Here is a 57671-nt window from a genome sequence, read left to right on the forward strand (position 1 = left end):
TCACCGCCTGCAGCCCGGACCCGCAGCGCCGGTCGATCTGCATGCCCGGCACGGTGACCGGCAGGCCGGCGTCGAGCGCGATCACGCGACCGATCGCGGGCGCCTCCATGCTCGGGTAGCAGTGCCCGACGACCACATCCTCGACCGCGTCGGGGGCTACGCCGGTGCGCGCGAGCAGCCCCTGCAGGGCGACGACGCCGAGTTCGACAGCGGTCAGGGACGTGAACATGCCGTTGTAGCGGCCGATCGGTGTCCGGACCGGCTCGCAGATGACGGCCTCCCGCGTCACAGGTGCCGACCTCCGGTGACCTCGAGGACCGTCCCGGTCATGTACGACGACAGATCCGAGGCCAGAAACAGCGCCACATTGGCGACCTCTTCGGGCTCACCGGCGCGCCCCAGCGGGACCTCGGCGACCTTGGAATCCCAGATGCGTTGCGGCATCGCCTCGGTCATCGCCGAGCGGATGAGGCCGGGCTGGATCGCGTTGACCCGCACGCCGAGGTAGGCCAGTTCCTTCGATGCCGCCTTGGTCATGCCGACGATGCCCGCTTTGGCCGCCGAGTAGTTGGTCTGCCCGACCATGCCGACCTTGCCCGAGATCGAGGACATGTTCACGATCGCGCCGTGCTTCTGCTCACGCATCACCGCCGCGGCGGCGCGCAGACCGTTCCAGGTGCCCTTCAGGTGTACGGAGATGACCTGGTCGAAATCGTCCTCGGTCATCTTGCGCATCGTCGCGTCCCGGGTGATACCCGCGTTGTTGACCATGATGTCCAGCCCGCCGAAGACATCGGTGGCCGCGGCGACGAGCGCGTCGACCTCACCGGAGTCCGTGACATTGCAGCGCACCGCGTGGGCGACGTCCGGACCGCCGAGCGTCTCGACGGCCGCCTGAGTCGCCTCGAGGTTCAAGTCGCCGAGTACCACCCGCGCGCCCTCGGCGATGAAGCGCTCCGCGATCGCGAAACCCAGACCCTGGGCTCCACCAGTGATTACCGCGGTCCGACCAGTCAGCAATGACACCTGATTCACCAATCCTCACGTCGACGGGAACTCTCGGCACGCTATCGTATTTCATATACGATATTGGCTCGCGGCCAGTCCGTCATAATTCCCGACCATCCCCGCCGATGTCCTTCCCGAGGAGCACCACCCGATGGCACCAGCCGAAGCCAGCGCCACCGAAGCCAGCGCCACAGAAGTCAGCGCCGAGGATTTCCAGGCGATCCTGGCCGCGACGCGCCAGTTCGTCCGTACCGCGGTCGTCCCCCGCGAACAGGAGATCCTGGCCACCGATCAGGTTCCCGACGACCTGCGTGAACAGGTCAAATCCATGGGTCTGTTCGGCTACGCGATCCCGCAGGAATGGGGCGGCCTGGGCCTGAACCTGGCGCAGGACGTCGAGCTTGCGATGGAACTCGGTTACACCTCGCTGGCCCTGCGTTCGATGTTCGGCACCAACAACGGCATCGCCGGTCAGGTCCTGGTCGGCTACGGCACCGACGAGCAGAAGAAGACGTGGCTGGAGGGAATCGCGTCCGGTGACGTGGTCGCATCGTTCGCGCTGACCGAACCCGGCGCCGGATCGAACCCATCGGGCCTGCGCAGCAAGGCCGTCCGCGACGGCGAGGGGCCTGATCCCGACTGGATCATCAACGGCCAGAAGCGATTCATCACCAACGCACCGAACGCCGATCTGTTCGTGACCTTCGCGCGCACCCGCCCGGCCGACGCCTCGGGTGCCGGGATCGCAGTGTTCCTGGTGCCCGCAGACACCGCCGGTGTCGAGGTCGGCGCCAAGGACAAGAAAATGGGTCAGGAGGGCGCCTGGACGGCCGATGTCAGCTTCACCGACGTCCGGGTACCGAACAGCGCGCTGGTCGGCGGGTCCGAGGACATCGGCTACCGGGCGGCGATGACCTCGCTGGCCCGCGGTCGGGTGCACATCGCCGCGCTCGCCGTCGGCGCCGCGCAACGCGCGCTCGACGAGTCGGTGGCCTATGCCGCGACCGCGACCCAGGGCGGCACGCCGATCGGCGAGTTCCAGCTCGTGCAGGCGATGCTCGCCGATCAGCAGACCGGTGTGATGGCGGGCCGGGCACTGGTCCGTGACACCGCGCAGCAGTGGATCACCGGGCAGGACCGCCGCCTGGCACCGTCGGCGGCCAAGCTGTTCTGCACCGAGATGGCAGGCAAGGTGGCCGATCTCGCGGTGCAGATCCACGGCGGTAGCGGCTACATGCGCGAAGTACCGGTGGAGCGGATCTACCGCGATGTCAGACTGTTACGACTCTACGAGGGCACCAGCGAGATCCAGCGGCTGATCATCGGCGGCGGCCTGGTCAAGGCGGCCCAGAAAGCGCAGAAATGAGCAACAGACTGCAGGGACGCGTCGCGTTCATCACCGGGGCCGCCCGCGGGCAGGGCCGGGCGCACGCGGTGCGGCTGGCCAATGAGGGCGCCGACATCATCGCCGTCGATATCGCCGGGCCGTTACCGCCCTGCGTCCCTTACGATCACGCCACCCCGGACGACCTCGCCGAGACCGTGAAACTCGTCGAGCAGACGGGGCGGCGCATCGTCGCCGCCGAAGCCGACACCCGTGACGGCGAGAAGCTCAAGGAGGTCGTCGCGGCCGGCGTCGCCGAGTTCGGCAGGTTGGACGTGATCGTCGCGAACGCGGGCGTCACCGCCCCGCAGGCGTGGGATGACATCAGCGCCGACGATTTCCGTGACGTGATGGACATCAATGTCACCGGAACCTGGAACACCGTGATGGCGGGCGCGCAGAAGATCATCGACGGCGGCCGCGGCGGATCGATCATCCTGATCAGCTCGGCGGCAGGAATCAAGTTGCAGCCGTTCATGGTTCACTACACCGCGAGCAAGCACGCGGTGACCGGTATGGCGCGCGCGTTCGCCGCGGAGCTGGGCAAGCACTCGATCAGGGTCAACAGCGTGCACCCGGGTCCGGTCCTGACCGACATGGGCACCGGCGACATGGTCGCCGCGCTGGGCAAGGCGATGGAGACCAACCCGCAGCTGCAGAACATGATGACGCCGTTCCTGCCGACCTGGGCTGTCGAACCCGAGGACATCGCCGACGCGGTGTGCTGGCTGGCCGGCGACGAATCGAAATTCGTCACCGCGAGCGCGATATCGATCGACCAGGGCTCGACGCACTACTGATCGGCCAGCGTCTGGCGCAGGAATGCGACCTGGTCGGTCAGCGTCTTGTCGAACCAGTCGTTGCCCGGCCACACGTCGAAGTGGTCGCACGGGTAGTGATGCACCTGGGCCCTGCCGTGGGCCGCGGTCCTGGCGACCGCGTCGGCGGGCACGTACCGGTCGAAATCGGCGATCTGCACCAGCAGCGGACAGCGCAGCTTCTTGGCGGCCGCGGTGGTCCGCACACCGAGGACCTCCAGGCCGATCGAGCTGTCGATCTCGTTGCGCCAGGTCGGCCCCGCCAGCGCGGTGTAGCTCTCGTAGGCGCCCTCCAGCGCGAGCGCACCGCCCCCGCCGACCGCCGACACCAGCGGCATCAGGGTCGGAGATGCGTTGCGCGCCGCCGAGACCCGGCTCTTGAGCCCGGTCAGCGTCCAACGCAGTGACGACACCGGATCGCGCGAGGCCATCGCGGCACGGCTGACCGCCAGCCCGCTGGTCAGCGGTGTCAACGCGATCACCGCCGAGATGTCAGGACGGTCGGCGGCCACCCGGAGCACGTGCCCACCCGAGAACGAGGCTCCCCACAGCGCGATCCGGTCCGCATCGACCCCGTCGAGTTGTTTGGCCGCGTGGACGGCGGCATGGTAGTCGTCGATCTGCCGGCGCACCGACAGCGACTGCCGGGGCGCTCCGCCCGAGGCGCCGAACCCGCGGTAGTCGAACGCGAACACGTCGAAACCCTCCGCGGCGAACCGTTGCGCGAACGGTTCCAGACCGGAGTCCTTGGTGCCGCCGAACCCGTGCGCCATCACCACGACCGGCCGCCGGGACCCCTCGGCAGCGAAATGCCATGCGCTGCAGGTGTCTTCACCACTGACGAACCCGACCTCGGTCCGCGTCATCGTGCCACCACCGCCGCCCGCTGCGCCCGCGCCATGCCTGCGGGGATCTCCTTCTTACGGATGTCGTGTTCGTAGACGAAGTAGTCCACCTGCTGGGTGTGGCGTGGACGGTCGGTGCAGTGCCCGGCGTGCAGCTGCTGGTCGGCGTCGATGACGCGTTCCATCTCGTCGACCGGGGGAAGCGCGTAGCGCCCGATCGCGTAGGCGGCCAGCAGCCGGGCCTGGCATTCCACGAACGGGAACAGCGTCGGCACGGCCTGGGCGAACCCCATGAAGACCAGGTTCTCGATGCCCGGCAGGAACATCCGCTTGTATAGCCGGATCGCGTTGTCCGGGGCGCTGATGAACTCTGGATCGAAGAACGGGAAGGTGATGTTGTATCCGGTGGCGTAGACGATCACGTCGAACTCGTCGTGGGTCCCGTCGACGAAATGCACCGTATGACCGTCCAGCCGAGCGACATTCGGCTTGGGGGCCACGTCCCCGGATCCCAGCCGCAGGGGCAGTTCCACCGACTGCGTGGGATGGGCCTCGAACAGTTTGTGGTCAGCAGGCGGGAGCCCGTACATCGTCGGGTCGGTGCCGAGCATCGGGGCGATCAGCTGCACCGCTTTACGCTGCCACTTCAGCGGCAGGTACGGCGAGGTCTGCCAGAACGTGTCCCCCGGCCGGCCCGCGATGTACTTCGGCACGATCCACGCCGACGACCGGGTCGACAGCGTGACCTGGTTGTCCAGCGCCTTCGACGACAGCTCGACCGTGATGTCGGCGGCGCTGTTACCGATGCCGACCACCAGGATGCGCTTGCCGGTCAGGTTCAGCGGCGTGCTCGGATCGATGTAGGCATGCGAGTGGATGGATTCGCCGTCGAAGGACCCTGGGAAGTCAGGCAGGCGGGGATCCCAGTGATGCCCGTTGGCGACGACCAGCATGTCGAAATGCCGGTCTGCGCCCGACTGGTCCCGAATGATCCAGCGGCCGTCGCCGTTCCGCTCGGCGCGCACCACCCCGTTCTCGAACTCGATGTGGTCGAGCAGCCCGAACGTGCTGGCGTAGTCGTCCAGGTAGGCCTTGACCTGTGAGTGGTGCGGGAACGACGGATAGTGCTCCGGCATCGGGAAGTCCTTGAAGGACAACCGGTCCTTGGACGTGTCGATGTGCAGTGACCGGTAGGCGCTGCTGTGCCCGTTGGGATTGCCGAACGCCCAGTTCCCGCCGATCCGGTCCGAGGTCTCGAACGTGGTGTAGTCGACCCCGTAGTCCTTGAGCATCTTGCCCGCCGTAAGCCCGCTGATACCGGCGCCGATCACCGCCACATACGGCTGCGCATGCCTCACCGTCACTCCTCACGCCGTGGGACGTTCACGCTTTTGACGTATGTCAGAAATCGCTGACGCCTGTTCTACCACGGCACGCCCGTGCGCCGCGGCGACTCAGCCGATGAAACGGACGATCGACTCGGCGACGGCCGCGGGCTTCTCGGAGCCCTCGACCTCGACGGTGGTGGTCACCGTCGCCTGGACCGCGTTGTCGAGCTCCTTGACCTCGGAGATCTCGGCGCGCGCCCGCAGCTTGGCCCCGACACGCACCGGGGTGATGAACCGAACCTTGTTGTAGCCGTAGTTGATCGCCATGGCGATGTTGCCGACCGTGTACAGCTGATGGGTGAAGTGCGGCAGCAGCGATAGGGTCAGCAGGCCGTGGGCGATGGTCCCGCCGAACGGTCCGTCGGCGGCCCGGGCCGGATCCACGTGGATCCACTGGTGATCGTCGGTCGCGTCGGCGAACAGGTTGACCCGGTCCTGGGTGATCTCCATCCACTCCGTGGGGCCCAGCTGGGTGCCCTGAGCCGCAACGAGTTCAGCCAGATTTTCGAACTTCTTCACGCCAGAATCCTCCTCGGGTGATCACTGCTTGGCGCCGGACGGCCCTGCGGGATCGACACCGTCGTCACCGACACTGCAGTCGACGAGAGTCCGGCGCCACCACACTGTGCCATACCGCGATCGCCGCCATACCACCATCGCTGCGCCGGCGCGAACCTCGGGGCAGCCCCGGCCCGAATCACGGGACCCCGGCGGCGGCGTGCCGCAGCAGCAATTGCATGTGCAATTCACCGAGCCAATTCGAATCAGGCGATAGGGCCGACGGGGGTGCCGCCCGGATGAATAGCGACGCGTATCCGGCGCCGACGCACCGCGCCGCGCGCCGCTCAGTGGGCGCGCCGTCCCCGCGCCAGGCCCCCCGAACTCATCACGACACTGCGATTTCAGCAAATTCGGAACCCGATTTCCGGGATACGCCCGCCCGCCCCCACGGGGGCCGCGAACGGTGCGGCAATTTGGGGTTACCAGCCGGTAACCGCCTCCAAAGCTTCGTTTGTGGTCCTTTCCCGCCGTAGTCATTGCCGAAAGTCGGTTCGCGTCCGGCAAATACGCTGACGGGCCTAGCGATCTCCGATGTTCGCTGATGATCCAGCAAAAGTAATTTGACCTGCAAAAACATCTCAGCGGCTGATAGCCCGTTATTGTCCTCATTCGCCAGCCGTTCTCGCGAATGGATTGTTGTTCTCGAGTTAACGATCGCGAGTTCAAAATCGCCGATCCCGATCTCAACGCGGCGAGATACTCATTCTGCGTGCAGATAACGAACACGCATCCCCCAACGAAGTACAGCTAAATACCCACGCTGTCACCTGATGAATGGATGAAATATGACCACGCCTGAGTTCCGCCCCTCCGCACTCGAGTACGCCCCGCTGACCGCGAGCCCGAGCTACTGGGACCCGGCAACGGAGTGCACGGTCGTCTATGCGACACCGTCCGGCGAGCGCGAACTGTGGCGCGACTACGTGCGCGGCGCGATCAAGAACTACGAGAAGCACGGTGTCGCCGCCGCCCTGGATTTCGACGCCCTGCGCACGGGCGAGGACACGGTGCTGTTCGCCGCGTGTGTCAACGATGCCGGGGATGTCGTCGGTGGGCTGCGTGCGCGCGGACCGTACCTGTCCGCCGACGACTGCCACGCAGTCCGGGAGTGGGACGGTCAGCCGGGCCAGGCCGCGGTGCACAAGATGGTCGCCGACCGCATACCCTTCGGTGTGGCCGAAATGAAGACGGCGTGGGTGACCGACGATCCCGACGAGAGCCGACGTCTGACGACGGCGATCGCGCGTACCCCGTTGCACGCGATGACGCTCCTCGACATCCAGTTCATCGTCGCGACCGCGGCGTCGTATGTGCTCAAGCGCTGGCTGTCGTCGGGCGGCGTGCTGGCCACGAAGATCCCGGCCACGCCCTACCCCGACGAGCGTTACGACACCCGGCTCGCGTGGTGGGATCGTCTCACCTTCGCCAACCACGCTGATCCCAGCCAGGTTTCGTCGTACTTCGCCGAGCAGCGCCAGATCGCCGAGATGCTCCCCGAGCTGACCGCTCCCGTCGCAGGAGACGCACCCGCTCGATGACCGACAGCGACGACCGGCCCGCCGACCATCGGGCCGAGGTCTTGGACCCTGCCGTCCCCGCCCACCAGCACAGGCTGGCGCAGCTTCGGGAAGACCCCTCGATCGAGTGCGCGCCGGAACCGCCCGACGGGGCCGGCGCGCACCGGTGGGTGCACTATCCGTGGCGGCGCGCCGTGGTCGATGTGCCTGCGCCGGAGGAGTTCCGGCGGGTCAGGTTGGACCGCAACAGGAATCTGATGACCGGGGACGAACTTCGCCGGCTCGCCGGTCTACGGGTCGGTGTCGTCGGGTTGAGCGTCGGTCACGCCATCGCCCACACGCTCGCGGCCGAAGGAGTCTGCGGTGTGCTGCGATTGGCCGACTACGACGTCCTGGAGTTGTCCAATCTCAACCGCGTGCCGGCCTCGGTACTCGACCTCGGGCTGAACAAAGCGGTGGCATGTGCGCGGCGGATCGCCGAACTGGATCCGTATCTTCCGGTCGAGGTCGTCACCGCCGGTGTCACCGCCGACAACGTGGAGGCGTTCCTCGACGGGCTCGACGTCGTCGTCGAAGAATGCGACTCGCTGGACGTCAAGATGTTGGTACGCCAGGCGGCGCGCGCGCGTGGGCTTCCGGTACTGATGGCCACCAGCAGTGGCGGACTGCTCGACGTCGAACGGTTCGACCAGCAGCCGGACCGTCCGGTGTTCCACGGCCTGCTCGGCGATGTCGATGCCGACGAACTCGGCAGGCTCAGCTCCAAAGAAAAAGTGCCGCACGTCATGCGCATCATCGACGCCGCGCTGCTGCGGCCCCGGATGCAGGCATCGCTGATCGAGGTCGGCGCAACGCTGACGACGTGGCCTCAGTTGTCCTCCGAGGTCGCCATCGGTGCCGCGACCGTCGCCGAGGCCGTGCGCCGGATCGGCCTCGGTGAGGAGCTCGGATCCGGCCGGGTGCGGGTCGACGTTCCGGCGCTGCTCGACGACGTCGACGATCCGTGGGAAGCGCGCCGCCGACACCCGGATGACGAACGGTCCGCGCCGGCCGCCGCCGACGCCGTCACCGTCGATTCCGGGCGCGGTGACCTCGCCACCATCGCCGCGGCTGCGGCGCGGGCACCGTCGGGCGGCAACACCCAACCGTGGAGCATCGACGTCGGCGACTCCGCGCTGACGATCCGGGTCGATCCGAGCCTGTCCTCCGCGATGGACGTCGGGTACCGCGGCAGCGCGGTCGCCGTCGGTGCGGCCACGTTCAACGCCAGGGTCGCCGCCGCGGCCCGCGGTCTGAGCGCGCAGGTCGAGTTCAGCGAGGCGCCCCCGTCATCGTCACCGTCGTCGTCACTGTCATCGTCGCCACTGACTGCCGTCGTGACCACCGCCCCCGGTGGCGACCCGAACCTCGCCGCCCGGTACGAGGCCATGCTGGCCCGCGAGACCAACCGGCACCGGGGCACCGCGGAGCAGATTCCCACCGAGGCCGTCGCCGAGTGGGAGCGCATCGCCGCCGCCGAGGGCGCCCGGCTGCGGCTGGTGACCGACGCTGGCCGCCTCGACAAGGCCGCGGCGCTGTTCGCCGAGGCCGACCGCATCCGCTACCTGACCCCGATGCTGCACTCGCAGATGATGGGCGAGTTGCGCCGGCCCGGCGACCCCGATCCGGACACCGGGATCGATGTGCGCAGCCTCGAACTCGACGCGGCCGATCTCGCGTCGCTCGATCTGCTCCGCAGTGGCGCGGTGATGGCCCACCTCGCGGAGTGGGATGCCGGATCAGCGCTCGGCGAACCCACCCGCGCCGCGGTCAGCGAGTCCTCCGCGCTGGCCGTGGTGTCGGTGCGCGGGGACACGCTCGTCGACTACGCCCGCGGCGGCGCCGCGGTCGAGGCGATCTGGATCAGTGCGCAAGAACACGGTCAGGCCGTCCAACCCATCTCACCTGCGTTCCTGTACGCGCGGACCGCCGGTGAACTGCACGCCCTGTCCGCGGCGTTCTCGAAGCGGCTCGCCGACCTGCAATACTCTTTCCACACGTTGATCGACCTCGAGTCGGACGAGTCGCTGATCCTGATCCTCAGGATCTGTCGCGCGCCCCGGCCCTCGGTGTCGAGCCGACGACGGCAGATACCCGGTCGTTCGACACCGACCTAGGTTGGATCGGAGGTCAGTGTCCGAGAGTCTGGACATGCTCGTCACGTCAGTGGCGGCACAACTCATGGGCGCCGGTGCCGCTTCCTGGGTGGAGGCCAGCCGAGGTGTCCTCGCCGAATTGGTGGCCCACTTCGACGTCGATGTCAGCTTCCTGCGGCGTAACGATCATTCGATCCGGGCATCGATCCTGGTCGCCGAATGGCCGGTTCGGCCCGAGACCCCCGATCCAGACCCGCTCGCGGTGGTCTACTTCGCCGACGCCGATCCGGTGTTCGCCCTGGCCGAACACCAGAAGGAACCGCTGGTGTTCCGGCCGGAACCGGCCACCGACGAGTATCAGAAGACCATCGAGGAGAGCCGCCAGGTTCCCCAGGTCTCGATGGCATGCGTTCCGCTGTTGTCCGAGGACGACACCACCGGGGTGCTCGGCTTCATCAAGTTCGGCGACCGCGACTGGACCGAAGAGGAACTCAACGCGCTCCAGGCGATCGCCTCGCTGTTCGCCCAGGTGCAGGCGCGGGTGCAGGCCGAGGAGCAACTCCGGTACCTCGCCGAGCACGACGACCTGACCGGCCTGTGCAACCGGCGTGCGCTGCTCGCCCACCTCGACGAGCGTCTCGCCGAGGACCAGCCCGGTCCGGTGGCCGCGCTGTTCTTCGACCTGGACCGCCTCAAGGCCATCAACGACTATCTCGGGCACACCGCGGGCGACCGGTTCATCCGGGTGCTGGCCGAGCGGCTCCGCGAGAGCACCGAGACCCCGAACATGATCGCCCGCCTCGGCGGCGACGAGTTCGTCGTCGTGCCCAGCCAACCGATGGACGTGGCCGCCGCCGAAGCGCTCGCCCACCAGCTGCAGTCGAAGTTGCGCGAACGCGTGTCGATCGATGGCGAGACCCTGTCCAGAACCGTCAGCATCGGTGTGGCACAAGGCATTCCGGGGCGAGACACCACGTCGGATCTACTCCGGCGCGCCGACCAGGCCGTGCTGGCCGCGAAGGGTTCCGGCGGAAACCAGATCACCGTGTTCACCGAGGACATGTCTCTGCAGAACGAGTTCGACAACGACATCGAACTGCACCTGCAGGGCGTGATCGAGAACGGTGCGCTGCTTCTTCACTACCTGCCCGAGATCGACATGCGCACCGGCGACATCCTCGCCGCCGAGGCACTCGTGCGCTGGCAGCACCCGACCCGCGGTCTGCTGTCCCCCGATGCGTTCATCGGGGTGGCCGAGTCGATCAACTTCGCCGGCGAGCTGGGCCGCTGGGTGATGCGGACGGCGTGCGCGGAGTTCGCCGCATGGCGGGCCCGTGGCATCGGCAGGGACGCCATCATGCGGATCAACGTCTCCCCGGTGCAACTGGTCACCGACGGCTTCGTCGAGACGGTGGCCGGCATCATCGACGAGTTCGGTCTCGACCACGGTTCGGTCTGTCTTGAGATCACCGAGAGCATGGTGGTGCAGGACATCGAGACGACCCGGGTGACCCTGGACGGGCTGAAGAAGACCGGTGTGCTGGTTGCCATCGACGATTTCGGAACCGGTTACAGCGCGTTGTCGCACCTGAAGTCGCTACCGGTGGACACGCTGAAGATCGACAAGAGTTTCGTGCGTGAACTCGGTTCGGACCCCGGGGATCTCGCGATCGTGCGGGCGATCATCGCCCTCGCCGAGGCGTTCGGCCTCGAGCTGGTCGCCGAGGGTGTCGAGACCGACGCCGCGGCGCTGACCCTGCTTCGGCACGGCTGCCATCGGGCACAGGGCTTCCTGCTCTCCCGCCCGATCCCCGGCGAGGCGATGGAAACCCTGTTCTCTCAAGGGCGCATCCCCGTCAGCTTCTCGAAGTCCTGACGGCTAGCCGGTCAGCAGCTCGACGCGACCGAACCTGCTGGCCTCTTTGCCGACCAGCGCGACCCGAAGCGGATCCTGTCCGGTCAGCCCGTCGCCGGCCGGTCCGCGGGCGACGTCCTCGTGGCGGCAGATCAGCACTCCGTGCCGCGCACGGATCGACAGAGGGCCGTCCGCGGTGGCGAAGACCGCGCCGGTGACCACATGGTCCTCGAAGACCAACCGCTCGAACCGCGTCACCGGCTGCGGCCACAGGTCCCGGTCCTCGGCCTGCGCGGTGAGCCATCGCCGGACCGAACCGATCGGGTCGGCGACGTCGGGGATCATCTCCCCGATCTCGGTCACCTTGACCAGTTCACCGTCGCCGCGGTCCATGGTCGCCGACGTCCAGTCGGTGACCTGCGTGTAGAGGTAGCCCGTGGGTGACGGGATGCAGCGCGCCGCCCAGTCACGCAGTCGCGCACCGTCGAATGTCGGAATCGGCCTGCGGCGCACCGGAACAGGTTCGCCGGCGGCGCGCACCGGCAGGTCGGCGTCGTGCTGACCGAGCGCCGAGAGATCGATGTCGGAGGTCAACGAACGGAGGTAGTCACCGGTCGCCTCGTCACCGGTCGCCTCGTCGCCGTCGGACATGACGTCGATCGTGAACCAGCCGTGCCGCGCCGGCGTCGGGGCACTGGCGAGGAAGACCTCGCCGTCCTGGTCGGCCGCCGAGATCGCCGTCGCCAGCCCCGCCAGCCCGGTGTCGGTGCACACGACGTCGACCTCGTCGTCCCATTCGGGATCGTTCACGCTCTATTGCCTCGCTGTAGATGCCGCAAAGAGGAGCCCGACCTGGACTTTCCCGGCCGGTCAAGGCTATGGCATCGCCGATACCTGGCCAAAATCGCCGGCGGTAGTTCACAGGTGCGACCGTTTCCGGCAGGAACGTGCGGTAGCTTCCACTTAACTAACTAGGTTTACTGTGTCTGTAACGCGGGCGGAAAGGAGAGATCGATGGATTTGGGCTGGTCTGCGACCGACCTCGCGTTCCGCGACGAAGTGCGGGGATTCCTCGACGAGAAACTGACCCCGGAACTCCGGCAGGCCGGGCGGTTGATGACGAGCGTCTACGCCGACCACGACGCCAGCATGGAGTGGCAGCGCATCCTCCACGAGCGCGGCTGGGCGGCTCCCGCGTGGCCGGTGGCCTACGGTGGCTGCGATTGGGGCCTGACCCAGCACTACATCTTCAGCCGGGAATCGACGTTGGCCGGAGCGCCGTCGCTGTCGCCGATGGGGATCAGAATGGTCGCCCACGCGATCATCAAGTTCGGCACCGACGAGCAGAAGGACTTCTTCCTGCCCCGGATCCTGACCGGCGAGGTGTTCTTCTGCCAGGGTTACTCGGAGCCGGAAGCGGGCTCGGATCTGGCGGCGCTGTCGATGGCCGCCCGGGACGACGGCGATCACCTGGTCTGCACCGGCAGCAAGATCTGGACCACCCATGCGCGGGAGGCCAACTGGATGTTCGCGCTGGTGCGCACCACCCGTGACGAGAAGAAGCAGCGGGGCATCACGTTCCTCCTCATCGACATGTCCACCCCGGGCATCGAGATCCGCCCGCTGGTCATGACGTCCGGCGAAGAGGTGCAGAACCAGGTCTTCTTCGACGAGGTGCGGGTGCCCAAGAAGAACGTCATCGGTCGGATCGACGACGGCTGGACCGTGGCGAAGTATCTCCTCGAGTTCGAGCGCGGTGGCGGAGCCGTCGCCGCGGGCCTGCAGGTGATGGCCGAGAACATCGCCGAGGTGGCCGCCGGACAGCCGGGCCCCGACGGCGGCCGGTTGCTCGACGATCCCGCGTTCGCGCGCAAGCTGGCCGACGCCCGCATCCGCACCGAGGTGTTGGAGATCCTGGAGTACCAGGTGCTCGCCGTGGTCGCCGAGGGCGGCAACCCCGGGGCGAAATCCTCCATGCTCAAGGTGCTCGGCACCGAATTGAGCCAGACCATAACCGAACTCGCGATGGAAGCGGCGGGACCGCGTGGGCGCGTGTACCAACCCCACGCGACGTTCCCCGGCGGTCCGATCGCCGAGTTCGAGCCGCCGCACGACGGCTACGTCAGCGGTGAGCCCTGGCAGGCGGTCGCACCGCTGCGGTACTTCAACGATCGGGCCGGCTCGATCTACGCCGGCAGCAACGAAATTCAGCGCAACATCCTCGCCAAGGCAGCATTGGGGCTCTAGATGGACTTCAAACTCACCGACGAACAGGAACTGCTGCGCGGCGGCCTGACCCGGTTCCTCGCGACCCGCTACGACCTCGAGAAGAGCCGTGCCGCAGCGAAAACCGGCGCGGGCTGGCAGCCCGAGGTGTGGCGCGCGTTCGCCGAGGAACTCGGCATCCTCGGCGCCACACTCCCCGAGGACAACGGCGGGATCGGCGGCGGTCCGGTCGAGATGATGCTCATCGCCGAAGCACTGGGACACGCGCTGGTCGTCGAACCGTACGTGGACACCGCCGTCGTCGCGGCCGGGCTGCTGCTGCGCGCCGGCGGCGCGGTCGCCGACGCGCTGCTCGAGCAGATCGTGGCCGGCTCCGCGATCGTCTCGCTGGCAGCCACGGAGCAGACGTCCGGTGACTTCTGGCAGGACGTCAGCACCCGAGCCGTGCGCGACGGCGACGACTGGGTGCTCACCGGTGAGAAGATCGTGTCGTCGGCCACGCCGCTGGCCGGGCACGTCCTGGTCACCGCGCGCACCGACGGCGAACGCACCGACACCGCCGGGATCTCGCTGTTCGTGGTGGATCTCGCCGCGGCCGGGGCCGGCATCACGGCGCACCACTACCGCACCATCGATGATCGCCGGGCGTCCGACATCGTGCTCGACGGCCTGCGGCTGCCGGCGGCAGCGCTGCTGGGTCCCGAGGGCGGCGCGTGGCCGTCGCTGGCCCGCGCCCGCGACGAGGGCGCCGCGGCGGTCGCCGCCGAAGCCGTCGGATGCATGCGCAAGGTGCTCGCCGACACGGTCGAGTACTGCAAGCAGCGGCAGCAGTTCGGTCAGCCGATCGGCAGCTTCCAGGTGCTCCAGCACCGCATGGTGGACATGTACATGGAGGTCGAACAGGCCGCCGCCGCAGCACTTCTGGCGGTGCTCAAGCTCGACGAGGACGAGGCCACCCGCGCGCGGGCGGTGTCGGCGGCCAAGGCCACCATCGGTCGGGCCGCCCAGTTCGTCGGCCAGCAGGCGGTGCAGCTGCACGGCGGCATGGGGATGACCGAGGAACTCGCCATCGGCCACTACTTCAAACGGCTGACCGCGCTGCAGTTCGAGTTCGGGTCAACCGACCACCACGTCACGCGCTACGGTCGGCTGACCACCCGGTAGCCCGCTCGGCGCGCTCCCGGACACCGAGCAGCATCCGGCGCTCCATCACGAAGTGCACGATGTCGTAGAGCATGTTGCCGCCGTAACCGCCGTTGCCCCGGGCCAGCAACCGGGTGCCGGTCCCGGTCGGCTTGAGGTGGAATGACCAACTGCCCGAAGCCTTCTCGCCACGCTGGACGCGCGCGTAGTCGTCCGGTGACATCAGCACAAGGTGGGACTCCGGTTCCAGCGCCGCGACGATCTGCCTGCCGCGGTCGCCGCCGCGACGGGCCAGCCACACGGTGTCGCCGACGGTCAGGTCCTGCCATTCGGGATGGACGGACGTCGCGTTGTGGATGTCGGCGCCCACCGCCCGTTCGAGTCCGCTGTAGCTGTAGAACCCGCCGCGGTCCTCTCCGATCTGCGCCAGCCACGGCCAGACCTCCTCCGGCGCGGCGTCGATGGTGACCGCCCGGGTGGTGCGCGCTCCCCCGGCGACGAGTTCGTCGCCCGGTAGCCCGGCCACCGATTCCTCGTGGGTCGCGCCCCAGCGGTACATCCAGGGCCGCAGACGGGTCCGGTACGCGAGCGCCAGCGCCGCCGCCGCGGTTCCGGCGGCGACGGCGCGGACTCGGTTCACGACGACCTGGCCACGATCACCGGGGTCCGCGAGGACTGCACGACCTGAGAGCCCACGGACCCGAGCAGCATTCCGGCGAAACCGCCGCGGCCGTGGCTGCCGACCACGAGCAACTGCGCCTTCGCGCCCTCTTCGAGCAGCCGCCGCGCGGGTTGGTCGCGCCGGACCACCCGGTGCACGGTCACGTCGGGATAGCGTTCCTGCCACCCGGCCAGCCGTTCGGCGAGCAGCATGTCCTCTTCGGGCTGGACCTCGCTCCAGGTGGTGCCGGGCAGTTCGTATCCGGCATCGCTCCAGGTGTGCACCGCGACCAGATCGACACCTCGTCTGCAGGCTTCGTCGAACGCGATCGCGGTGGCGTGCTCGGAGGCCGGCGAGCCGTCGATCCCGACCACGACGGGAGCCTGCGCCGGGTGCGGGATCAGCGGGTCCTCGTCGTAGACGACGGCGACCGGGCAGTGTGCGTGGTGGACCAGGCCCGAGCTGACGGAGCCGAGCAACCGGCGTTCCCACTTGCCCAGACCACGGCTGCCGACGACGACCATCGCGGCGTTCTTCGACAGGTCGGCGATCGTCGGCACGGGCTGACCGGACAGGATCTTCTCGGTGATGGCCGGAACGGCTTCCGGGACGGCCGATTCGACGACGGTGCGCGCCTCGGCCAGAAGCCGTGTCGCCTCCTTGCGCTCGTCCTCGTAGAACGCGGCGGGCAACGGCACCTGGACCCACGATTGCATCGACGCGCTGGGCAGCACATGCACGAGGGTCAGGGGCACCTCCCGCATCGCGGCGTCACGGGCAGCCCAATCGATCGCCACTCGCGATGCGGCCGAGCCGTCGACGCCGACGACGATGCCGAGGGGTGCAGATGTGGTGGACATGTCGCAGCCTCCTACCGGCGGGTGGCACCGGCGCCACCCGATACCTCCACGCTAACCCGCCGGGTGCTCCGACCATCAGTGGTCGACGGTCACGCGGCCCGAGGACCAAAGTCCTTTTCGGTGGAACGCCCGTGCCCACGCGTGCGGGCCTGGATACTTGCCGTATCGATCCTTGCGCCGGAGGCGGTGACACATGGACGGCGGGGTGCTGCTCGTGCACGGCGGTATGTGCACGTCGTCGTGTTGGAGCCCGGTCGCCGAACGTCTCGCGCTGCCGGTGATCGCGGTCGACCTGCCCGGCCGCGGAAGCCGGCGTTGCGACCTTCTCGAAGTGAGCCTCGACGACTGCGTCCGCACCGTCCTCGAGTGCGCCGACGACGCCGGGTGGCGGCGCTTCGCCCTGGTCGGGCACTCGCTCGGCGGGGTGACCGTCACCGAGACCGCCCACCGCTGTCCCGACCGCATCACACACCTCGTGTATGTCGGCGCATTGATCCCGGGACCGGGCCAGGGCGGATGCGGACTCGCGTACGGGGCGGACTGGCCCGCCGGAGAGATCGCCACGATCGACGAGGGTGTTGCCAGGGCCATGTTCGGCAATGACCTCACCGACGACCAGTGGGCGACGTGGTGGCCCAGCTTCGTCCCCGAGGCGCCGCGGCTGATGAACGCTCGGCTCAGTGGTTACCCGAACGGCGTACCGACGACCTACGTCGGCCTGACCGACGATGTGGCCGTACCCCCGACGCTGTGGGATGAGATGACGAGCCACCTGCCGGGACCGGTGGACCGCAGACAGATCGACGCCGGCCACATGGTGATGTGGTCGAAGCCAACGGAATTGGCCGCGTTACTCTCGGAGCTGCTGACCGAATCGCTGCTGACACAAACTACGTCAGCTCCGTCGGCGCCTCGGTGACTTTCACCAGCGACACCTCGGGCCGGGCAGGCACCTGGTCGGCCAGGAACCAGCGGAACGCCAGGTTTCCCCGCGGGTAATCGAGCGTGGTCAGTGAATTGGGGTGCGCCGTCATACCGCGGGAGAGCACCACCGTCACGGAACCGTCGGAGTTCGGTACCGCGGTGAATCCGTTGACCGAGCTACGCGCGTCGGAGACACCGGGCACCGCCATGAACTGGTTCCACACCACCAGGTTCCAGAACCGGCACGCCGGCGGGCGGTGGGTGATCACCAGGGCTTCGTCTTCGGCAAGGTCGAAACTGCCGTACGCGTAGCACGCGTCGCGGGCAGACCACCCGAAGTTGGCGTCCGGCACCTGATACGGTTCGGCGAAATCATTGGCCGCCATCGCGGTCTCGTGGCCGAACTCGTGCGCATCGGAGTTCTTCACGCCGACCGCCAGCGGCAGGATCGCGAACATGGTCCGCAGCCACGCCGCGCCGGCCCGCAGCGCCGCGGCGGTCTCGGCCTCGCTGTGCCGGAACGGATCCGGCGGTTCCAACGCCTCGATCGTCCAGCTCACCGGCCGACCGGTCAGCGGGTCGGCCTGGTAGTCGCGCGTCATCAGCACCGCGGCATCGGGCTGCGGCCCGAACTCGAAGCTGAAGTTGCCGTCCTCGTCGATGTCGAGGTCGTCGTCGCGGACGAGCGCGACGATGCGGTCCGACCACGCCCCGGGCGACGGCTCGTTGTACGCGGTGATCGAGAAGTACACGCTGTCACCACGATTGCCGCTGATGCGGTACCGCCGGGCCGGATCGACAGGGCACATGAAGTAGAGCGCGTCGGTGTTGTCGCCACCCCAGCGCCGGTCGGGCCGGAACGGCGAGTTCACCTCGACCCAGCGCGGGCGGCTCGGATCGGCGAACAGATAGGTGTCGAACGCGACGCCGAGCGTGGTGGCGAGCATGCGGTAGCCGTCGGCGACATGCCGATCGTCGGTGACCGCCTTCGGCCCGGTCATGAAGGACGCATCGAGCTCCCGCAGCGTGTCGAGCAACTCCCGCCACGCCGCTGTCGCTTCATGGGTTTCGGTCATGCACTGATTCCTTTCGTGATGAGCCGTGCGGTCCGGTCGATCCAGTCCTCGTCTGCGGTTGCGCCGCGGGTGATCAACGCCAACAGCGTGATTCCGGCGATCACCTCGGCCAGTTCGGAGGCGAGAACCTCGCGCCGAACCTCACCGCGCCCGGCCGCCGACTCGAGGTATCCGGCCAGATCCCGCACCAGGATGTCGGAGAAGCGTTCCAGCAGAGCGGTGTGCAGGGTCGGGTCCGAGGCCATCTCCCCGACGAGGCCGGGCAGCGCCGCGCGGGCGGCGGGCGTGCCGAGGATCGCGTGTGTGCGCCGCACCATCTCTCGCACATCGCCTTCGAGAGAACCGGTTTGGGGTATTTCGGTGGTCGCGTCGATCGGGAACACGGCCTCGTGCACCAGGTGGGCCTTGCTGCGCCAACGCCGGTAGATGGCCGGCTTGCTGGTACCCGCCCGTGCGGCGACGGCATCCAGCGACAGTTCGGCGTAGGACGACTCGCCGAGCAGCTCCGTCGTCGCGCGCAGCACCGCGTCGGCGATCGCCTGATTCCGGGGCCGTCCCACCTCTGTCATCATTACGATACTCAGAGTAACATAACTCGATGTGACGGACACCACAGCCGGACTGGTTCACCTCGACGACCTCGCAGAGCCGCGGTATTCAGCTGAGGCGCAACAGCTTCGGGAGATGATGGCGGCGCTGGCCGCAGACTGCCCGCTCGATGCCGACGTGCTGCACGCGCGGGCCCGCGAGGCGACCGGGCTGGACGACTTCGGTCCCGACGACTACCGCGAGCGCCTGAACCTGTACGTTGCCGAGTTGCGCGAGATCGACATGCACGCCCCCGGGATCGTGAACTTCCACGCCCAGCTTCAACAGTGGCTGAAGAACCGGCTGCTGCTGACCGATCTGCTGACCCGCCACCCGGAGATCGAGGACATCGAGCTGGTCGCGCCGGTCGTCATCGCCGGGCTTCCGCGCTCAGGCACCACGCACCTGCACAACCTGCTCGCCGCCGCGCCCACCTTCCGCAGCCTCCCGTATTGGGAGAGCGTCGAGCCGTTCCCGCTGCCGTCGGAGGCCGGTGTCGAACCTGATCCGAGGATCGGCCGAATGGATCTCGCAGTGCAGACGATGGACCTGCTGATGCCGCATTTCGCGCTGATGCACGAGATGACCACCGACCACGCGCACGAAGAGATCCAGCTGCTCGCCAACGACTTCTCCACGATGCTGATGGAGACCCTCGCACATGTGCCGCGCTGGACCGAGTACTACTGGAACCACGACCAGACCTCGACCTACCGGTATCTGGTCACCCAGCTCAAGGCCCTGCAGTTCCTGCGCGGCGGCGGTCGCTGGGTACTGAAATCACCCCAGCACCTGGCCCAGCTGCCGGTGATCGACAATGTGTTGCCCGGGGTCAAAGTCGTCTTCACACACCGTGATCCGGTGCCGGTCGCGCTGTCGATGATCGCGATGATCACGTATTCCGAACGGATGCACCGCGACAAGGTCGACGTTGCGACCGTCTCCGCGGCGTGGGTGGACCGGCTGGAGAAGATGCTCGCCGCGTGTGTCCGCGACCGCGACGTCATCGCCGCCGACCGCTCACTCGACATCCGTTTCGACGATTTCATGTCCGACGAGATGGGTGTCGCCGAGTCCATCTACAGCCTGACCGGCGAAACCCTCGACGACGCATCACGCGCGGCGGTGTCTGACTATCTGGAAAGCCACCGGCGCGGCAGGCACGGCCGGGTACACACCTCCGCCGAGATGTTCGGCCTGGATACCGACGACCTACGGCGGCGCTTCGCGCCCTACACCACCCGATTCCTGAGCTGAATTCGTTCGCCCACAACCGATCACACTCCCCTCAGCTGAGACGCTCCAGGTGCACGGCCAGCGGCCGATGATCGGAGATCGCCAGCTCCGGGGTCTCGAAGGCCCGCACGGTGAGGGCGGGATCGTCGGTGAGCACATGGTCGAGCTGGCGGGTCGGGCGGTCGGCCGGGAACGTCGGCGCGACCGCGAGCTGCCGTAACCGCGACCACCGCCGCGCGGGCTTTGCCGGCATGTTCAGGTCTCCGGTGACGATCCGCGGCCAGGGCAGCGCGCGCACGTCGCGCATCAAGCGGTGCAGCTGGAATCGATTCCACCCCGGGACGAAGGACAGGTGGGTGTTGACCACGGTGAGCTCGCCCATCGGTGTGTCGAACACTCCGATCACGGCCGCGCGCGGCTCCTCGTCGACGACCACCACCTTTCCGGGTTCGCGCAGGTACAGCGGGAACCGGAACGGAATCCGCGGCAGCCGCAGCACCTGCCAGCTCACCGCGGGGTAGCGCGACAGAAGTGCGACCCCGTACGCGGCCGTCCCCGGTTGCTCCTCACCTGTGGCGGCCATCCAGGTCGCCCCAGGGGTGCCGGCGATCGCGGCGACGAAGCGGTGGCTCCTGGCGCCCATCGCTTCGGCGGCCAGTGCGGTGAGGTCGGCGAGCCCGGATCGCTGCTGGATGGAATCGACCTCCTGCAGCGCGAGGATGTCGGCGTCGAGCGAGGCCACGCAGTCGGCGAAGCGGTCCAGATCCACCCCGTGCCCGGGTGTGCGCCCGTGCAGAATGTTGAACGTCACCAACTTCATGGGTACGCACTACCCATCCTGGACCGAAACCCATCCTGTGACCGAATCGACGGCGGTGAGCATGTCCCACCCGAGCCTGCCTCATGACGTCCTGCGTGAGGCGCTCAAACGTGCGGCCTCGGCGCTCAAGGCCGACGGCCCCCCGTTCGCGCTGGCCGGCAGTTACGCGCTGTGGGTGCACGGCGCCCCGGAGCCCGTGCACGACGTGGACTTCGTGGTGGCTGAACACGACGCGGAGGCCGCGGTGGCGACGTTGTCGAAGGCGGGTTTCGACATCCGGCGGCCCCCCGAGGAGTGGTTGTTCAAGGCGGCGCTGTCCGTGGACGGTCCCGTCGTGATCGACGTGCTGCACCAGATCAACCGGGTACCTGTGGACGCGGCGCTGCTGGAGCGGGCCGAGACCCAGGATGTGCTGGCCCTGGCGATCCCGGTGCTGCCCCCGACCGAGGTGCTCACCCAGAAACTCCGCGCGCTGCACGAACACCACTGCGACTTCGCCACGCTGTTCCCGCCGGTACGGGCCGTACGGGAGCAGCTGGATTGGCCGCGGCTACGGCAGATGACGGCCGAGAACCCGTTCGCGGTGGCGTTCCTGTCGCTGTGCGACAGCCTGGGCATCACCGCCTGAGCGCGCACAGCAGAATCGCAGCTGATAATTTACGCATGCTGAACAACGCGTACACCGTGGCCGGCCACGACGGCTGAGACCGGCTACGCGACGCCTGTGAAGGCGCCCAGAAAGGACTATGTGGACGAGGTATTGGCGCGCGCCGCGATCTTCCAAGGCGTGGATCCAGGCGCCGTGGCAGCGCTGTGCAGCCAGCTTCAACAGGTGTCGTTCCCTCGCGGACACCGCGTGTTCAACGAGGGCGATCTAGGTGATGCTCTCTATATCATCACCGCAGGCCGGGCGAAGGTCGGCTGTACGGCGCCCGATGGCCGGGAGAGCCTGTTGACACTGATGGGCCCGGCCGACATGTTCGGCGAACTCGCGATCTTCGATCCGGGCCCCCGGACCTCGTCGGTCACCGCGCTGACGGCGCTGAACGCGGTGATGATGGACCGCGACGCGCTGCGGTTCTGGATCGCCGAGCGGCCCGAGATCGCCGAGCAGTTGCTGCGCGTCCTGGCGCGCCGACTGCGCCGCACCAATGACACACTTTCGGACCTGATCTTCACCGACGTCCCGGGGCGGGTGGCCAAGCAGCTGCTGGATCTGGCGCGCCGATTCGGCACCCAGCAGGACGGGTCGCTGCGTGTCGACCACGGACTGACCCAGGAGGAGATCGCTCAACTCGCCGGGTCGTCGCGGGAGACGATCAACAAGGCACTGGCCGACTTCGCGCAACGTGGGTGGATCGAGCAGCGCGGCAAGACGACGATCATCCACGACCCCGCCCGCTTGGCACGCCGCGCGCAGAGGTAGCGCCCGACGCTGAGTGCTGCGAGCCGGAGTGCTCCCGGAACGCGTTGGTCAACTGCACGCGCGAGCGCACGCCGAGCTTCCGGAACACCGACCGCAGGTGCGTGTTCACGGTGTTCGGCGATACGCTCAACGCGGTTGCGGCAGAACGATTCGTATGCCCGGCACTGATCAGTCCGACCACCCGCAGTTCGGTCGGCGTCAGGGACTCCCACCCACTGTCCGGTCGGTGCGACGGCGCGTCGACCCGCACTCCGTGCACCCCGTGGCGGCGTAGCACCGCCGACACCGTGCGGGTGCCCGCCACCGCGCCGATCTGGTGATAGATCTCGGCCGCCTCGGTCAGCGCGGCGACCCCGGCGCCGGCCGAACCCTGGTCGAGGTTCAGCGATCCCAGATCTCGTAGCGCATCGGCGACCAGCATGGGACGCGGCGACTCCCGCAATACCGCCACGGCTTCGGCCATCACCGCGGCGTCGCCGCCGAGCAACGCCCGGATGTGCAGTGCGGCGCCCTGCAAGCTGGCCACACCCGGATTACGTTGTGCGGCAAGGTCGGCGAGATGACCTGCACGTGCGGCGAACGCCGTGTCGCCGGCGAGCAGGCCGATGCTCGCCAGTATCCGCATCCAGGGCGGCGACCACGGCCAGGCATCGCGGTACTCCCCCGCCGTGTCCAGTAGCGGCGCGAGCAAGGCCAGGCTGGTGTCGTAGTCACCGGTCGCCGCGCTGAGCCATCCGCGCACCAGACGCAGACGGGCGGAACGACGTTCGTTCGGCGGCTGGTCTTGGGCCCCAGGACGCAGCAGGGTGACGGCGGAGACGATCTCGTCCCGGTAGGCAGCCACGACCGCCAGCACCATCCGCGCGTTCAGCCGGTAGGCATGGTTGCCGGTCTCCTCGGTCAGGCGTATCAACGTCCGCGCGCCGGCCTCCACCGCGTCGAACTGGCCGAGGGCGAGGTCCTGCCACATCTGCGCGTACAGCATCGACGGGAGTTGGCGGTCGACGTCGTGGACCGCCTCCCGGATCTTGGTCAGCATGGCGTCGGCCTCGTCGAAACGGTCGAGATGCTGCAGGGTGCGGATCTCCTCGGCGAGATGACCGTCGTCGGAGAGCCGGCGCAGATCGGCGAAGAGCTCCAACGCGACCGTGTGCCGACCTTCGTTACGGGCCGCCTCGATCGATGCGACCACCGCCAGCCGCTGAGCCGGCAGGTCACCGAGTCGTTCCGCCTCGGCCAGCGCATACCGGGCCACATCGTGGATGGCGGCCGCGGGCAGCGTCCGCGAGGCCGCGAGCGCCTGCGCCGAGCGGAGCCGGGCGTGCATGACGGCGGAAACGCCGTCCAGTGTCATCGCAACCGTGGCGCGCCTGTCCATTTCGGCGATGTCCTCGGTGACCCACAGCGCGCGGCAGGCCAGCAGTTCGAGCCTGGCGACGGTCTCCGGGTCGGTTGCGGCGGCACGTAGCCTGTCCGCGAGAACGAGCGCCTCGGCCTCGCGCTGCGCGTCGAGCAGAGCTTCGACGGTGACCTCGCCGGCCAGGAACCACAGCCGGTGGCCCGGCGTCGTCAACGCGAACGCGGCGTGGGCGGTGTCGACGGCCTGCAGCGGAAGTGACGCACCGTCGCGCACCGCCTGCACGAGAGCTGAGATGGCCTCGTCGTCGTCGATTCCCGCGCCGCACCGGTAATGACCCACCGCCGTCTGCACGGCGCCACCGGCGGCGACGATACGGCGCGCGCACGCGCGGTGCAGCAACCGGCGGCGCTCCGGGGCGATGTCGGCGTACACGGCCTCCCGCAGCACATCGTGCGGAAATCGCACCTCGCCGTGATCCCCGGAAAGCAAACCGTGAGCGACAGCTTCCCTTGCAAGAGCGGATAATTCACTCTCCGAAGAGTCCGCGAGAATGGCGGCGGCGTCGGACATGCCCAGCGGCCTGCCCCACACCGCGACAAGCCGGACCAGCTCCGCACCACCTGCCGACAGCGCACCCAGCCTGCGCCGGATGCCCAGTCCCAGTTCGGCGTAGAAGTTCCTGAAGTCCGTCTCGGCGTCCGGCCTGCCTGCCAGGCCGTCGACGATCTGCACCGCCCAGAACGGGTTCCCGCCGGTGTCGTCGAGAAGTCCCCGCATCGCCGGGGAGAGCTCCGCGCCGTTGCGATCGGTGGCGATGGCAGCGATGTCGGCGGACGTCAGCGGACCGAGCGGGATATGCGTCACCGCCGTGACATCGTCGGCGCCGGAGAGGATCTCGGTGAGAGCTTCTCCCGGAGCGCGCCGACTGGCGATCAGCCACACCACCGGCGAGCCGGACAGTCGCGCGGGTAACACCCGCAACGCGAAGCGGGTCAACCGATCCGCCCACTGCACATCGTCGACGGTGACCAGTACCGGACCGGCGGCGGCCAGTTCTTCGAGCAGAGCGCCGATGCGGTCGACCAGCCACAGCGGTTTGTCGTACAGCGGGGCGAGGCTGGCGAACGCGTCACCGCTCAGCAGCGGATCGGGACCGGACCGCAACGCGACGAGTAGCGGCGCCCCCGGCGCGATCTGGTCACCGTCCTCGGCCTTGCCACCGCCCACCCGGAAGCCCGTCCTGGTGGCCTGTTCGATGATCTCGCGCAGCAATGCCGTTTTGCCGATACCCGGCTCGCCGCTGACGACGACCACGAAGCCCCGGCCGGTGCGCCTGGCGTCCCGCAGCGCGCCCAGCGCGCGCGACATCGCCTCCGCACGCCCCCTCAGCACGATCCGCGTCATGTCCGGTCCTGTCGCCTCACGATCACCGGCGCCCAGAGCAGGCGGGTCGGCGCTGGAGAGAACGCCGATGCCCGGTGAAAGTATTCGTCACTGTGACCCGCACCACAGCAACGTGTCCCCCGAACGCGTGATGGCCGCCGCGCCATCGGCGGGCCACGAAGGCCGTCGGCCTGCTGACGCGCGGGAAAGTTTCACCTGTTCATGCGATGGTCAGCGGGAACGTGCGGTGGTTGAGTCATCCCGGCGCGACATTACTCCTCAGTAAGTTCCGCCGCGTCACTGCTCACACCAGCCAGGAGTCTCCATGTCCACTGCCGTCCGCCGCCCCTTCGCCGCGGGTGTCGCACTTCTCGGGGCGAGCGCGATCGCCATCTCGCCGGTCACGCCCACACCCGACCTGTCGCTTTCCGCCGTCAACCCACCGGCCCTGTACTCCGCGGGAGTCGACCTGCTCGCGTCCAGTGACGTGCTGGCCATCTACCAGAAGGTTTTCGCCGACGCCGGCGCCGGGCTCAACGCCCTGATCGCCAACGCCGAACCCGGTCAATTGCTCAAGCAGTTCATCGACAACCAGATCGCGAGCGCGACCGCGCTGGCCACCGGGCTCGGCGGCACCGCAGCCGGGATCGCCGACGCGTTGAAGACGGAGGTGCCCCAGCTGCTGCAGGCCGCCGTCACCGCGCTGGCGGCCGGACAGTTGTCGGAGGCGTTCGACAACCTGGTCCAGATTCCGCTGGCGGTGGCCCTGCCGATCACCGATCTGGTGCCCGCGATCCAGGAGGTGCTCACCAAACCGCTGAAAAACATCGTGAACATCGTCAACGCGTTCACCACCGATACGCTCGGGACGACATTGCTGCTCAGCGGCTTCATCGCACCGCTGATCAGCACGCCGGCCGCGATCGTCGCGGCGGTCCAGAACGTCGTCGGCGCGTTCGGCACCTCGCCCTCGGCGGTGGTCGATGCGTTGTTGACCGCACCCGCGACGATCATCGACGGCTTCCTCAACGGTGGGTACGGCCCCGACCTCGGCACGCTGGTGTCACCGGGACTGCCCGTCAAGGCGGGCGGTCTGCTGAGCTCGGCCGGTCTGGTGTTCCTGCCCGACGGCAGCTTCTTCGTCAACACCGGCGGCCCCCTTGCCGCGTTCCAGCAGCTCATCACGAAGATCACCGATGCGATCACCCCGACCGCGCCGGCCGCGCCGGCCACCGCCGTCGTGCCGACCACGGCCGTCGCCAGCCTTCCCGCGCCGGCATCGGCAACCGTCACCTTGGCCACGGCCGAAGCGCTGGCCGCCCCCGCCCCCTCGGAGTCGGCCGGCGGGGCGACCGAGGATTCCCCAGCGGCAGTCGAGGACTCGACCGAAGCGGAGTCCGACGCGGAGTCCGACGCCGCCGGCAGCGACACCGAGGTCGACAGCATCGGGAAAGACAGTGCAGGCAAAGACGGTGCCGGAGACGACGGCGCCGGACACGGCAGCGCCGCGAACGACGCGGCCGGGGCGGACGGATCGGGGAAGTCGGATTCCGGCAAGGCCGACTCCGGCGGCGATTCCCGGGCGCCGCACAAGCCGAGAACAGCGCGACACGACGAATCCGACTCGCACCACGAGTCGAAGGCGGGCACCGACGACTAGTCAAGCGTCGGCGGCGGGGCTCCTTCCTTTGCTGGGAGGGGCCCCGTTTTCGTCGGCGAGCGTCAGATGCACCCGTTGAAGCAATAGTCCGCGGGCTTGCGTTCGTCGGGACGCACCGCGGCAGCGTCGGTGGGCGCGTGCTGAGTCAGGTCGATGTCGCCTTCCCACTCCGGCGCGATCGGCATGAAGTGGCACAGGAACGTGACGCCCAACTGACACGGGTCGTGCACCGGTTGGGCGGGCGCGACGGGAACCGGGCTCACCGCGCCGCACAGGATCACCCCCAGCACGGCCGCCGCACGGCAGATCCGGCGTCGCCGCAGTGATGGCGTCACGTGGCCCCCTCCCGACCGTCGGCGGTATCGCCGTCAAACTGACAAAAAACCTATAAACGCACGGTTTATCTCGCCGCAGAAAGTACTCTGCTTCGCCGACGGTGCCAACCCCGGTCGCGAGGGGCACAGCAACCACCGGAGAGAGAACCCGGCCATACCGCACGACCCCCGCCGGGTGGGACGGCCGAGGAGGCGATCTCGCAGGAGGCGCAGGCGGCGACCCGCCACCGCATCACGATGATCGGTGCAGTCCAGCAGATCTGCCCGATATCGCCCGTGTCAGCCGATGTGCACGACTTGCCTCGAACCTCCGGCCCCTCCGCGCGGCACCCCGAACACGTTCGGCCCGGATCCGATAGCCACAGCGACGGACACCGATCCGCTCGATCACCACGGGTCAGCCACACGTGCCATGGCACACGGATGCGGGTGTCGCGGTGATTGACCCATCTATATCTATAGGGGTAAGGTTTGCGCACCCCGGTGGCCTGGATCACAGTAGCTCGGTATCCATACCCGGGACACGACAGCTCCGCTGCTCCCCGCGGCCCACCGACGGCCGAGGGTACGACCGCATGCTCGACAGATGGAGGCGCATCCCATGCTCGGAGTGGGACGATGCGACGCGTCACCGCAGCCTGGTGCCCACCCGCACGGTCCGCGCCGACACCGCCCGAGGAGACGGATGTGGTGATGCCCGACAGCGCGGCACCCCCCAGCAGGCTCGACGACGGGCTCAGCCGGTTTTCGGCCACCCCCGCCGCGAAGCCGTTGCGCGCCTTCGGCGGATTCTTCGCCATGGCACTCGATGTGCTGATGCTGATCCCCCGTCGGCCGTTCGCTTGGCGCGAATTCCTGTTGCAGGCCTGGTTCGTCGCTCGCGTGTCGATGATGCCGACATTGATGCTGGCCATCCCGTTCACGGTGCTGATGGTCTTCACCTTCAACATCCTGTTGGTCGAATTCGGCGCCGCCGACTACTCCGGCACCGGGGCGGCCTACGGAACGGTCACCCAGATCGGTCCGGTGGTCACGGTGCTGGTGGTCTCCGGCGCCGGCGCCACCGCGATGTGCGCCGACCTCGGCGCGCGCACCATCCGGGAAGAGCTCGACGCGCTGAAAGTCATGGGCGTCAACCCGATTCAAGCCCTGGTGGTTCCGCGGGTGTTGGCCGCGACGGTGGTGGCCACCCTGTTGTCGTCGGTCGTGATCCTGGTCGGGCTGATCGGGAGTTTCATCTTCGCGGTCTTCATCCAACACGTCACGCCCGGATCATTCGTCGGTGGGCTCACCGTCATCACCAAGGCACCCGATGTGGTGATCTCCTTGGTCAAGTCGAGCTTGTTCGGGCTCGCCGCGGGGCTGATCGCCTGCTACGAGGGCGTTTCCGTACGTGGCGGGCCGGCCGGGGTCGGCAACGCCGTGAACGAGACCGTCGTGTACACCTTCATGGCCCTGTTCGCGATCAACATCATCGCCACGGCGGTGGGCGTGAAGGCGACCCTGTGAGCGCGGGCGTCCCGGCCGGGCTGCACCCGCGGTGGCGCCGCGCCTACGGCAAACGCATCGAGGGCCTGACCCGGATCGGCACCCAGTCCCAGTTCTACTTCACCACCATCGCCGGTATCCGCGATGCCCTGGTCCACTACAAGGGCGAGACAGTGCGCCTGATCGCTCAGATGAGCCTGGGCACAGGGGCATTGGCGATCGTCGGCGGGACGGTCGTGATCGTCGGATTCCTGACGCTGTCGACCGGGGCACTGGTCGCGGTGCAGGGCTACAACCAGTTCGCCAACGTGGGTGTGGAGGCGCTGACCGGCTTCGCATCGGCGTTTTTCAACGTCCGGCTCATCGCCCCTGTCATCGCGGGAATCGCGCTGGCCGCGACCATCGGTGCGGGCGCAACCGCGCAGCTCGGGGCGATGCGGATCAACGAAGAAATCGACGCCCTCGAGGTGATGGGCGTGCGTTCGGTGGCCTACCTGGCATCGAACCGGGTGATCGCCGGTGTGATCGTCGTGATGCCGCTGTACTGCGTCGCGATGATCACCGCGTTCCTGGCGGCCCGGTTCGGCACGACGGTGATCTACGGGCAGTCCAGCGGCGTGTACGACCACTACTTCCACACATTCCTGAACCCGGCCGACATCATCTGGTCCTTCTTTCAGGCGGTGCTGATGGCCGTCGTCATCATGCTCGTGCACACGTACTACGGCTTCAACGCCTCCGGTGGGCCCGCCGGCGTCGGCGAGGCCGTCGGCCGCGCCGTCCGCACCTCGATGATCGCGGCCGTCTTCGTCGTGCTGTTCGTCTCGCTGGCGATCTACGGCCAGTCCGGCAATTTCAACCTGTCGGGCTAGCCCATGGGGATGAGGCCGCGGATCGACCGGATCCACCCGCTGTGGTGGGCTGCGGGACTGTTCACCGCGATCGCCGTGTTCGTGGCGGTGTGCTCGGCGTCGTTCGCCGGAGCGTTCCAGAACAATCTTCCGGTCACCATGACCTCCGACCGCACCGGCCTGGTGATGGAGTCCGGCGCGAAGGTGAAGATGCGCGGGGTCGAGGTGGGTCGGGTCGCGGGCATCACCGGGGGTGGGCAGAACGTCAGCCTGCGGCTCGAGCTCTACCCCGATCAGGTCGGCATGATCCCGGAGAACGTGGAGCCGGAAATCAAGGCCACCACCGCGTTCGGCGCCAAATACGTCGACTTCGTCGTGCCCGACGAGCCCAGCCCTGCCAGCCTGACCGCGGGTGCGGTGCTGGTGTCACGCAACGTCGGCACCGAGGTCAACACCGTGTTCGACAGCCTGGTCAGCATTCTCGACCAGATCGAGGTGCCCAAGCTCAAGGCGGTCCTCTCGGCGGTCGCCGAAGGTGTGCGCGGCAAGGGTCACCGAATGGGTGAGGCCATCACCGCAGCCGATCATGTTCTGCGCGAGGTGAATCCGCGGATGGACATCGTCGCCGCGGACTGGCGTTCGCTGCGCGGCTTCAGCGATGCATACAGCCCCGCGGCCGCCGACATCCTCGCGGCCCTCGACGCGGCGAGCACCACCGCCACCACGATCAATGCACAGGCGAACGACCTCGACACACTGCTGCTCAACGTCACCGGGTTCGCCGACAGCGGCACCAATCTGCTGGCCGGAAACCACGACACCTTCGTCGAAGCCGTCAACGTCCTCGAGCCGACCACGGCACTGCTTCTCAAGTACAACCCCGTATACACCTGCACCATCGAGGGCGCGAAGATCTTCCTGGACAAGGCCGGCAACGAATGGTTCGGCGGCAACGGCCGCACCGTCTATCTGGATGCGGGCATCGCATTCGGCGACGACCTGTACGAGTACCCGAAAAACCTGCCGAAGGTCGCCGCCAAGGGTGGGCCCGGCGGCAAGCCCGGCTGCGGATCGCTGCCCGACGTCGCCGAGAACTTTCCTGTCCGCCAACTGATCACCGACACCGGGTGGGGGTCTGGGCTGGACTGGCGCCCGAATCCCGGGATCGGGCAGATATGCGCTGCCGACTACTTCCCCGTCACCCGCGCGGTCCCCGAACCCCCGCACGTCGGACGCTGCATGCCCGGACCCGCTCCCGGCCCCCCTCCCCCGTACCCCGGTGGGCCTCCGTACGGCGCGCCCTGGTACGCCGCCGACGGCACGCCGCTCTACCCCGGCCTGCCCGAACCACCGCCGCCGGTACCGACGGCCCCGGCCCCGTGAGCACGAAGGAGGAGGTCTGCGCATGAATGACAATCTCCGCCGCGCCACGATCAGCTTCGCGGTCTTCGTCATCGTCTGCCTGGTGGGTACGTTCGCACTGCTGGCGATCTTCTCGCAGTACCGGTTCGCCGGAACCCAGACATTCCGGGCCGAGTTCACCGACGTCAGCGGCCTGGGCGACGGCGACTTCGTCCGCATCGCCGGCGTGGAAGTCGGCAAGGTCAGCGGTATCTCGGTCACCGACGACTCGATCGCGCTGGTCGAGTTCACCGTGGATCCGACCGTGGTGCTGACGTCGGCCACCCGCGCGGCGGTGCGCTGGGAGAACCCCATCGGCGACCGCTACCTGGCGCTCACCGACGGACCGGGCGCAAGTCGGCACCCCCTCGACCCGGGCGGCACCATCGCGGTCTCCCACACCGAACCCGCACTGGACCTCGACACCCTGCTCGGCGGATTCCGCCCGCTGTTCCGGGCGCTGGATCCGCAGCAGGTCAACACGCTGTCGAGCCAGCTGATCGGGGCCTTCCAGGGTGAAGGGGCGACGATCAACTCGTTCCTGAGCCAGGCCGCGTCGGTTACGGGCACCCTCGCCGACCGCGACGAGTTGATCGGCGAGGTGATCGACAACCTCACCGCGGTGATGAGCACCTTCGGTGAGGAACACACCCAGTTCGCCAAGGCGGTCGACTCGATGTCGCAACTGATCGACGGGCTGGCCGCGCGGCGCAGCGACATCGCCGACACCGTCGCGCACACCAACGCCGCGGCCGCATCGATCGCCGACATGCTCGGCCAGGCCCGGAAACCGCTGAAACACACCGTCACCCAGACCGATCGGGTCACCTCGATCGTGGCCGCCGACCACGAATGGGTCGACGACTACCTGCGGACGATCCCGCAGTCCTACAAGACGCTCAGCCGCCTCGGGATCATGGGTGACTTCTTCACCTTCTACCTGTGTGATCTGGTCCTGAAGGTCAACGGCAAAGGCGGACAACCGGTCTACGTGAAACTCGCGGGCCAGGACTCGGGACGGTGTGAGCCGAAGTGAAATCGTTCTCCGAGCGCAACCCGGTGGTCATCGGCGGGATCGGCGTACTCACCCTCGCCGGCACCGTGCTGGCCGCACTGCAATACGACAACCTGCCGTTCTTCGGCGGGTCACGGGGTTACGCAGCCTATTTCAGCGAGGCCGGTGGCCTTCAGGCGGGAGCCGCCGTGCAGGTGGCCGGCTACCAGGTCGGCGAGGTGTCCTCCGTGGACCTCGACGGAGACCGCGTACTGATCACCTTCGACGTCGAGGACGACGTCCGGCTCGGTGAGCAAACCGAAGCCAACATCCGCACCAAGAGCCTGCTGGGCGCCAAGGTCCTGGAGGTCACGCCGCGTGGCGACGGACATCTGAGTGCGGCGATCCCGGTCGACCGCACCAAGGCCCCGTACCAGCTGCCCGATGCCCTCGGAGACCTGACGGCCACGATCGAGGAACTCGACACCGACACCGTGTCCGGCTCACTGGCCACCCTGGCCGAGACCTTCAAGGACACCCCGCCGCAGCTGCGCGCCGCCGTCGACAGCGTGGGCCGGTTCTCCGAGACGTTGAGCACCCGCGACGCCGCGTTGCGAAACCTGTTGGCCGACGCCAGCACCGCCAGCACGGTGCTGTCCGAGCGTGCCGCCGACATCGCCGCACTGGTGTCCAACAGCAACGCGCTGCTCGCCGAACTACGCACCCGGAACGACGCGCTGGCACAGATCTCGACCAACCTGTCGGCGCTGGCGCACCAGATCCGCGGATTCATCGACGACAACCGCGCCCAGCTCAAACCCACCCTGGACAAGCTCAACGTGGTGCTGTCCATCGTCGACAAACACAAGGCCGGGCTTCAGCAGGCCATCAAATACCTGAACCAGTACGCCATGTCGCTGGGTGAGTCGGTCGCTTCCGGCCCGTTCTTCAAGGCCTACATCGCCAACCTGCTTCCCGGGCAGTTCATCCAGCCGTTCATCGACTCCGCGTTCTCCGACCTCGGGCTCGACCCGAACGTGCTGTTGCCGTCCGAACGGACCGATCCGCAGACCGGCCAGCAGGCGACCCCGCCGATGCCGGTGCCGTTCCCGCGGACCGGCCAGGGCGGTCCCCCTCGGATGACGGTCGCGGACGCCATCACCGGAAATCCCGGAGATCAACCGTGCGGTCCTGCCGGTGCCCCGGCGCCCGGTCCGGGCTGCTACCCGTACCGCGAGCCGTTGCCCGCGCCGCCTCCCGGTGGTCCTCCGCCCGGACCGCCGGCACACGCGCAACCCACCGACGGAGGGCATCGATGAGGTCACGAATGTGGCGGCCCGCGTTGGCCTTCTGCTTCGCACTGCTGCTGGGCGCCGGGATCGCCGTGCAGGCAGGTCTGATCGGCGCGCTGCACCGCACCTATCTGGTGGCGTACTTCGACAACAGCAACGGGCTGTTCACCGATGACGAGATCCGCATCCTCGGTGTGCGCGTGGGCCGCATCACCGAGATCGAACCGGAGCCCGAGCGGGTCAAGATCACGTTCTGGGTGGACGACAGATACCGGGTGCCCGCCGAGGCCCGTGCCGCGATCATCGCACCGCAATTGGTCACGGCCCGGGCCATTCAGCTCACCCCCGCCTACACCGGCGGACCCGCGCTGGCCGACGGCGACGTCATCCCACTGAATCGCACGGCGGTTCCGATGGAATGGGACGATCTGCGCGAACAACTCGCCGAACTGACCGCGGCGTTGCAGCCGATCGAGCCCGGCGGGGTGAGCACGCTGGGCGCGTTCATCGACACCGCGGCGGACAACATGCGCGGTCAGGGACCGGACATGCGGAACACGATCCTGACCATGTCGCAGGCGTTCTCGGCGCTCGGGGACCACAGCGACGACATGTTCTCGACCATCAAGAACCTGTCGGTGGTGGTCAACGCGCTCCAGGACAGCTCCGCGCTGCTCCGCGCGCTCAACGGCAACTTCGCCGCCGCGACCGCGGCCGTCAGTTCCACCCCCGGCGCCGTGGGCGACGCACTCTCCGACGTCAACGACATCGTCGGCGAGACCACGGCCTTCATCGCCGAGAACAAAGAGTCGATCGGCACCGCCACCGCGCAGCTCGCATCGGTCACCACCGCGGTGAACGAGAGCATCGACGACGTCGAGCAGGCGTTGCACCTGTTCCCGAACACGTTGCAGAACTTCGTCAACATCTACCAGCCTACGCAACAGGGCATCACCGGTGCGCTCACGATGCAGAACTTCGCGAATCCGATCTCGTTCCTGTGCGGTGGAATCCAGGCGGCGTCGCGACTGAACAGCGAGCAGGCGGCGAAGCTGTGCGTGCAGTACCTGGCCCCGATCGTGAAGAACCGGCAGTGGAACTTCCCTCCGCTCGGCGCCAACTACGTCGTCGGCGAAAGCGCACGGCCCAACGAACTCACCTACTCCGAGGACCGGTTGCGGCCGGATTTCCGGCCGACGCCGCCCGCAGAGCAGACCGACCCGGCGGCGGGGCTGCCGGGCATGATGATCCCGGGCGCAGGATCGTGACCCGGGTACCGCGCCGGCACCGGGTCACCGTGGCCCCTGCTGTCGCCGTCGTCCTCGCCGTCGTCGCCGCGGGCACGTCGGGATGCGAATGGCGCGGGCTGAACTCGCTGCCGATGCCGGGCACGGCGGGCGGCGGTCCCGGCTCGTTCGTCGTGCAGGCGCAACTCCCCGATGTCGGTTACATCCAGCAGAACTCCCGCGTTCGGGTCGGTGACGCGAACGTCGGGACGATCACCAGGATCGATCGTCAGGACTGGCATGCGCTGGTCACCATGACGCTCGACGCCGACGTCGACCTGCCTGCCAACTCGACCGCCAAGGTCGGCCAGACCAGCCTTCTGGGTTCCCTGCACCTGGAGCTCGCACCGCCCACCGACGAACCGCCGCGCGGCAGGCTTGCCGACGGTTCCCTCATCCCGCTGGACCGGGCGGGCTCCTATCCGGGCACCGACCAGACGCTGTCGGCGACGTCGCTGGTGCTCAACGGTGGCGGGATCGGTGAGATGCAGGACATCACCGTGGCTTTCGCCAACGCGCTGGCCAACCGCGAGGCCGACCTGCGGAGTCTGATCGGCGGGCTCGACGAGTTCGCCGGGCGCCTCGATGCGCAGACCGGCGACATCCTCTCCGCCACCGAGAGCTTCAACAGTCTGGTCGGACAGGTCGCCGACCAGAAACCGGTACTGGACAAGGCGATCCGCACCATCCCCGACGCACTGCGGGTACTCGCGGAACAGCGCGACCACCTCGTCGAGGTGGCCGACGCACTGAGAAAGTTCAGCGCACTGACCACCGACACCGTCACCAGGAGCAAGGAGAACCTCGTCAAGGAGCTCGAACACCTCGGTCCGGTCCTGCAGTCGCTGGCCGACACAGGTCCTGCCCTGGCCCGCTCCCTGGACTTCATCGGGACGTTCCCCTGGCCGAAGGGCCCGCTGGACAACTGGATCCGCGGTGACTACGCGAACATCACCGCGATCCTCGACCTGACGCTGAGCCGCATCGACAACACCCTGTTCACCGGGACGCGGTGGGAGGGCGACCTGACCGAACTGGAGATGCAGTGGGGCCGCACCATCGGTCAGCTGCCCAGCCCGTACACCGCGGGCAATCCCCTTGTGGCGCCGTACCGGCTGGATCAGGGGCGCTGACATGAGGCTGACCAGAGGGATCAAGATCCAGTTGTCCATCTTCGCGACGGTGGCGGTGGTGGCGGGCTTCGTGATGTTGTTCGGCTACATCAAGGTCCCCGCGATGCTCGGTATCGGGCACTACACCGTGACGATGCAGCTGCCCCGGGCAGGCGGACTGTACGACACCGCGAACGTCACCTACCGCGGTACGGAGGTCGGCAGGGTCACCGCCGTGCGGCTCACCCCGAACGGGGTCGAGGCGCAGCTGACGTTGCGCTCCGGTGTCACGATCCCGTCGGACCTTGAGGCGCAAGTGCACTCCACATCGGCGATCGGCGAACAGTACGTCGCGCTGATCCCGCGCAGCGCCGACGCCCCGCCGCTGCGCGACGGCGATGTCATCGCCTCAGCGGACACCTCGGTTCCGCCGGACATCGGCGAACTGCTCGACGCGACGGACCGCGGCCTGCAGGCGATCCCGCGCGAGAGTCTCAAAACGGTGATCGACGAAAGCTACACGGCCGTCGGGGGTCTGGGCCCCGAACTGTCCCGGCTGGTGGACGGCTCCACCGAACTCGCGATCGACGCGGGCGCGAACATCGGCCCGATCATCGATCTGATCGAGAAGTCCGGCCCCCTGATGGACTCCCAAGGCGACACCGCCGCCGACATCCAGTCGTGGGCGGCCGACGTCGCCGACCTGACCCGTCAGGTGAGGGACAACGACAGCGCGGTCGCAGGCATCCTGCGCGACGGTCCGCGGGCCGCCGACGAGGCCAGGCAGCTCATCGACCTGGTGCGGCCCACGCTGCCCGTCCTGATGTCCAACCTTGCGGGCATCGGTCACCTGGCGCTCACCTACCACCCCGGCATCGAACAGCTTCTGGTGCTGATCCCGATGGGTGTGCAGGTGATGGCCGGTGGCACGGTGGCCAACCGGGACAGCAAGCACCCCGGTCTGGTGCTGTCGTTCAACCTGAACCTGAACCTGCCTCCGCCGTGCACCACCGGTTACCTTCCCGCACAGCAACAACGCATCCCGTCGATGGTGGACTCCCCCGATCGGCCGGTCGACGATCTGTACTGCCGCATCCCCCAGGACTCGTGGATGGCCGTGCGCGGCGCCCGAAACCTGCCCTGCATGATGAAGCCGGGAAAGCGCGCGCCCACCGCCAAGATGTGCCGCAGCGACGACGAGTACGTCCCGCTCAACGACGGGTTCAACTGGAAAGGCGATCCGAACGCGACGCTGTCCGGCCAGGACGTGCCGCAGCGCCCGCCGGCAACCCCGGCGGCGGCACCCACGGATGCGGCACCCGCGGCGATCGGCACCGCGTTCTACGACCCCGCGACCGGCAAGTACCTCGCACCGGACGGGCAGGTCCACCAGCAGGCCGACCTCGCCACCACGGCCGGAGACAGATCGTGGCAGGGCATGCTGACCGCCCCCTACGGCCCGTGAACACGCGACAGGTGGTGAATACCCGATGCCCCAACGGTTTTCCGTACTCACGGTAGGTACGGCGGTCACGCTGACGATACTGGCGGTCTCAGCGCCGGCCGCCGCCGACAACAAACGCCTCAACGACAGCGTGGTGACCAACGTCTACACACTGCAGCACCAGGCAGGCTGCACCAACGACGTCAAGAAGAACCCCCGGCTCCAACTCGCGGCCGAATGGCATGCCCGGGATGTCCTGGCCAACCGCAACCTGCACGGCGACCTGGGCTCCGACGGATCCACCGCCCAGGACCGGGCCAGTGCCGCGGGCTATACCGGGGTCGTCGCACAGACCGTCGCGATCAACCCCGCGCTGGCCATCAACGGCCTGGAGATCCTGCGCCAGTGGTATTTCGACCCGGTCAGCTACGCCGTGATGGCCGACTGCGCCCACACCGAGATCGGGGTCTGGTCGGAGAACAGTCCGGACCGCAGCGTGGTGGTCGCGGTATACGGGCGCCCGACCCCGGCCTGATCCAAGTAGGTCGGTCAGGCAGAGGAGGTTTCGATCGCGGGCATCCCGCCGTCGCTGAGGATCACGCCGTAGAGGAAGTTCCGGATCCGCGCGGCGAACAGTTCCTTGACCGAGAACTCGTTCTGCTCCAGGGCCTCGGTCAGATAGGGATATTGGTCGGCGTCGACGGGCGGGAACAGCGCGTAGCGGCCACGCGGCCTGCGGGCGGCCTCGGCGAGCACCGCGCCTATGCACAGCGTCTCCATACCGTCGAGGATCTGCACGTGCAGATGCGTCGGCACCCCCGAATCGCGCAGGAAGCGGGCGGCGTCCTCGAAGCTGCCGACCAGCGTCTCCCTCGGCAGGTGCTCGATGAGCACTGTCGCGGCGTTGCGGTGCCGCAGCACCGACTGGCGGAAGTTCAGCGCCAGGCTGACGAAGTACTCGGGCCAGTCCGGTCCCGGGGTCCGCCGCGGCTTGATCACCGATTTGCCCGCGATGTGCCGGGCGATCGCCGTCATGATCTCGTTCTTGTCGGCGAAGTGGTGATACAGCGACGGAGCGCGCACTCCCATGTGCGCGGCCAGTTTCGGAAGGCTGAACGCGTTGATCCCTTCGGCGTCGATGATCTCGATCGACGCCTCGACAGCCGCGGTCTTGCTGATCAGCGGCTTCGACGGACGAGCCATGTCAGAAAGCCCCCCGTCTGCCGACGCGGTTCCGGCCACAGCACATTCGGCCAGTATAGGGTCGGCAAGCCCTACCGGGGTGTACCTCAGCCCCGGCCACGCAGTCCCAGCTTCCGGCGCCAGTCGTGCGCACCCAGGAAGCGCACGGCCCTGGACATGAATCGGGACTTCGCCGGCACCACCGGGTACCACAGCGGCTCCGACTTCAGCGAGAACTTCTCCTCCACCACCGACTGCTGCCTGCAGTACTTCAAGACGCCGTGCGCGCCACCGAATCGCGCACCCATCCCGGAACTCTTCCAGCCGCCCATCGGAATCGGCAGCTGGAAGGTCGCCACCAAGGCGTTGTTGACCGACACCGAACCCGCCTCGATGCGGCGTGAGAGCCGGTCGGCCCTGGCCCGATCGCTGGTCCACAGGCTGGAGCTGAGCCCGTACTCGGAATCGTTGGCCAGTGCGATCGCCTCGTCCTCGTCGGCGACCCGCATGATCGGCAGGGTCGGCCCGAACGTCTCCTCCCGCATACACCGCATGCTGTGGTCGACGTCGACGAGCACCGTCGGCTGGAAGCAGTTGCCCTCTGCGCGTTGGCCTCCCGTCAGCACGCGGGCGCCGTTGGCCACCGCGTCGGCGACGTGGTCGGCGACGATGTCGAGCTGCGCGCCGGTGACCATCGCACCGATGTCGGTGGTGTAGCTGCCGGGGGTGTCGGTGCCCTGGCGCAACGCCGCGACCTGATCGGTGACCAATTCCACGAACCGGTCGTAGACCGGCGATTCGACATACACCCGCTCGACACTGATACATGCCTGCCCGGAATTGGTCATCCCACCCCAGACAGCGGCTTTCGCAGCGCGCTCGAGATCCGCGTCGGCGAGCACGATCATCGCGTCCTTGCCGCCGAGTTCCAGACTGCACGGGATCAACCGCTGCGCACAGCGCACCGCGATGGCCCGGCCGGTACGCACCGAGCCGGTGAACATCACCATGTCCACCGCGTCGACGACGGCCTGACCGGTCGCACCGTCACCGGTGACCGCCGCCAGCACCGGCGGGGCGCCGATCTCCTCTCGCCAACCCCGCACCACCTCGCGCCACGTCAACGGCGTCACCTCGGACGGCTTGGACACCACGGCGGCACCCGCCACCAACGCCCCGACCACATCCATCATCGGACCGGCCAACGGACCGTTCCACGGGGTGATCAAACCGACGAGCTGATACGGGCGGGCCTGGACCCGCAGGCGGCGCACGGCGTTGGCCGGGCCGGCGGGCTTGACGTTGCGGTCCTGCAGGAAGACCTCCGCGTTGGAGGTGAAGTAGTTGATCACGTCCACGGCGACAGACATCTCCAGCGACGCGTCGGCCCAGGACTTGCCGGTCTCACGCTGCACCAGGGTCAGCAGCCGCCGCTCGTTGTCCAGCAGCCAGTCCAGCCAGCGCAGCAGATGGGCGCTGCGCTCCCGCGGACCGAGCGCCTCCCACGCGGGCTGGGCGGCGCGCAACTGCTCACAGACGCTCGCGACCTCGTCGGCGCCGGCCACCTCGACCTCGCCCACCACCTGGCCGTCGGCCGGACACCGCACGGTGATGCGGCGGTTGTCCGGGTCAGAGCCATCGGGCCGACCGGCCATCGCAGCGTGGTCGAGCGTCATCGCATCTCCTCGATCGGGAACCACGGGGGACCTTTATCTATCACCATAAGATTTACTTCCCGGTCTCCGCAATGGCGGGCCCGGCCGGAATCGCACCGGCCGCGACGCTGGACCACCGACGGCCGGAGCCCTATAGTCCAGTTAGCCTAAAGACAGTAGGTTATTTCGCAGAATACGAGAGGTCACCCCGGATGAGGATTCGCCTGCAACGCGAGAAGTGCGCCGGCCACGCGCTGTGCTACGGAGCGGACCCCGACCTGTTCCCGATCGACGACGAGGGCTACTCGATCCTCGAGCCCCACGCCGTCGACCCCGCCGACGAGCAGACGGTGCGCGCGGGCGTCGCGGCGTGCCCCGAGCTTGCGCTGATCCTCGACGAGGACTGATCCGCCGTTGACCTCTTATACCTATTGTCGTAAGGTTTAGCGCCAGGGTGGCACGCGTCACACACACCGCCACGCCAACAGCCCGGGCACCGACGATCGGCCGCCCTGTACCTCGAACCATCCTTCAAAGGAGAAGCATGAAGCTCAAGGACAAAGTCGCGTTGATCACCGGTGCCGGTTCCGGCCTGGGCCGCCACTGCTCGCAGCTGTTCTCCGCCGAAGGCGCCAAGGTCGCCATCGTCGACATCGACACCGACCGCGCCGAGCAGACCCTCAAGCTCGTGCAGGAACAGGGCGGGGAAGCCATCGCACTGACCGCCGATGTGGCGCAGCGCGATCAGATCACCGCCGCCGTCGATGCGACGGTCAAAGAGTTCGGCAAGCTCGACATCGCTTGGGCCAACGCGGGAATCGTCTCGCGCGGCGGCGTTCCGACGGTGGCGGGCGGTGAGTTCGTCGCGTTCGAGGATTTGACCGACGCCGACTGGCAGCACGTGCTGGGTGTCAACCTGTCCGGCGTCGTCTACACGGCGCAGGCCGCTGTCCCCCACCTCAAGGCCAACGGCGGCGGCACGATTCTGGCCACCTCGTCGGCGGCTTCCTTTGTGGCCTACCACAACATCGCGATGTACTCGGCCACCAAGGCCGGCGTCAACGGCCTGGTCCGGGGCCTGAGCCTGGACCTGGGCCGCTTCGGCATCCGCGTCAACGCCATCGCCCCCACCCACGGCATGTCCCCGAACTTCCTGATGCCGCCGGGCACCCCCGTCGTCGGACAGTCGTACGAAGAGGTGGCAGGCCCGTGGAACCCCACGGTGTCTCCCATTCCGCTGAAACTGCAGCGCCCGCCGTCTCTGTCGGACAACGCGAAGGTCGCCCTGTTCCTCGTCTCCGACGACTCGGCGTACATCTCCGGCGCCACGATCGGATCCGCCGACGGCGGCACCCTGGCGCGCGTCGGTATGTGGTTCGAAGAGGACCTCAATCCCGAAGCCGTCAACTGAGGACCGCGAGGAGCACACCATGCCCACCATCGAACCGACCACCACTGGACCCGCACCCGCCGCGCTGACCGTCGACTTCGACGTCTACGACGAAGCGCTCGCCAGCCCCGTCGACGTCATGCCGGAACGAGTCGCCGAACTGGCCGCCAAGGGCCCGATCGTCTATTCGACCGCTCACGGCGGGCACTGGATCGTCACCCACTACGACGAGATCCACCAGATCCTCACCGACGCCGAGACGTTCTCCAGCTACCCGAACAACCTGGTGACACCCGCCGACTTCGGCCGCTTCATCCCGTTGGAACTGGATCCGCCGGAGCACACCGCCTACCGGCACGCGCTGCAGCCACTGTTCAGCCCGCAGCGGATGAAGAAGCTCGGCGACGACATCCGTGATCAGGTCAACGATCTCATCGACCAGTTCGCATCGAAAGGCGAGGCCGAATTCATCTCGGCCTTCGCCCACGAGCTGCCGGCCCGCGTGTTCCTGTCACTGATGGACTGGCCGGTGGCCGACGCCCCGATGTTCACCGAGGCCACCGACGCGGTCCTGTTCGGAAAGCCCGGCGGCACCAAGGAAGAGTCCGACCAGGTGATGATGATGGCCGCGATGACGGTCGCGGGCTACTTCAACAACGTCATCGCCGAGCGCCGCGCCAACCCCGGTGAGGACGCCACCTCCAAACTGATCAACACCGAGGTCGAATTCGACGACGGCAAGCGGCTGCTCAATGACGAAGAACTGTTCCGGATGTTCTTCCTGCTGTTGATGGGTGGTCTGCACACGGTGCAGGGTTCGCTGGCGTGGACCGTGTGGCACCTGTCGCGCAATCCCGACCAGCGCGCCGCGCTGATCGCCGACCCGACGCTGATCCCGAAGGCCGTCGAGGAGATCCTGCGCATCGAGGCCGCCGTGATTCCCGGCCGCCGCGCCACCCGCGACGTCGAGATCGGCGGCGTGCAGATCGCCAAGGACGACCAGTTGATCCTGATGCTGTGCGGCGCGAACCGGGATCTCACGCAGTTCGCCGATCCGCACACCCTGGACATCAACCGCCACCCGAACCGGCACCTGTCGTTCGGTGCGGGTGTTCATCGTTGTCTCGGTTCGCATCTCGGCCGGATCGAACTGACGATCGCGCTCGAGGAATTGCACCGCCGCATCCCCGACTACCGCCTGGTCGAGGGCGATCCGCCGGTGTGGCACTCCACCCAGGTGCGCGGCTGCCATCGGATGCCCATCCAGTTCACCCCGGAAGGGAAGTGATGACATGACGACGTCGTTGCCGCGGCAGGACCGGATCCGCCGCGCCATCGAGTTGTTGCGCAACGACACCACCGACAGGTTCGACGAGGTCGTCGACTTCGAGGCGCGCGAGTTCACCGATCCGGTGCTCGCACAGCAGGAGCGCGACTTCATCTTCGGCCGGGTGCCGTCGATCATCGCGCACAGCAGCGAGATCGCCAAGCCGTACGACTTCATCACCGTCACGATGCCGCGCAACAACATCATCGCGGTGCGCCAGAAGGACGGCTCGGTCAAGACGTTCGTCAACCTGTGCCGGCATCGCGGCGCGCTGCTGGAGCCGCAGGAGAAGGGCCGGTGCCGGTTCTTCTCCTGCGCCTACCACCGGTGGTCCTACGATCCCGACGGCAAGCTGCGAATGATCACGCGCGACAACACGTTCGGCGAGATCGACCGCGAGAAGTTCGGCCTCGTCGAGATTCCGTGCGAGGAGCGCCACGGCTTCATCTGGGTGGTGGACAACGCCGATGCCGAGATCGACGTCGCGTCGTGGCTCGGGCCCGAGATGGACGGGATCCTGGCCGGCTACCAGATCGACAAGCTGGTGTGCTTCCGGGCGGCGAGCTTCGAGGAACCCACCAACTGGAAGATCATGCAGGACGCGTTCCTGGACGGCTACCACATCCAGTACGCGCACCCGAACACCGCGGGCAAGGTGATCCACACCAACGTGATGGCGTTCGAGGACTTCGGCAGGCACTTCCGGTTCATCGCGCCGCGCAAGTCGATCGACCGCTGGCTTGAAGAGGATCCCGGTGACACCCCGCTGGATCCCTATGTCACCGAGACGCACTTCCTGCTGCCGAACAGCACGTTTCTGAGGCAGCCGGATCACTTCCAGCTGCTGACCTTCCGCCCGCATCCCACGAATCCGGAGCGATCGTTCATGGAGCAGCGCCTGATGGTGCCGCCGCTGGAGAAGTCCGTCATGACCGAGGAGCACTGGAACAAGCGCTGGGAGAAGAACTGGGAGATCCTGCTCGCGGTGCTGCACAACGAGGACTTCCCGCTGCTGCGCAACTCGCAGACAGGGATGGGCAGCGCCGACGCGGGCAAGATGCTGTTGGGCCGCAATGAAACCGGCAACCAGGTCTTCCGCCGCGAGACCAAGAAGCTGCTCGCCGAGGGGCGAGCGGCCGCGGAGTGACCGCGCGGTGATCAAGTACGAGTGGCGTACCGAGCTCGACCCGCAGGAGGCCGCCGAGCTGGCAGACATGCTGGCACGCGCGGCGACCTACGACGCCGAACCCGAATACAGCACAATCGACTTCGACAACGTGCAGGCGGCACTGGACAGCCGTGACCGGCAGGTCAAGCACCTGCTGATCTGGATGTTGCCGTACGCCACCGCGATGGCCGCCCCCGACGAGCCCGAGCGGATCGCCGCGCTGCTGCGCCTGGAGATCGGCGAAGACGGTGCCGCGAAGGCACATCTGGTGGTGGATCCCCGCTTCCGTTCGATCGGCATCACCACCCTGTTCGTCGAACAGGTCGGACTGGACACCGGTGCCCCCGACGGGTGGCTGGGTACCGGCGCACGGAGCATCACGGCGTGGGCCCGGGGCAACCATCCCGCCACGGGACGGCTGAGCAACCGGTTCCTGATCCCGCGTACCCGGCGGATCTGGAAACTGATCCGCGCATGCACGCCTCACCTCGTCGCGGGTTCGCCGGTCCTCGAGCCCGTCGACCCGGCGTCGGTGAACCATCTGGAGTGGACTCGTTCGCTGATCGCGACCGACGGGATCTACGCGCTCCGCCTCGGCGGGTGTGTCAGCGGACTGGTCGCACTGGACTTCGCTCCACGCACCTCGGAGGAATTCGGCGCATGCGCTACGGCCACCGAGCTGCTCAGCGCCCCCGGTGCAGATCCCGCGGACCTGCGCCGCCTGCTCGACGGCGCCGCCGCGATCGCTCATGAGCGCGGCCTGACCGGCCTGATCGTGCACGTCGACTCCGGTGACAGCCGGCTGGTCAACGCCTGCCGACTGGTCGGCTTCCAACATGACCGCACCGACGTGTGCTACCAGATAGGTGATCATTCATGACGACAAGCACCGACACATCGGTGCCCTCAGATTTGGCCAGTGTCGTTGAGGCCCATGGCAAAGCGGTTGCCGCTGGGGATCATCCCGCGGTACTGGCCGACTTCTTACCCGACCGGGTGGGTCAGTTGATCGGCTCGGCCGATGTGCCCGCATCGCTGAAAAGCGCTGACGTGCAGTCGATCACCGACGTCGGAGACGGGTTCTTCGACGCGGTGATCCGCTACACCAAGCCCGACGACGAGTGGTTCGAGTTGCGCAGCCGGTGGATCCGCGACGGCGAGGGCACGTGGCGCACGTTCAGCGTGCGCAACATCCCCGCCACTCCCCCGTGGATGGATCTCACCGGCCCGTCGCCGGACGGCCTGGACGCGCCGCACTGGGACGGGCTGCGCGACGGAAAGCTGCTGCTGCAGCGCTGTTCTTCCTGCCGCACCTGGGTGTGGTCGCCGCGGCCGATCTGCCCGATTTGCCACTGTTTCGAGATGAGCTGGGAGCCGGTCGATCCCGTCGGCACCGTGTACTCCTGGACACGCACGTGGCAGCCGTTCACCAAGGAAGCCACCGGGCACCTGCCCTACGTGGTCGTGCTGGTCGAACTGCCGGGAGCCGGCGGCCGACGGGTGCTGGGAGTGCTCGCCGACGCCGACGGCGTCACGCCGCGGATCGGGAGCAGCGTGTGTGGTGAGATCCAACAACCACCCGACGACGAGCATTGGCCACTGATGCGGTGGCATCTGGAAGGACAGGCGTCGTGATCGGATTCCGCGGCGCCACAGCTGTCGTCGGTATCGGCACCACCGAGTACTACAAGCGCGGCACCAGTCCGTTGAGCTCGGCACAGCTGGTGCTGCAGGCGATCCTGCGCGCCTGCGAGGACGCCGGCGCTGACCCACGCTCGGTCGACGGTTTCGTGTCCTACGGCGACGACGCCAACGCGGGCCTCGGGGTCGCCGCGGCGCTCGGCGTACACGAGGTGCGTTGGTCCACGCAGGTCTGGGGAGGTGGCGGTGGCGGTATCGCCGCCGCGGTCAACGCCGCGGCCGCCGCGGTCTACAGCGGACAGGCCGAGTGTGTGGCCGTCTATCGAGCGCTCAACGAGGCCGACGACGGACGTCGGGCCTTCTCCAAGGGGCACCTGGGATCGCTGTACACCGCACACGGCATCCTGACCCCGCCGCAGATCTGCGCGCTGCGCACGCAGCGTCTCCTCGAGGTCGACGGCGTCCCGGCGTCCACGATGGAGGCGATCGCGCTCGCGGGATACCACCACGCTCAGAACAATCCGGACGCCGTCGCCTACGGCAAGCCGATCGACCATGACGCCTACCAGAGTTGCCGGCCCATCTCCGATCCGCTGCGTCTCTACGACTGCTCACGGGAGAACGACGGCGCGGCGGCCATCCTGGTGGTCAGCTCCGATCGCGTCGGCGATTACAAGACCACGCCCGCGGTGATCCTCGCCGGAGCCCAAGGCGCCGCGGCAGGGTGGACCGAATCGGTCGAGAACGAGCAGAACTACACCTCGGCCGGATTCCACCCTGAGCTGGTCCAGCGCCTGTGGAACGGCGCGGGTGTCGGTCCGGACGACGTCGACGTGACCCAGGTCTACGAGAATTTCACCGGGCCCGCGGTGGCTGCAATGATCGACCATGGCCTCTGCCCGCCCGGACCCGCCGCCGGTGAGATCCTCACCGTCGAGAACCTCACGCTGCCCGGCGGCAGTCTGCCCATCAACACCTCGGGCGGCAACATCGCCGAGGGCTTCGTCCACGGCATGGGGTTGGTGCTGGAGGCGGTGCGCCAGATCCGGGGCGACTCGGCCAATCCGGTTCCCGGCGCCGATATCTCGCTGCTCATCGGTGGCCCGATGGCGCCGATCGTCAGCTCGACGATATTCGGTTCGCCGGCGACGGTCTGATTCTCACCGCATCTCTGTCTTCGAAGGAGGAACATGGCCGCCACCGTGGGGTCCGCGCTGACCTGGTGGGCACGCACCAAGGGTGACGAGCCGGCGGTGCGGGTCGTCGACGATGTGACGACCTATCGCGAGCTCGCCGCTTGGTCGAGCCGGCTGGCGCGCCGATTGGCCGATTGCGGCGTCGGGCCCGGAGACCGGGTCGGCGTGCTGTCGCCGAACGCGATCCAGTGGCCCGCGGCAGCGCTGGCGGTCATCAAGGCGGGGGCGGTACTGGTGCCGTTGAATTCCCGGCTCAAGCCCGCCGAGATCCGCAAGGTCGCCGACGATGCAGGCATCACCGTCGTGCTCGCCCACCCCGACTTCCGGGAGTCGGCCGAACGCGCGGCCGGGCTCGGGGCGCCTTTCGCGGTTCTGGGCTTCGCCGTCGTCGACAGTCTGCGTGCCGGCGACCCGGACGACTTCCACATCGACCGCGCGGCCGACGAACCGATCGCGGTGATCTTCACCAGCGGTTCCACCGGCCTGTCCAAGGGCGTGATCCTGACGACGCAGACGTTGTTGAACATCGTGCTGGAGAACACGCTGATCGAAGACGGGTTCCGGCCCGGGGCCGTCTCGTTGCTGGTGTTGCCTTTGGCTTTCACGCCGGGGCTGGTGTACGGCGTCCTGATGACGACGATCCTGGGTGGTTCGCTGATCGTCGAGCCCGAGCTGAACCCGTCCCGCGCGGTCACCTTGATCGAGAAGTACGGCGTCCAGACGGTGTTCGGCGTGCCGCTGATCTTCGAAGCCATGTCTCGCGCACCGGAGTTCGACACCGCAGACCTCAGCTCGCTGCAGACGGCGATCGTCGGCGGCGCCGCGGTGCCGGTCGACCTGCTGCACCGCTGGGCGGCCAAAGGTGTTCTGCTGCGCCAGATCTATGGGATGACAGAGGCCGGCGGGGTCGCGACCGCGACGCTGAAATCCGAAGCCCTGGAACATCCGGACTCCTGTGGCAGCGGTTCGATCTTCACCGAGGTCCGGGTGATGAACGACGACGGGACACTGGCCGGCCCCGGCGAGCTGGGCGAGATCGTCGTGCGCGGCCCGCTGGTGACCCCCGGCTACTGGAATGATCCCGCCGCGACCGCCCAGGCCATCCACGACGGCTGGTTGCACAGCGGCGATCTCGGGGTCACCGACGACGAGGGCCGCGTGAAGTTCGTCGACCGCAAGAAGGACCTGATCATCTCTGGCGGGATCAACATCTCCCCGGTCGAGCTCGAGGGCGTCATCAACACCTTGGCGGGTGTCGCGGAGGTCGCGGTGATCGCGGTCCCCGACGAGCGGTTCGGCGAGACGCCGGCGGCGATCATCACCCCGTCGGACGGCGCGTTGGACGAGGCGACGGTGGTCGCCCACTGCGAGAATCAACTCTCCGACTACAAAGTGCCGCGCTACGTGGTGCTGCGCGAATCCCCGCTGCCGCGGCTGCCCAGCGGCAAGCTCGACAAGCCGACGATCCGCGCGGAATACCGCGATCTGGCGGCGCGGTTCGACAAGGTGCGTTAGCCGTTTCGCCGTGAGACCACGATGACGCCGTCGAAACTCAGGACGACGGCGTCGTTCTGGTCGACCAGGGTGGACCGCTGCAGCAGATCCGCACGGCGCTCGCGCATCGTGATACCGGTGACCTCGACCCGTCCCGTCAGCGTCGAGCCCGGATAGACCGGCGCGGGCAGCCGCATCCGGTCCACACCCTTGCCCGCCACCAGCGCCAACCGCGGGATGAACGCGCGCGAGGCGAGGCTGGAGAACAGCGCCATCGTGTGCATGCCACTGGCGATCACCTGACCGAACGGTGAATCCGTGGCGTCGAGGTGAAGTGGCAGCGGGTCATACTTGGCGGCGAACTCGGTGATCTCGTCGAGTTCGACGCGCACGCTGCCGACATCCATCCAGTCACCGACCGCGAGATCCTCGGCGTACCAGGGGCTCTGGTCGGCGATCTCGTCCAGATTACGGCCCGCGCGGGTCGCTTCGTCCACGTTCACCGACTACTCCGGAACCGGGTCGGCCCGGTAGACGGACTTGGTGATCAGGTACGCGTCGAGGCCCTCGGGGCCGAGTTCACGACCGAGACCGCTGGATTTCACGCCGCCGAACGGCGATTGGATGTCGAGCTGATAGTGGTTCACGCCCACGGATCCGGTGTGCATCGCGCGGGCGATCTCGGTGGCCCGCGCCGGATCCTGGGACCAGACGGTGCCGGCCAGCCCGAACTCCGTGTCGTTGGCCAACCGCACCGCGTCGGCCTCGTCCTCGTAGGGGGTGATGGTGATGACCGGGCCGAAGATCTCTTCCTGTGCCAACCGGTCGTTGTTGTCGACGTCGGCGAACACCGTCGGCGCGACGAACCACCCGCGGGTCAGGTTCGCGGGCACCGATCCACCGGCGACGAGGCGGGCACCGGAGTCCCTGCCGATCTGGATGTAGTCGAGCACCCGCTCGCGCTGACGCTCGCTGACCAGCGGGCCGATCTCGGTCTTGTCGTCGAGCGGGTCCCCGACCGTCAGATTGTCGGCCAATTCGCCGATTGCCGAGACGAATTCGGCGTACCGGGACGTCGGCACCAGGATCCGGGAGCTGAGGTGACAGGTCTGCCCGTTGTTGACGAAGGACGCCGTGCGCAGACCCTCGATGGTCGCGCCGAGGTCGGCATCGTCGAGGATCACCGCAGCGCTCTTACCGCCGAGCTCCAGGGTGACCGGACGGATGAGCCGGCCACACTCGGCGCCGATCACCCGGCCGGCGTTGGTCGACCCGGTGAACGCGACCTTGTCGACGCCCGGGTGCGTGACCAGGTGTGCGCCCGCGGCGGCGTCACCGGGAACCACGTTGAGCACACCAGCGGGCAGACCGGCCTCGGCGGCCGCGTCGGCGAAAACCAGCGCGTCCAGCGCGGTTTCCGGGGATGCCTTGAGCACCACCGAACATCCCGCAGCCAGGGCCGGCGCGATCTTCATCACGGCCAGGGCCTGCGGATAGTTCCACGGAGTGATCGCGGCGACGACACCGATCGGTTCGCGTCGCACGATGGTGTGACCGATCAGGGCGGGACGCACCTCTTCGGCGTGGAACCCCTTGATCAGTTTGGCGTAGTAGTTGACGAGCACCGCCGGAAACGCACCGTTCACGGCGCGCGACAGGCTGATCGGCATGCCGTTCTCGCGGCTCACCAGCGTCGCGGTGTCCTGTCCGCGGGCCCGCAGCGCGGCGGCGAACCGCTTCAGCCCGTCGGCCCGTTCGTCCACCGAGGCGGTGCGCCACTGCGCCGCACCCTCGCCCCGGGCGGACGCCACGGCGTCGTCGATGTCGGCGATCGTCGCACTGGGTCCGTCGGCGAGCACCTCGCCCGTCGCGGCCTCGATCACCGGGACCGTCTGCCCGGCGTCGCGGAACGTCCCACCGATGAACAGCCGGCCGGTGTCGATGATCTGCGTCATAGCTTGTCACCCTTCGCGATCGGTGCCGAGGTGCGCACGGCTACCAGTAGACCAGACGCCGTCACCAGCCGACGGCCCCGCCCACGATTACCTTATCTCGTTAGGTTTAAGCCACTCCGGTGGGCGCCGGACGTTGATCCTGCAGTCGAACGTGTGTTCTACTTCGTGAGCTGTCCGCAATCGGCGGACAGGATGGAGAGGAGGCCCGACAGACATGACAGTAGACGCCCTGACGGTCGTACCGGCCGATGTGCCGGTTGAGGACACGGTGCCCGTTGACGATGCGGCGCTGGTTGACGATATGGCGAAGAAGGCTCCGGCCAAACGCTCGGCGGGCAAGAGGACCAGGACCCTCGAGCTGACGCTCACGGTCAGCGGTACCGCCGACGGCGAATGGCGCGCCGACCTCAAGCAGGGCAGCACCCACCTGGTCCGCAACCTCGCCGTCACGGCGGCCGCGGTGTCGCGGGCCGCCGCCGAACTGCACGAGGACCTCGCCACCCCGATCGACGCCGTCATCGAGGACGCCCGCGCTCAGCAGGCGGCCAAGGTCGCCGCATTGGAGACCGAACTCGAAGCCGCCCGCCGGGCGCTGGCAAACCTGGACTGAGGGCATCAGCTGACCCCATCCGGGTTCGGCCGGGTGATCCGCGGCAGTGGCACACGCTCACCGACCTCACCGGAGTCGTCGCGCAGTGCCGCGGTCGCCAAACCCTCCCGCAGCAGCCATCGCGCGAGTTCGAGCGCATCCGCGATCTCCGCGTCCGAGGCGCGCAGTCCCTCGGGTTGGTGCCGCAGCGCGATCACCCCGTTCCACGCACCCCACAGGTAGCGGGTCAGCCGCATCGCGTCCACCGGGCGGGCCTCCCCCGCCTCGATGGCAGCCTGCACGTGGGAGGCGAAGCGGGACAGCAGTTCTCCGACGCGCTCCTGAATGCGGGACTCGATCTCCGCGCTCTTGGTGGAGCCGGCGTCATTGCGCATTGCCAGGAAATCGAATGCGCCGGGGTGGTCGAGGTGGAACTGGAGGTACGCGTCGCCGCCGGCGAGGACGCGCTGAAGCGGGCCGAGTGCGGGATCCTCACTGCGGGCCATGTATTCAGCGAACAGCTGCAGGGACCGCTCCACCAGGTGCAGGTACACGTCGCGCTTGCCGCCGAAGTGGATATAGATCGAGCCGACCGAGACGTCGGCCGTCTCGGCGATCGATTCGATGCGCGCCCCGTCGTAGCCGTCGCGGGTGAAGACCACCTCGGCGGCGTCGAGGATCGCGGCGCGGGTCCGGGCGCGGCGCCGGTCGGCGCGCGGATGCCGCTGCACAGATTCGTCGCCGGTGGACATCGCCCAAGGATAGGACGCCACGATTTTCGATGTCCGTTCATTTTCTGAATCGACTTCTAAAATCGTGCGCAGGTGTCAGACTTCGCCCCATGTCCCAACACGTCGATGTCGTGATCGTCGGCAGTAGATGCGCCGGCTCGGCCGCAGCGATCGCCCTGGCGCGCCACGGCCGCACAGTCGTCGCGCTCGACAGCGCGGCATTTCCGTCCGACACCCTGTCCACCCACCTGTTCTTCCCTCCACACTGGGCCGAACTCGAACGCCTCGGCGCCCGGCACCGCGTCCTCGCGCTCGATCCGCCGCTGCACACCCGCGGCGGGCTGGGCTCGCCCGGCGTGGAGGTAGTCGGTGACTACAGCCCTTACGAAGGCATCGCCGCCGGGAGCTGCGTGCGCCGCCCGGGCCTGGATCTGGCACTTGTGGAAACCGCACGCGAGGCGGGCGCCGAGGTCCGGGAGCGGGTCAGGGTCACCGACCTGCTCACCGCGCCGTCGGGCCGCGTCACCGGCGTGCGTTTCACGGGCCGCGATGGCGGGACCGGAGAAATCCAGGCGAAGCTGGTGATCGGTGCCGACGGGCGGCGATCCACCATCGCCCGCCTCGTCGGCACCACCGAGCACCACAGCTGGCAGAACCAGCGGATGATGGCTTACGCGTATTACGAGGACACCCACCACGACCAGCGGCACGTCGCAATGCAGTGGCGCGCGGATGACGACCTGGTCACCGTATTCCCTTGCGATGGTGGGCAGTTGATCGCCCTGTTGATGCCTCCGGCGCGCAGGGCCGCCGAGTTCCGCGCAGGCGCCGAGGCCGCCTTCGACGCGACGATCGACCGCATCCCCGCGTTCGGCGCGCGGCTGCGGGGATGCACCCGGATGAGCAAGATCCGGACGTCGGTATCGCACCCGTCGTACTTTCGGCATTCGCACGGGCCGGGGTGGGCGCTGACCGGGGACGCCGGCCACTTCAAGGATCCCGTCACCGCGCAGGGAATCCGGGACGCGCTGCGATTCGGCCGACTGCTCGGAGAAGCCGCCGCGCCATATCTCGATGACCAGCCCGCGCTCGACTCGGCCTTGGCGGCATGGGAGGACGACCGCGACCGGCAGTGTCTCCCGATGTACCAGTGGGCCAACGGCCTCGGCCGCGACGACACCGTGTCACCGATCGAGGACGCCGCGTACCGATGGTTCGCAGCGCGCCCCGGGGGTCCGACGGAGATCCTGGATGTGTTCTCGCGTAAACGGCCTGCCACAGAGGTGTTCACGCCCGCGCGACTGGCGCGCTGGGTGGGAACGGCCGTCCGCGACCCGCGCGTGGACCGGCGCGCGCTGATGCGCACACTGCGCCGGGACGTCGGTCGCGAGGTCCAGCGCATCGCCGAGCGCCGGAGGTTCGAGCGCCGGCGGGCGCAGTCACGCCGTCAGTGTTTCGGCGGAGACCGTCCCGGCCATGGCGCGCACACCGCGCCGGTGAAGTAGCCAGCCGGCGGCCACCAGGAACGCGCCGAACACCAGGAATCCGATGTCCCATACCAGCGGGCCACCGAGGTCGTCGCGAACATGGTGGATCTGCAGGACGTGGTGGTCGATCACGCCCTCCACAACGTTGAAGATCCCCCAGCCCGTGAGCAGTAGGCCGATGTGGAACGACCAACTCGGCGCGAGGCGGCCACGTCGCCAGGACACCAGGGTGGTGATGGTGCCGGCCCAGACGAGAAGCCACGTCGCGGCGTGGAAGAAGCCGTCGGCGAGGACGTTGACCTCCAGGCCGGCGACGGTGTCGGTCGGATAGTCGTCGACGTGGCTGACCATGTGATGCCACTGCAGGATCTCGTGCATCACGATGCCGTCGATGAATCCACCCAGCCCGAGGCCGAGTAGCAGTCCCGGCGCAACGCTTGGCATCTTCGCGGTGACGGTGTCCTTCTCGGTCGCAGTGGTCATCGCGCTCAGGTACCCGGCGAGATCGGCGGGAAACGCGGGCCGCTGACCAGGGCCGCTTGACCGCGATGTCACTTAGTGACACTGTGGTTCTGTCACTAAGTGACAGGAGGTACGGAGGCGTCATGACGGCGATGACAGACACGGCGGACGACAAGCAGGCACAGGCGCGCCTGCGGGTGTCCCGCCATGCCTGTGAACTGTTCTGGGACAGGGGCGTCGCGGCGACCACCGGCGATGACATCGCCGCGGCGGCGGGGTTGTCGACCAGGACGATTTGGCGGTACTTCCGCTGCAAGGAAAGTTGCGTCGAACCGGTGCTGGCGCGTTCGGCGAGCCGTTTCATCGCGCTCGCCGATCGCTGGCCCGACGAGCTCTCCCTGGCCGAGCACATGGCCGCCGACATGGAGCGAAATCCGCTGACAGAACAGGAGCTCGCCGACGAGATCGCCGCCCTGCGGATCGCGACCCTGTCGACGACCGAACCGGCACTGCGGTCGGCGTACCTGATGGTGCACGACGAGATGGAGCGAGCCTTCGTGCCCGTCGTCGCCAAGCGCCTGCGACTGGCCGACGACGACCTCACCGCGCGCCTGTGTGCCGCGGCGGTCACCGCGGCGTTCCGGGTGGTCGACGAAGACGTCGGGCGCCGCGCGATCGTCGAGAAAGAGAAGATCACCCAGCAGGAGGCCCTCGCATTGGTCGACCGCGCCATACGCGAAGCCACCAACGGCCGGCTGGGTGGACCAGTCACACCGTGAGATAGCCAGCCCGACAACCGATCCCACTGTAAGTCACCTGACTTGCGGTGCGCTCAACCCTGCCCGCACCACGAAAGGACCGACATGGCATCCGATACGACACTGCCCCCGTTGATCCCGGTCGAGGATCTGTTCCGCCCGCCGACACGCGCGGCCGCGAAGATCTCTCCGGACGGCACCCGGATCGCGTTCCTGAGCCCGTCGGACGGGCGTCTCAACGTCTGGGTGGAAGACCTCGATCCCGGGTCGCCGGGCGCCCGGCGCGTCACCGACGACAGCAACCGCAGCATCCTGCACTTCGAGTGGACCGACGATCCACGATGGCTGATCTACCTGCAGGACACCAATGGTGACGAGAACTGGCACATCCACCGTGTCGATCTCGACGATCCCGACGCGCCTGCCGTCGACCTCACCCCGTTCCCGGGCGCGATGGCCTTCCCCGTACGCGAGGTCAAGCAAGGCAAGGCGCCGGTGATGCTCAACACCCGCGACATCACACTGCTGGACATCTACGAACTCGACATCGCCACCGGGGATCTCACGCTGATCGCGAAGAATCCGGGACACGTCAACAACTGGCTGTCCTCTGACGACGGACAGGTGTTCGCGACCGCGCTGGCGCCCGACGGCGCCCTCGAGCTGTCGCGGTGGGACGCCGCCGCCGAGATGCTGCACCCGATCGCGCGATTCGACGGCAGCGACTATCCCGTCGGCATCCATCCGATGGTGATCACGCCCGACGGCACCGGCGTGTGGCTCGGATCCAATCGGGGTTCCGACCGGACGCGGTTGGTACATGTCGACCTGACCACCGGCGAGGAGACCGAGGTCGACAGTCACCCGAGCTTCGACGTCGATCCGCGCGCAGGCGTCAACCCCATCGCCCCGTCGCCGTTGATCCAGGATCGCCGCACCGGTGAGTTGTTGGCCGTGCGCTATTACGGTGAGCGGCAGGAGATCCGCGCACTCGATCCCCGATTCGGTGACATCCTGGCCGAACTGCAGAAGCTGTCCGACGGAGACATCGGCATGCTCTCGTCGGACGAGGCAGGCGAACGCTGGATCGTCGGGTTCAACCACGACCGCGACCCCGGTGTGACGTACCTGTACGACCACCGCAGCGGGGAGAGCCGGTTACTGTATCGGCCACTGCCGCACCTCGATCCGGAGCACCTGGCGCCGATGCACCCGGTGACGATCACCGCGCGCGACGGTCTGGCGCTGCAGTCGTATCTGACATTGCCCCTCGGGGTGGAACCGAAGGGGCTTCCGCTCGTTCTCGTCGTGCACGGCGGTCCGTGGTTCCGCGACAGCTGGGGCTTCGACGGCCACGTCCAGTTGTTGGCCAACCGGGGTTATGCGGTGCTGCAGGTCAACTTCCGCGGCTCGACGGGGTTCGGAAAGGCGTTCCTGAAAGCGGCGATCGGCGAATTCGCCGGCAAGATGCACGACGACCTGATCGACGGGGTGCAGTGGGCTGTCGAGCAGGGGTACGCCGACCCCGACCGGGTGGCGATCCTGGGTGGGTCGTACGGCGGGTACGCCGCGCTGGTCGGGGTGACGTTCACACCCGATGTCTTCGCCGCCGCAGTGGATTACGTCGGCATCTCGAATCTGGCGAACTTCATGCGGACGCTGCCGCCGATCGCGCGGCCACAGCTGGCGAACAACTGGCACGCCTATGTCGGAGACCCCGAGGACCCCGAACAGCTCGCCGACATGATGGCCCGGTCCCCGATCACCCTGGTGGACCGAATCCGCACACCGCTGATGGTGATCCAGGGTGCCAACGATGTTCGCGTGGTCCAGGCGGAATCCGACAACCTGGTGAACGCGCTGCGGGAGCGGGGTGTCGAGGTGGACTACCTGATTCAGGCCGACGAGGGCCACGGAGCGGTGAACACGGAGAACGTCGTCGAGATGTGGGAGGCGGTATCGGGCTTCTTCGCCAAGCATCTGGGCGGACGGGCGTGACGCCTGCGGCGTGACGGGCGTCGAGTCTGAACTTGTTCGCGAGTTTCGGGCCGGATGTGCCCATCTACTTCAGACTCGGCGGAGCACTGAGATTGTCGGTGGTCGGCACAAAACGTTGAGACCGCCCCGCGCGGTGCGCCATCGGGCCACTGCGAGATCGCCAGCCGGACGTGAGGATCGGTGCTTTCATTGACAACTACCCACGCAGGCCCGGCCCAGAAGTGTCACCGATGTCCCGATGCATCACTCGGCGGACGGCCCGGATTTGTCGGTGGTCGAATGTATGTTCGAACCATGTCGAGGACGGATGTGCAGGACGCGGTCAGCGCGCTGCGCGCCGCGTTCGACACCGTGGCAGGCTGCGATCTGGAGCTACTGACCCGCGACGAACTCCTCGCCACGATGGACGAGTTGGAGAGTCTGGGTTGCCGGCTGCCCGGGCTGGGGCACCGGCTGCTGGCGCGGTTGCAGACCGAGACCACCGCCCGGGAGATGGGCGCCAAATCCTGGAAAGACGTGCTGCGGATCCGGTGGCGCATCTCGGTCACCGAAGCGAATCGGCGCCTGACCGAGGCTTGCCTGTTGGCGCCGCGCCCGTCGGTGACCGGGCCGGCGCTGCCGCCGCTGCTGCCGGCCACGGCGATCGCCCAGTCGCGCGGGTTGATCAACCCCGAGCATGTCGAGGTGATCCGCAAATCGGCGGCCAAACTCCCGTCCTGGGTGGATAGCACGACCCGGGAGCAGTTCGAGGTCGACCTGGTGCGCACCGCCGTCGGGGTCGGCCCCAAAGAACTGAAGGACGCCGCCGAGCTGATCCTGTTTCTGTTGGATCAGGACGGCCCCGAACCTGACGACACCGAACGCGCCCGCCAGCGCGGGGTGACCAAGCACAAGCAGCGTGCCGATGGGATGGTCGACGTGACCGCGACGTTGACACCGGAAGCGTGGGCGGTGCTGGAGGTGATCTTCGCCAAATACGCCGCACCCGGCATGTGCAACCCCGCCGACCCCGAACCCTGCACCTCGGGCACCCCGTCACAAGCCCAGATCGACTCTGACGATCGCAGCCTGGCCCAGCGCCAGCACGACGCGCTGATCGCCGTCGGACGCATCGCTTTGATGAGCGGCGAACTCGGCACACTCAACGGGCTACCCGTGTCGATCATCATCCGCACCACCCTGCAAGACCTCGAATCCCGCGCCGGGATCGGGGTCACCGGTGGCGGCACCAAGATGCCCATCAAAGACGTGATCCGGATGGGCGGGCATGCCAATCACTACCTGGCGGTGTTCGACAACGCCACCGGGGCGGCGCTGGATCTGTTCCGCACCAAACGCACCGCCACACCTGAACAACGGATCATGTTGATCGCCCGCGACGGCGGCTGTACGAAGCCGTGCTGCACCGTCGGCGCCTACGGCAGCCAAGTCCATCACGTGGTCACCGACTGGGCCCGCGGCGGGCTCACCAACATCGACGAACTCGGCCTGGCCTGCGGACCCGACAACCGCAGCGTCAATCCCGACGACCCGACTGCCTGGACCACCCGGATGAACACCC

53 protein-coding genes (2 of these 53 running past the window's edge) are annotated in these 57671 nt (G+C 67.8%); 34 read left to right on the top strand and 19 right to left on the bottom strand.

Going from position 1 to position 57671, the window contains the following annotated elements; genetic code table 11:
* Both NTM_RS25930 and fabG read right to left on the bottom strand, forming a co-directional pair.
* Positions 1-289 carry the 5' portion of an acetyl-CoA C-acetyltransferase gene (locus tag NTM_RS25930; protein ID WP_163768969.1) on the bottom strand. 929 nt of this gene lie to the left of the window's left edge, so 289 of the gene's 1218 nt are visible here — the first part of the coding sequence; the start codon lies at positions 287-289; its stop codon lies beyond the left edge, outside the window.
* On the bottom strand, positions 286-1035 hold the full coding sequence (gene fabG / locus NTM_RS25935) for a 3-oxoacyl-ACP reductase FabG (RefSeq protein WP_179964005.1): 750 nt from the start codon (positions 1033-1035) through the stop codon (positions 286-288). The genes NTM_RS25930 and fabG overlap by 4 nt, the downstream gene beginning before the upstream one ends.
* 124 nt (positions 1036-1159) lie before the next feature.
* Between fabG and NTM_RS25940 the strand changes: the two genes are divergently transcribed.
* Together NTM_RS25940 and NTM_RS25945 are read left to right on the top strand one after the other, a co-directional pair.
* A complete protein-coding gene (locus tag NTM_RS25940) occupies positions 1160-2374 on the top strand; it encodes an acyl-CoA dehydrogenase family protein (RefSeq protein WP_163768974.1) in 1215 nt (404 codons plus the stop codon).
* Positions 2371-3192, top strand: coding sequence for a mycofactocin-coupled SDR family oxidoreductase (locus NTM_RS25945; RefSeq protein ID WP_104863797.1), 822 nt, complete (start codon positions 2371-2373; stop codon positions 3190-3192). Before NTM_RS25940 ends, NTM_RS25945 begins: the two co-directional genes overlap by 4 nt.
* Here the strand turns inward: NTM_RS25945 and NTM_RS25950 are convergent.
* The 3 genes from NTM_RS25950 to NTM_RS25960 form a co-directional block, all read right to left on the bottom strand.
* The gene (locus tag NTM_RS25950; RefSeq protein ID WP_163768976.1) at positions 3186-4076 is read right to left on the bottom strand and encodes an alpha/beta hydrolase; all 891 of its coding nucleotides are present in this window, start codon (positions 4074-4076) and stop codon (positions 3186-3188) included. The two genes, NTM_RS25945 and NTM_RS25950, sit on opposite strands and share 7 nt — an antisense overlap.
* Positions 4073-5413 carry a flavin-containing monooxygenase gene (locus tag NTM_RS25955; protein ID WP_163768978.1) on the bottom strand — a complete coding sequence of 447 codons (1341 nt, stop codon included), beginning with the start codon at positions 5411-5413 and terminating at the stop codon, positions 4073-4075. Before NTM_RS25955 ends, NTM_RS25950 begins: the two co-directional genes overlap by 4 nt.
* Before the next feature lie 96 nt (positions 5414-5509).
* Complete coding sequence (locus tag NTM_RS25960; protein ID WP_083141410.1) at positions 5510-5962, bottom strand: MaoC family dehydratase; 453 nt, start codon at positions 5960-5962, stop codon at positions 5510-5512.
* Positions 5963-6789: 827 nt separating this feature from the next.
* On the opposite strand from NTM_RS25960, the gene NTM_RS25965 reads away from it, so the two are divergent.
* Genes NTM_RS25965 through NTM_RS25975 form a run of 3 tightly spaced genes read left to right on the top strand, consistent with a single transcriptional unit; the run spans position 6790 to position 11532 of the window.
* The gene (locus NTM_RS25965; protein WP_163768981.1) at positions 6790-7542 is read left to right on the top strand and encodes a hypothetical protein; all 753 of its coding nucleotides are present in this window, start codon (positions 6790-6792) and stop codon (positions 7540-7542) included.
* Positions 7539-9677 carry an Rv1355c family protein gene (locus NTM_RS25970; protein WP_163768983.1) on the top strand — a complete coding sequence of 713 codons (2139 nt, stop codon included), beginning with the start codon at positions 7539-7541 and terminating at the stop codon, positions 9675-9677. Before NTM_RS25965 ends, NTM_RS25970 begins: the two co-directional genes overlap by 4 nt.
* Before the next feature lie 34 nt (positions 9678-9711).
* Entirely contained in the window at positions 9712-11532 is a 1821-nt protein-coding gene (locus tag NTM_RS25975; protein ID WP_272955242.1) for a putative bifunctional diguanylate cyclase/phosphodiesterase, read from the top strand.
* Positions 11533-11535: 3 nt separating this feature from the next.
* Here the strand turns inward: NTM_RS25975 and NTM_RS25980 are convergent, their stop codons facing one another.
* Complete coding sequence (locus NTM_RS25980) at positions 11536-12321, bottom strand: hypothetical protein (protein WP_163768988.1); 786 nt, start codon at positions 12319-12321, stop codon at positions 11536-11538.
* A 204-nt stretch (positions 12322-12525) separates the two neighbouring features.
* On the opposite strand from NTM_RS25980, the gene NTM_RS25985 reads away from it, so the two are divergent.
* The gene (locus NTM_RS25985) at positions 12526-13758 is read left to right on the top strand and encodes an acyl-CoA dehydrogenase family protein (RefSeq protein WP_163768990.1); all 1233 of its coding nucleotides are present in this window, start codon (positions 12526-12528) and stop codon (positions 13756-13758) included.
* Positions 13759-14901, top strand: coding sequence for an acyl-CoA dehydrogenase family protein (locus NTM_RS25990; RefSeq protein ID WP_163768992.1), 1143 nt, complete (start codon positions 13759-13761; stop codon positions 14899-14901). It begins immediately after the preceding gene.
* Here the strand turns inward: NTM_RS25990 and NTM_RS25995 are convergent.
* Positions 14870-15520, bottom strand: a complete 651-nt coding sequence (locus NTM_RS25995) for an SRPBCC family protein (RefSeq protein ID WP_163768995.1) — start codon at positions 15518-15520, stop codon at positions 14870-14872. The genes NTM_RS25990 and NTM_RS25995 overlap by 32 nt on opposite strands.
* On the bottom strand, positions 15517-16401 hold the full coding sequence (locus NTM_RS26000; RefSeq protein ID WP_163768996.1) for a universal stress protein: 885 nt from the start codon (positions 16399-16401) through the stop codon (positions 15517-15519). The genes NTM_RS25995 and NTM_RS26000 overlap by 4 nt, the downstream gene beginning before the upstream one ends.
* Before the next feature lie 193 nt (positions 16402-16594).
* Between NTM_RS26000 and NTM_RS26005 the strand changes: the two genes are divergently transcribed.
* Positions 16595-17320, top strand: a complete 726-nt coding sequence (locus NTM_RS26005; protein WP_163768999.1) for an alpha/beta fold hydrolase — start codon at positions 16595-16597, stop codon at positions 17318-17320.
* Here the strand turns inward: NTM_RS26005 and NTM_RS26010 are convergent.
* Both NTM_RS26010 and NTM_RS26015 read right to left on the bottom strand, forming a co-directional pair.
* Positions 17292-18401, bottom strand: a complete 1110-nt coding sequence (locus tag NTM_RS26010) for a DUF1214 domain-containing protein (RefSeq protein ID WP_163769001.1) — start codon at positions 18399-18401, stop codon at positions 17292-17294. The genes NTM_RS26005 and NTM_RS26010 overlap by 29 nt on opposite strands.
* A complete protein-coding gene (locus NTM_RS26015) occupies positions 18398-18973 on the bottom strand; it encodes a TetR/AcrR family transcriptional regulator (RefSeq protein ID WP_104863785.1) in 576 nt (191 codons plus the stop codon). The genes NTM_RS26010 and NTM_RS26015 overlap by 4 nt, the downstream gene beginning before the upstream one ends.
* A gap of 112 nt (positions 18974-19085) precedes the next feature.
* Between NTM_RS26015 and NTM_RS26020 the strand changes: the two genes are divergently transcribed.
* Positions 19086-20246: a sulfotransferase family protein gene (locus NTM_RS26020; RefSeq protein WP_179964090.1), complete on the top strand. Its 1161-nt coding sequence runs from the start codon at positions 19086-19088 to the stop codon at positions 20244-20246.
* A gap of 31 nt (positions 20247-20277) precedes the next feature.
* Here NTM_RS26020 and NTM_RS26025 read toward each other — a convergent pair whose 3' ends face one another.
* Positions 20278-21045 carry an endonuclease/exonuclease/phosphatase family protein gene (locus NTM_RS26025; protein ID WP_083141399.1) on the bottom strand — a complete coding sequence of 256 codons (768 nt, stop codon included), beginning with the start codon at positions 21043-21045 and terminating at the stop codon, positions 20278-20280.
* A gap of 61 nt (positions 21046-21106) precedes the next feature.
* Here NTM_RS26025 and NTM_RS26030 point away from each other — a divergent pair, with 61 nt between their 5' ends.
* Both NTM_RS26030 and NTM_RS26035 read left to right on the top strand, forming a co-directional pair.
* A complete protein-coding gene (locus tag NTM_RS26030) occupies positions 21107-21673 on the top strand; it encodes a hypothetical protein (RefSeq protein WP_179964091.1) in 567 nt (188 codons plus the stop codon).
* Positions 21674-21793: 120 nt separating this feature from the next.
* Entirely contained in the window at positions 21794-22471 is a 678-nt protein-coding gene (locus tag NTM_RS26035; protein ID WP_104863904.1) for a Crp/Fnr family transcriptional regulator, read from the top strand.
* Here the strand turns inward: NTM_RS26035 and NTM_RS26040 are convergent.
* The gene (locus NTM_RS26040; RefSeq protein ID WP_104863783.1) at positions 22428-25235 is read right to left on the bottom strand and encodes a helix-turn-helix transcriptional regulator; all 2808 of its coding nucleotides are present in this window, start codon (positions 25233-25235) and stop codon (positions 22428-22430) included. The genes NTM_RS26035 and NTM_RS26040 overlap by 44 nt on opposite strands.
* Before the next feature lie 304 nt (positions 25236-25539).
* On the opposite strand from NTM_RS26040, the gene NTM_RS26045 reads away from it, so the two are divergent.
* Positions 25540-26874: a hypothetical protein gene (locus NTM_RS26045; RefSeq protein ID WP_163769003.1), complete on the top strand. Its 1335-nt coding sequence runs from the start codon at positions 25540-25542 to the stop codon at positions 26872-26874.
* 62 nt (positions 26875-26936) lie between these two features.
* On the opposite strand, the gene NTM_RS26050 is transcribed toward NTM_RS26045, so the two are convergent.
* The gene (locus tag NTM_RS26050) at positions 26937-27209 is read right to left on the bottom strand and encodes a fibronectin-binding protein (protein WP_163769005.1); all 273 of its coding nucleotides are present in this window, start codon (positions 27207-27209) and stop codon (positions 26937-26939) included.
* 693 nt (positions 27210-27902) lie between these two features.
* On the opposite strand from NTM_RS26050, the gene NTM_RS26055 reads away from it, so the two are divergent.
* Genes NTM_RS26055 through NTM_RS26095 form a run of 9 tightly spaced genes read left to right on the top strand, consistent with a single transcriptional unit; the run spans position 27903 to position 37612 of the window.
* Positions 27903-28718, top strand: a complete 816-nt coding sequence (locus NTM_RS26055) for an MlaE family ABC transporter permease (RefSeq protein WP_179964006.1) — start codon at positions 27903-27905, stop codon at positions 28716-28718.
* The gene (locus NTM_RS26060; protein WP_104863780.1) at positions 28715-29569 is read left to right on the top strand and encodes an ABC transporter permease; all 855 of its coding nucleotides are present in this window, start codon (positions 28715-28717) and stop codon (positions 29567-29569) included. Before NTM_RS26055 ends, NTM_RS26060 begins: the two co-directional genes overlap by 4 nt.
* 9 nt (positions 29570-29578) lie before the next feature.
* Entirely contained in the window at positions 29579-30931 is a 1353-nt protein-coding gene (locus tag NTM_RS26065; RefSeq protein WP_318268582.1) for an MCE family protein, read from the top strand.
* Between the two features lie 22 nt (positions 30932-30953).
* Complete coding sequence (locus tag NTM_RS26070) at positions 30954-31985, top strand: MCE family protein (RefSeq protein ID WP_104863778.1); 1032 nt, start codon at positions 30954-30956, stop codon at positions 31983-31985.
* Entirely contained in the window at positions 31982-33262 is a 1281-nt protein-coding gene (locus NTM_RS26075; protein WP_163769007.1) for an MCE family protein, read from the top strand. The genes NTM_RS26070 and NTM_RS26075 overlap by 4 nt, the downstream gene beginning before the upstream one ends.
* Complete coding sequence (locus NTM_RS28920) at positions 33259-34503, top strand: MCE family protein (protein ID WP_163769009.1); 1245 nt, start codon at positions 33259-33261, stop codon at positions 34501-34503. The genes NTM_RS26075 and NTM_RS28920 overlap by 4 nt, the downstream gene beginning before the upstream one ends.
* Positions 34500-35654, top strand: a complete 1155-nt coding sequence (locus NTM_RS28925) for an MCE family protein (protein WP_163769011.1) — start codon at positions 34500-34502, stop codon at positions 35652-35654. Before NTM_RS28920 ends, NTM_RS28925 begins: the two co-directional genes overlap by 4 nt.
* Position 35655: 1 nt before the next feature.
* On the top strand, positions 35656-37098 hold the full coding sequence (locus NTM_RS26090; RefSeq protein ID WP_163769013.1) for an MCE family protein: 1443 nt from the start codon (positions 35656-35658) through the stop codon (positions 37096-37098).
* A gap of 25 nt (positions 37099-37123) precedes the next feature.
* The gene (locus NTM_RS26095) at positions 37124-37612 is read left to right on the top strand and encodes a CAP domain-containing protein (protein ID WP_163769015.1); all 489 of its coding nucleotides are present in this window, start codon (positions 37124-37126) and stop codon (positions 37610-37612) included.
* A gap of 14 nt (positions 37613-37626) precedes the next feature.
* On the opposite strand, the gene NTM_RS26100 is transcribed toward NTM_RS26095, so the two are convergent.
* On the bottom strand, positions 37627-38280 hold the full coding sequence (locus NTM_RS26100) for a TetR family transcriptional regulator (RefSeq protein WP_104863772.1): 654 nt from the start codon (positions 38278-38280) through the stop codon (positions 37627-37629).
* An 86-nt stretch (positions 38281-38366) separates the two neighbouring features.
* On the bottom strand, positions 38367-39914 hold the full coding sequence (locus tag NTM_RS26105) for an aldehyde dehydrogenase family protein (protein WP_163769637.1): 1548 nt from the start codon (positions 39912-39914) through the stop codon (positions 38367-38369).
* Positions 39915-40126: 212 nt separating this feature from the next.
* Here NTM_RS26105 and NTM_RS26110 point away from each other — a divergent pair, with 212 nt between their 5' ends.
* From NTM_RS26110 to NTM_RS26145, 8 genes are all read left to right on the top strand, one after another.
* The gene (locus NTM_RS26110; protein WP_104863771.1) at positions 40127-40321 is read left to right on the top strand and encodes a ferredoxin; all 195 of its coding nucleotides are present in this window, start codon (positions 40127-40129) and stop codon (positions 40319-40321) included.
* A 137-nt stretch (positions 40322-40458) separates the two neighbouring features.
* On the top strand, positions 40459-41325 hold the full coding sequence (locus NTM_RS26115) for an SDR family NAD(P)-dependent oxidoreductase (RefSeq protein ID WP_104863770.1): 867 nt from the start codon (positions 40459-40461) through the stop codon (positions 41323-41325).
* 19 nt (positions 41326-41344) lie between these two features.
* A complete protein-coding gene (locus NTM_RS26120) occupies positions 41345-42592 on the top strand; it encodes a cytochrome P450 (RefSeq protein WP_163769017.1) in 1248 nt (415 codons plus the stop codon).
* Between the two features lie 4 nt (positions 42593-42596).
* Positions 42597-43778: an aromatic ring-hydroxylating oxygenase subunit alpha gene (locus NTM_RS26125; protein ID WP_163769018.1), complete on the top strand. Its 1182-nt coding sequence runs from the start codon at positions 42597-42599 to the stop codon at positions 43776-43778.
* Between the two features lie 7 nt (positions 43779-43785).
* Positions 43786-44679: a hypothetical protein gene (locus NTM_RS26130; protein ID WP_163769020.1), complete on the top strand. Its 894-nt coding sequence runs from the start codon at positions 43786-43788 to the stop codon at positions 44677-44679.
* Positions 44676-45434, top strand: a complete 759-nt coding sequence (locus NTM_RS29075; protein WP_104863766.1) for a Zn-ribbon domain-containing OB-fold protein — start codon at positions 44676-44678, stop codon at positions 45432-45434. Before NTM_RS26130 ends, NTM_RS29075 begins: the two co-directional genes overlap by 4 nt.
* The gene (locus tag NTM_RS26140; RefSeq protein ID WP_163769022.1) at positions 45431-46597 is read left to right on the top strand and encodes a thiolase C-terminal domain-containing protein; all 1167 of its coding nucleotides are present in this window, start codon (positions 45431-45433) and stop codon (positions 46595-46597) included. The genes NTM_RS29075 and NTM_RS26140 overlap by 4 nt, the downstream gene beginning before the upstream one ends.
* 33 nt (positions 46598-46630) lie before the next feature.
* On the top strand, positions 46631-48151 hold the full coding sequence (locus tag NTM_RS26145; protein WP_163769024.1) for a class I adenylate-forming enzyme family protein: 1521 nt from the start codon (positions 46631-46633) through the stop codon (positions 48149-48151).
* On the opposite strand, the gene NTM_RS26150 is transcribed toward NTM_RS26145, so the two are convergent.
* Both NTM_RS26150 and NTM_RS26155 read right to left on the bottom strand, forming a co-directional pair.
* Positions 48148-48633 (bottom strand): MaoC/PaaZ C-terminal domain-containing protein, encoded by a 486-nt coding sequence (locus NTM_RS26150; protein WP_104863763.1) that lies wholly within the window; start codon positions 48631-48633, stop codon positions 48148-48150. The two genes, NTM_RS26145 and NTM_RS26150, sit on opposite strands and share 4 nt — an antisense overlap.
* A gap of 3 nt (positions 48634-48636) precedes the next feature.
* Entirely contained in the window at positions 48637-50085 is a 1449-nt protein-coding gene (locus tag NTM_RS26155; protein ID WP_163769026.1) for an aldehyde dehydrogenase, read from the bottom strand.
* A gap of 214 nt (positions 50086-50299) precedes the next feature.
* On the opposite strand from NTM_RS26155, the gene NTM_RS26160 reads away from it, so the two are divergent.
* Positions 50300-50695, top strand: coding sequence for a DUF6319 family protein (locus NTM_RS26160; RefSeq protein ID WP_163769028.1), 396 nt, complete (start codon positions 50300-50302; stop codon positions 50693-50695).
* Between the two features lie 5 nt (positions 50696-50700).
* Here the strand turns inward: NTM_RS26160 and NTM_RS26165 are convergent, their stop codons facing one another.
* On the bottom strand, positions 50701-51426 hold the full coding sequence (locus NTM_RS26165) for a TetR/AcrR family transcriptional regulator (RefSeq protein ID WP_163769030.1): 726 nt from the start codon (positions 51424-51426) through the stop codon (positions 50701-50703).
* Between the two features lie 89 nt (positions 51427-51515).
* On the opposite strand from NTM_RS26165, the gene NTM_RS26170 reads away from it, so the two are divergent.
* Positions 51516-52910, top strand: a complete 1395-nt coding sequence (locus tag NTM_RS26170; protein WP_163769033.1) for an NAD(P)/FAD-dependent oxidoreductase — start codon at positions 51516-51518, stop codon at positions 52908-52910.
* Here the strand turns inward: NTM_RS26170 and NTM_RS26175 are convergent.
* On the bottom strand, positions 52845-53375 hold the full coding sequence (locus NTM_RS26175; RefSeq protein WP_179964007.1) for a DUF2243 domain-containing protein: 531 nt from the start codon (positions 53373-53375) through the stop codon (positions 52845-52847). The genes NTM_RS26170 and NTM_RS26175 overlap by 66 nt on opposite strands.
* Positions 53376-53497: 122 nt before the next feature.
* Here NTM_RS26175 and NTM_RS26180 point away from each other — a divergent pair, with 122 nt between their 5' ends.
* From NTM_RS26180 to NTM_RS26190, 3 genes are all read left to right on the top strand, one after another.
* A complete protein-coding gene (locus NTM_RS26180; RefSeq protein WP_232079845.1) occupies positions 53498-54133 on the top strand; it encodes a TetR/AcrR family transcriptional regulator in 636 nt (211 codons plus the stop codon).
* Between the two features lie 84 nt (positions 54134-54217).
* Positions 54218-56110, top strand: coding sequence for a S9 family peptidase (locus NTM_RS26185; protein WP_104863758.1), 1893 nt, complete (start codon positions 54218-54220; stop codon positions 56108-56110).
* 279 nt (positions 56111-56389) lie between these two features.
* Positions 56390-57671, top strand: partial view of an HNH endonuclease signature motif containing protein gene (locus NTM_RS26190; protein ID WP_163769035.1) — the 5' portion only. 185 nt of this gene lie beyond the right edge of the window; the window shows 1282 of its 1467 coding nt (coding positions 1-1282); the start codon lies at positions 56390-56392; the stop codon falls past the right edge of the window.

Source organism: Mycolicibacterium parafortuitum (assembly GCF_010725485.1).
Lineage (GTDB): Bacteria > Actinomycetota > Actinomycetes > Mycobacteriales > Mycobacteriaceae > Mycobacterium.

Coding starts and splice junctions, on each gene's coding strand:
- NTM_RS25940 (WP_163768974.1), top strand. CDS start 1,160: ATGGCACCAGCCGAAGCCAGCGCCACCGAAGCCAGCGCCACAGAAGTC.
- NTM_RS25945 (WP_104863797.1), top strand. CDS start 2,371: ATGAGCAACAGACTGCAGGGACGCGTCGCGTTCATCACCGGGGCCGCC.
- NTM_RS25950 (WP_163768976.1), bottom strand. CDS start 4,076: ATGACGCGGACCGAGGTCGGGTTCGTCAGTGGTGAAGACACCTGCAGC.
- NTM_RS25965 (WP_163768981.1), top strand. CDS start 6,790: ATGACCACGCCTGAGTTCCGCCCCTCCGCACTCGAGTACGCCCCGCTG.
- NTM_RS25970 (WP_163768983.1), top strand. CDS start 7,539: ATGACCGACAGCGACGACCGGCCCGCCGACCATCGGGCCGAGGTCTTG.
- NTM_RS25975 (WP_272955242.1), top strand. CDS start 9,712: ATGCTCGTCACGTCAGTGGCGGCACAACTCATGGGCGCCGGTGCCGCT.
- NTM_RS25985 (WP_163768990.1), top strand. CDS start 12,526: ATGGATTTGGGCTGGTCTGCGACCGACCTCGCGTTCCGCGACGAAGTG.
- NTM_RS25990 (WP_163768992.1), top strand. CDS start 13,759: ATGGACTTCAAACTCACCGACGAACAGGAACTGCTGCGCGGCGGCCTG.
- NTM_RS26000 (WP_163768996.1), bottom strand. CDS start 16,401: ATGTCCACCACATCTGCACCCCTCGGCATCGTCGTCGGCGTCGACGGC.
- NTM_RS26005 (WP_163768999.1), top strand. CDS start 16,595: ATGGACGGCGGGGTGCTGCTCGTGCACGGCGGTATGTGCACGTCGTCG.
- NTM_RS26010 (WP_163769001.1), bottom strand. CDS start 18,401: ATGACCGAAACCCATGAAGCGACAGCGGCGTGGCGGGAGTTGCTCGAC.
- NTM_RS26015 (WP_104863785.1), bottom strand. CDS start 18,973: ATGATGACAGAGGTGGGACGGCCCCGGAATCAGGCGATCGCCGACGCG.
- NTM_RS26020 (WP_179964090.1), top strand. CDS start 19,086: ATGATGGCGGCGCTGGCCGCAGACTGCCCGCTCGATGCCGACGTGCTG.
- NTM_RS26025 (WP_083141399.1), bottom strand. CDS start 21,045: ATGAAGTTGGTGACGTTCAACATTCTGCACGGGCGCACACCCGGGCAC.
- NTM_RS26030 (WP_179964091.1), top strand. CDS start 21,107: ATGTCCCACCCGAGCCTGCCTCATGACGTCCTGCGTGAGGCGCTCAAA.
- NTM_RS26040 (WP_104863783.1), bottom strand. CDS start 25,235: ATGACGCGGATCGTGCTGAGGGGGCGTGCGGAGGCGATGTCGCGCGCG.
- NTM_RS26045 (WP_163769003.1), top strand. CDS start 25,540: ATGTCCACTGCCGTCCGCCGCCCCTTCGCCGCGGGTGTCGCACTTCTC.
- NTM_RS26055 (WP_179964006.1), top strand. CDS start 27,903: ATGCCCGACAGCGCGGCACCCCCCAGCAGGCTCGACGACGGGCTCAGC.
- NTM_RS26065 (WP_318268582.1), top strand. CDS start 29,579: ATGAGGCCGCGGATCGACCGGATCCACCCGCTGTGGTGGGCTGCGGGA.
- NTM_RS26070 (WP_104863778.1), top strand. CDS start 30,954: ATGAATGACAATCTCCGCCGCGCCACGATCAGCTTCGCGGTCTTCGTC.
- NTM_RS28920 (WP_163769009.1), top strand. CDS start 33,259: ATGAGGTCACGAATGTGGCGGCCCGCGTTGGCCTTCTGCTTCGCACTG.
- NTM_RS26090 (WP_163769013.1), top strand. CDS start 35,656: ATGAGGCTGACCAGAGGGATCAAGATCCAGTTGTCCATCTTCGCGACG.
- NTM_RS26095 (WP_163769015.1), top strand. CDS start 37,124: ATGCCCCAACGGTTTTCCGTACTCACGGTAGGTACGGCGGTCACGCTG.
- NTM_RS26100 (WP_104863772.1), bottom strand. CDS start 38,280: ATGGCTCGTCCGTCGAAGCCGCTGATCAGCAAGACCGCGGCTGTCGAG.
- NTM_RS26105 (WP_163769637.1), bottom strand. CDS start 39,914: ATGGCCGGTCGGCCCGATGGCTCTGACCCGGACAACCGCCGCATCACC.
- NTM_RS26110 (WP_104863771.1), top strand. CDS start 40,127: ATGAGGATTCGCCTGCAACGCGAGAAGTGCGCCGGCCACGCGCTGTGC.
- NTM_RS26115 (WP_104863770.1), top strand. CDS start 40,459: ATGAAGCTCAAGGACAAAGTCGCGTTGATCACCGGTGCCGGTTCCGGC.
- NTM_RS26120 (WP_163769017.1), top strand. CDS start 41,345: ATGCCCACCATCGAACCGACCACCACTGGACCCGCACCCGCCGCGCTG.
- NTM_RS26125 (WP_163769018.1), top strand. CDS start 42,597: ATGACGACGTCGTTGCCGCGGCAGGACCGGATCCGCCGCGCCATCGAG.
- NTM_RS29075 (WP_104863766.1), top strand. CDS start 44,676: ATGACGACAAGCACCGACACATCGGTGCCCTCAGATTTGGCCAGTGTC.
- NTM_RS26145 (WP_163769024.1), top strand. CDS start 46,631: ATGGCCGCCACCGTGGGGTCCGCGCTGACCTGGTGGGCACGCACCAAG.
- NTM_RS26155 (WP_163769026.1), bottom strand. CDS start 50,085: ATGACGCAGATCATCGACACCGGCCGGCTGTTCATCGGTGGGACGTTC.
- NTM_RS26160 (WP_163769028.1), top strand. CDS start 50,300: ATGACAGTAGACGCCCTGACGGTCGTACCGGCCGATGTGCCGGTTGAG.
- NTM_RS26165 (WP_163769030.1), bottom strand. CDS start 51,426: ATGTCCACCGGCGACGAATCTGTGCAGCGGCATCCGCGCGCCGACCGG.
- NTM_RS26170 (WP_163769033.1), top strand. CDS start 51,516: ATGTCCCAACACGTCGATGTCGTGATCGTCGGCAGTAGATGCGCCGGC.
- NTM_RS26175 (WP_179964007.1), bottom strand. CDS start 53,375: ATGACCACTGCGACCGAGAAGGACACCGTCACCGCGAAGATGCCAAGC.
- NTM_RS26180 (WP_232079845.1), top strand. CDS start 53,498: ATGACGGCGATGACAGACACGGCGGACGACAAGCAGGCACAGGCGCGC.
- NTM_RS26185 (WP_104863758.1), top strand. CDS start 54,218: ATGGCATCCGATACGACACTGCCCCCGTTGATCCCGGTCGAGGATCTG.